The 57671-nt window shown below is 35.7% G+C and carries 58 protein-coding genes and 1 other annotated feature (2 of these 59 cut by a window edge); of the genes, 43 read left to right on the top strand and 15 right to left on the bottom strand.

Translation table 11 applies throughout. From position 1 onward, the window contains the following. A protein-coding gene (locus ACK3CR_RS07505) for a hypothetical protein (protein WP_243519848.1) crosses the window boundary here: on the top strand, positions 1 to 306 show its 3' portion. The gene continues 84 nt to the left of window position 1, outside the view; 306 of the gene's 390 nt are visible here — the last part of the coding sequence; the start codon falls outside the window, past its left edge; it ends in the stop codon at positions 304 to 306. Positions 307 to 704: 398 nt separating this feature from the next. Here the strand turns inward: ACK3CR_RS07505 and ACK3CR_RS07500 are convergent, their stop codons facing one another. Both ACK3CR_RS07500 and ACK3CR_RS07495 read right to left on the bottom strand, forming a co-directional pair. Continuing rightward, on the bottom strand, positions 705 to 1550 hold the full coding sequence (locus tag ACK3CR_RS07500) for an STAS domain-containing protein (RefSeq protein WP_328124197.1): 846 nt from the start codon (positions 1548 to 1550) through the stop codon (positions 705 to 707). A 233-nt stretch (positions 1551 to 1783) separates the two neighbouring features. Continuing rightward, positions 1784 to 1960, bottom strand: a complete 177-nt coding sequence (locus tag ACK3CR_RS07495; protein ID WP_430238176.1) for a cytidine/deoxycytidylate deaminase family protein — start codon at positions 1958 to 1960, stop codon at positions 1784 to 1786. Between the two features lie 2 nt (positions 1961 to 1962). Between ACK3CR_RS07495 and ACK3CR_RS07490 the strand changes: the two genes are divergently transcribed. Both ACK3CR_RS07490 and ACK3CR_RS07485 read left to right on the top strand, forming a co-directional pair. Continuing rightward, complete coding sequence (locus ACK3CR_RS07490) at positions 1963 to 2196, top strand: alpha/beta hydrolase (protein ID WP_488975186.1); 234 nt, start codon at positions 1963 to 1965, stop codon at positions 2194 to 2196. Positions 2197 to 2593: 397 nt separating this feature from the next. After that, positions 2594 to 3496, top strand: a complete 903-nt coding sequence (locus ACK3CR_RS07485; RefSeq protein WP_430238180.1) for an AEC family transporter — start codon at positions 2594 to 2596, stop codon at positions 3494 to 3496. Positions 3497 to 3939: 443 nt separating this feature from the next. Here ACK3CR_RS07485 and ACK3CR_RS07480 read toward each other — a convergent pair whose 3' ends face one another. Continuing rightward, entirely contained in the window at positions 3940 to 4812 is an 873-nt protein-coding gene (locus ACK3CR_RS07480) for a LysR family transcriptional regulator (protein ID WP_328124190.1), read from the bottom strand. A gap of 122 nt (positions 4813 to 4934) precedes the next feature. Between ACK3CR_RS07480 and ACK3CR_RS07475 the strand changes: the two genes are divergently transcribed. From ACK3CR_RS07475 to ACK3CR_RS07465, 3 genes are all read left to right on the top strand, one after another. After that, complete coding sequence (locus ACK3CR_RS07475) at positions 4935 to 5846, top strand: DMT family transporter (RefSeq protein ID WP_488975185.1); 912 nt, start codon at positions 4935 to 4937, stop codon at positions 5844 to 5846. Positions 5847 to 6044: 198 nt separating this feature from the next. Further along, positions 6045 to 6821, top strand: a complete 777-nt coding sequence (locus tag ACK3CR_RS07470) for a PhzF family phenazine biosynthesis protein (protein ID WP_243519860.1) — start codon at positions 6045 to 6047, stop codon at positions 6819 to 6821. A gap of 98 nt (positions 6822 to 6919) precedes the next feature. After that, the gene (locus ACK3CR_RS07465) at positions 6920 to 7393 is read left to right on the top strand and encodes a YbaK/EbsC family protein (protein ID WP_430238184.1); all 474 of its coding nucleotides are present in this window, start codon (positions 6920 to 6922) and stop codon (positions 7391 to 7393) included. Between the two features lie 64 nt (positions 7394 to 7457). Here ACK3CR_RS07465 and ACK3CR_RS07460 read toward each other — a convergent pair whose 3' ends face one another. Then, complete coding sequence (locus ACK3CR_RS07460; RefSeq protein WP_488975184.1) at positions 7458 to 8558, bottom strand: S-layer homology domain-containing protein; 1101 nt, start codon at positions 8556 to 8558, stop codon at positions 7458 to 7460. A 225-nt stretch (positions 8559 to 8783) separates the two neighbouring features. Then, positions 8784 to 9434: a DUF2306 domain-containing protein gene (locus ACK3CR_RS07455; RefSeq protein ID WP_488975183.1), complete on the bottom strand. Its 651-nt coding sequence runs from the start codon at positions 9432 to 9434 to the stop codon at positions 8784 to 8786. A gap of 276 nt (positions 9435 to 9710) precedes the next feature. Between ACK3CR_RS07455 and ACK3CR_RS07450 the strand changes: the two genes are divergently transcribed. The 5 genes from ACK3CR_RS07450 (at position 9711) to ACK3CR_RS07430 (ending at position 15108) form a co-directional block, all read left to right on the top strand. Continuing rightward, entirely contained in the window at positions 9711 to 11177 is a 1467-nt protein-coding gene (locus tag ACK3CR_RS07450) for a protein adenylyltransferase SelO (RefSeq protein WP_328124182.1), read from the top strand. 328 nt (positions 11178 to 11505) lie between these two features. Beyond that, positions 11506 to 11934 (top strand): phosphate-starvation-inducible protein PsiE, encoded by a 429-nt coding sequence (locus ACK3CR_RS07445; RefSeq protein WP_243519871.1) that lies wholly within the window; start codon positions 11506 to 11508, stop codon positions 11932 to 11934. Next, entirely contained in the window at positions 11931 to 12293 is a 363-nt protein-coding gene (locus ACK3CR_RS07440; RefSeq protein WP_268586633.1) for a Na-translocating system protein MpsC family protein, read from the top strand. Before ACK3CR_RS07445 ends, ACK3CR_RS07440 begins: the two co-directional genes overlap by 4 nt. Before the next feature lie 339 nt (positions 12294 to 12632). Further along, complete coding sequence (locus tag ACK3CR_RS07435; RefSeq protein ID WP_328124179.1) at positions 12633 to 13607, top strand: ABC transporter ATP-binding protein; 975 nt, start codon at positions 12633 to 12635, stop codon at positions 13605 to 13607. Continuing rightward, the gene (locus ACK3CR_RS07430) at positions 13591 to 15108 is read left to right on the top strand and encodes an ABC transporter permease/substrate-binding protein (RefSeq protein ID WP_430238194.1); all 1518 of its coding nucleotides are present in this window, start codon (positions 13591 to 13593) and stop codon (positions 15106 to 15108) included. Before ACK3CR_RS07435 ends, ACK3CR_RS07430 begins: the two co-directional genes overlap by 17 nt. 36 nt (positions 15109 to 15144) lie before the next feature. On the opposite strand, the gene ACK3CR_RS07425 is transcribed toward ACK3CR_RS07430, so the two are convergent. After that, complete coding sequence (locus tag ACK3CR_RS07425) at positions 15145 to 15615, bottom strand: hypothetical protein (protein ID WP_328124176.1); 471 nt, start codon at positions 15613 to 15615, stop codon at positions 15145 to 15147. 175 nt (positions 15616 to 15790) lie between these two features. Between ACK3CR_RS07425 and ACK3CR_RS07420 the strand changes: the two genes are divergently transcribed. The 6 genes from ACK3CR_RS07420 to ACK3CR_RS07395 all read left to right on the top strand — a co-directional run bounded on the left by ACK3CR_RS07420 (position 15791) and on the right by ACK3CR_RS07395 (position 23563). Beyond that, positions 15791 to 17458 (top strand): glycoside hydrolase family 13 protein, encoded by a 1668-nt coding sequence (locus tag ACK3CR_RS07420; RefSeq protein WP_488975181.1) that lies wholly within the window; start codon positions 15791 to 15793, stop codon positions 17456 to 17458. An 83-nt stretch (positions 17459 to 17541) separates the two neighbouring features. Further along, positions 17542 to 19179 carry a PTS transporter subunit IIBC gene (locus tag ACK3CR_RS07415; RefSeq protein ID WP_488975180.1) on the top strand — a complete coding sequence of 546 codons (1638 nt, stop codon included), beginning with the start codon at positions 17542 to 17544 and terminating at the stop codon, positions 19177 to 19179. 4 nt (positions 19180 to 19183) lie between these two features. Then, a complete protein-coding gene (locus ACK3CR_RS07410; protein ID WP_488975179.1) occupies positions 19184 to 19969 on the top strand; it encodes an endonuclease/exonuclease/phosphatase family protein in 786 nt (261 codons plus the stop codon). Positions 19970 to 20087: 118 nt separating this feature from the next. Then, positions 20088 to 21416: a family 14 glycosylhydrolase gene (locus ACK3CR_RS07405; protein ID WP_488975178.1), complete on the top strand. Its 1329-nt coding sequence runs from the start codon at positions 20088 to 20090 to the stop codon at positions 21414 to 21416. 227 nt (positions 21417 to 21643) lie between these two features. Beyond that, complete coding sequence (locus tag ACK3CR_RS07400) at positions 21644 to 21994, top strand: hypothetical protein (RefSeq protein WP_328124170.1); 351 nt, start codon at positions 21644 to 21646, stop codon at positions 21992 to 21994. A 549-nt stretch (positions 21995 to 22543) separates the two neighbouring features. Continuing rightward, a complete protein-coding gene (locus ACK3CR_RS07395; protein WP_243519891.1) occupies positions 22544 to 23563 on the top strand; it encodes a LacI family DNA-binding transcriptional regulator in 1020 nt (339 codons plus the stop codon). 128 nt (positions 23564 to 23691) lie between these two features. Here ACK3CR_RS07395 and ACK3CR_RS07390 read toward each other — a convergent pair whose 3' ends face one another. After that, complete coding sequence (locus tag ACK3CR_RS07390; RefSeq protein WP_328124168.1) at positions 23692 to 24876, bottom strand: NupC/NupG family nucleoside CNT transporter; 1185 nt, start codon at positions 24874 to 24876, stop codon at positions 23692 to 23694. A 652-nt stretch (positions 24877 to 25528) separates the two neighbouring features. Between ACK3CR_RS07390 and ACK3CR_RS07385 the strand changes: the two genes are divergently transcribed. The 6 genes from ACK3CR_RS07385 to ACK3CR_RS07360 all read left to right on the top strand — a co-directional run bounded on the left by ACK3CR_RS07385 (position 25529) and on the right by ACK3CR_RS07360 (position 32283). Further along, the gene (locus ACK3CR_RS07385; protein ID WP_243519893.1) at positions 25529 to 26104 is read left to right on the top strand and encodes a TetR/AcrR family transcriptional regulator; all 576 of its coding nucleotides are present in this window, start codon (positions 25529 to 25531) and stop codon (positions 26102 to 26104) included. A 121-nt stretch (positions 26105 to 26225) separates the two neighbouring features. Then, positions 26226 to 27245: a quercetin 2,3-dioxygenase gene (locus tag ACK3CR_RS07380; protein ID WP_430238205.1), complete on the top strand. Its 1020-nt coding sequence runs from the start codon at positions 26226 to 26228 to the stop codon at positions 27243 to 27245. Positions 27246 to 27324: 79 nt separating this feature from the next. Continuing rightward, a complete protein-coding gene (locus tag ACK3CR_RS07375) occupies positions 27325 to 28710 on the top strand; it encodes an MFS transporter (protein ID WP_488975177.1) in 1386 nt (461 codons plus the stop codon). 287 nt (positions 28711 to 28997) lie between these two features. Then, the gene (locus ACK3CR_RS07370) at positions 28998 to 29951 is read left to right on the top strand and encodes a nucleoside hydrolase (RefSeq protein ID WP_243519900.1); all 954 of its coding nucleotides are present in this window, start codon (positions 28998 to 29000) and stop codon (positions 29949 to 29951) included. Then, complete coding sequence (locus tag ACK3CR_RS07365) at positions 29945 to 30901, top strand: nucleoside hydrolase (RefSeq protein WP_488975176.1); 957 nt, start codon at positions 29945 to 29947, stop codon at positions 30899 to 30901. Before ACK3CR_RS07370 ends, ACK3CR_RS07365 begins: the two co-directional genes overlap by 7 nt. Positions 30902 to 31365: 464 nt before the next feature. Continuing rightward, positions 31366 to 32283, top strand: coding sequence for an iron-hydroxamate ABC transporter substrate-binding protein (locus tag ACK3CR_RS07360; RefSeq protein WP_243519904.1), 918 nt, complete (start codon positions 31366 to 31368; stop codon positions 32281 to 32283). A gap of 466 nt (positions 32284 to 32749) precedes the next feature. On the opposite strand, the gene ACK3CR_RS07355 is transcribed toward ACK3CR_RS07360, so the two are convergent. Together ACK3CR_RS07355 and ACK3CR_RS07350 are read right to left on the bottom strand one after the other, a co-directional pair. Further along, positions 32750 to 33442 (bottom strand): LrgB family protein, encoded by a 693-nt coding sequence (locus ACK3CR_RS07355; protein ID WP_243519905.1) that lies wholly within the window; start codon positions 33440 to 33442, stop codon positions 32750 to 32752. Next, positions 33412 to 33816: a CidA/LrgA family holin-like protein gene (locus ACK3CR_RS07350; RefSeq protein ID WP_243520807.1), complete on the bottom strand. Its 405-nt coding sequence runs from the start codon at positions 33814 to 33816 to the stop codon at positions 33412 to 33414. Before ACK3CR_RS07350 ends, ACK3CR_RS07355 begins: the two co-directional genes overlap by 31 nt. A 182-nt stretch (positions 33817 to 33998) precedes the next feature. Here ACK3CR_RS07350 and ACK3CR_RS07345 point away from each other — a divergent pair, with 182 nt between their 5' ends. Continuing rightward, entirely contained in the window at positions 33999 to 34436 is a 438-nt protein-coding gene (locus ACK3CR_RS07345; RefSeq protein WP_019393610.1) for a MarR family winged helix-turn-helix transcriptional regulator, read from the top strand. 201 nt (positions 34437 to 34637) lie between these two features. On the opposite strand, the gene ACK3CR_RS07340 is transcribed toward ACK3CR_RS07345, so the two are convergent. Continuing rightward, positions 34638 to 35213 carry a LysE family transporter gene (locus tag ACK3CR_RS07340; protein WP_488975175.1) on the bottom strand — a complete coding sequence of 192 codons (576 nt, stop codon included), beginning with the start codon at positions 35211 to 35213 and terminating at the stop codon, positions 34638 to 34640. Between the two features lie 139 nt (positions 35214 to 35352). On the opposite strand from ACK3CR_RS07340, the gene ACK3CR_RS07335 reads away from it, so the two are divergent. From ACK3CR_RS07335 to ACK3CR_RS07290, 10 genes are all read left to right on the top strand, one after another. Next, complete coding sequence (locus ACK3CR_RS07335; RefSeq protein WP_243519910.1) at positions 35353 to 36225, top strand: LysR family transcriptional regulator; 873 nt, start codon at positions 35353 to 35355, stop codon at positions 36223 to 36225. Positions 36226 to 36368: 143 nt separating this feature from the next. Beyond that, positions 36369 to 36902 (top strand): hypothetical protein, encoded by a 534-nt coding sequence (locus ACK3CR_RS07330; protein ID WP_243519912.1) that lies wholly within the window; start codon positions 36369 to 36371, stop codon positions 36900 to 36902. A gap of 154 nt (positions 36903 to 37056) precedes the next feature. After that, a complete protein-coding gene (locus ACK3CR_RS07325; protein WP_488975213.1) occupies positions 37057 to 37458 on the top strand; it encodes a GNAT family N-acetyltransferase in 402 nt (133 codons plus the stop codon). Positions 37459 to 37580: 122 nt separating this feature from the next. Further along, entirely contained in the window at positions 37581 to 38072 is a 492-nt protein-coding gene (locus ACK3CR_RS07320; RefSeq protein WP_488975212.1) for a DUF6584 family protein, read from the top strand. 579 nt (positions 38073 to 38651) lie between these two features. Beyond that, positions 38652 to 39413 carry a 5-oxoprolinase subunit PxpA gene (gene pxpA / locus ACK3CR_RS07315; RefSeq protein ID WP_243519916.1) on the top strand — a complete coding sequence of 254 codons (762 nt, stop codon included), beginning with the start codon at positions 38652 to 38654 and terminating at the stop codon, positions 39411 to 39413. A 21-nt stretch (positions 39414 to 39434) separates the two neighbouring features. After that, on the top strand, positions 39435 to 40667 hold the full coding sequence (locus ACK3CR_RS07310; protein ID WP_410915211.1) for an NRAMP family divalent metal transporter: 1233 nt from the start codon (positions 39435 to 39437) through the stop codon (positions 40665 to 40667). 66 nt (positions 40668 to 40733) lie between these two features. Then, complete coding sequence (locus ACK3CR_RS07305) at positions 40734 to 41525, top strand: putative hydro-lyase (protein ID WP_243519918.1); 792 nt, start codon at positions 40734 to 40736, stop codon at positions 41523 to 41525. A gap of 16 nt (positions 41526 to 41541) precedes the next feature. Continuing rightward, entirely contained in the window at positions 41542 to 42303 is a 762-nt protein-coding gene (gene pxpB, locus ACK3CR_RS07300; protein WP_328124145.1) for a 5-oxoprolinase subunit PxpB, read from the top strand. Then, positions 42300 to 43301: a 5-oxoprolinase subunit C family protein gene (locus tag ACK3CR_RS07295; protein WP_488975174.1), complete on the top strand. Its 1002-nt coding sequence runs from the start codon at positions 42300 to 42302 to the stop codon at positions 43299 to 43301. The genes pxpB and ACK3CR_RS07295 overlap by 4 nt, the downstream gene beginning before the upstream one ends. A 21-nt stretch (positions 43302 to 43322) precedes the next feature. Further along, on the top strand, positions 43323 to 44081 hold the full coding sequence (locus ACK3CR_RS07290) for an IclR family transcriptional regulator (protein WP_430238221.1): 759 nt from the start codon (positions 43323 to 43325) through the stop codon (positions 44079 to 44081). A gap of 49 nt (positions 44082 to 44130) precedes the next feature. On the opposite strand, the gene pdxR is transcribed toward ACK3CR_RS07290, so the two are convergent. Beyond that, positions 44131 to 45525: a MocR-like pyridoxine biosynthesis transcription factor PdxR gene (pdxR, locus tag ACK3CR_RS07285; RefSeq protein ID WP_488975173.1), complete on the bottom strand. Its 1395-nt coding sequence runs from the start codon at positions 45523 to 45525 to the stop codon at positions 44131 to 44133. Between the two features lie 124 nt (positions 45526 to 45649). On the opposite strand from pdxR, the gene ACK3CR_RS07280 reads away from it, so the two are divergent. Together ACK3CR_RS07280 and ACK3CR_RS07275 are read left to right on the top strand one after the other, a co-directional pair. Beyond that, positions 45650 to 46102, top strand: coding sequence for a GNAT family N-acetyltransferase (locus tag ACK3CR_RS07280; protein ID WP_488975172.1), 453 nt, complete (start codon positions 45650 to 45652; stop codon positions 46100 to 46102). A gap of 138 nt (positions 46103 to 46240) precedes the next feature. Continuing rightward, positions 46241 to 46339: a putative holin-like toxin gene (locus ACK3CR_RS07275; protein ID WP_220693719.1), complete on the top strand. Its 99-nt coding sequence runs from the start codon at positions 46241 to 46243 to the stop codon at positions 46337 to 46339. 420 nt (positions 46340 to 46759) lie between these two features. Here the strand turns inward: ACK3CR_RS07275 and ACK3CR_RS07270 are convergent, their stop codons facing one another. Both ACK3CR_RS07270 and ACK3CR_RS07265 read right to left on the bottom strand, forming a co-directional pair. Next, positions 46760 to 47338 carry a DUF2238 domain-containing protein gene (locus ACK3CR_RS07270; RefSeq protein WP_243519931.1) on the bottom strand — a complete coding sequence of 193 codons (579 nt, stop codon included), beginning with the start codon at positions 47336 to 47338 and terminating at the stop codon, positions 46760 to 46762. Between the two features lie 20 nt (positions 47339 to 47358). Beyond that, positions 47359 to 47925 carry a DUF2238 domain-containing protein gene (locus ACK3CR_RS07265; RefSeq protein ID WP_243519933.1) on the bottom strand — a complete coding sequence of 189 codons (567 nt, stop codon included), beginning with the start codon at positions 47923 to 47925 and terminating at the stop codon, positions 47359 to 47361. 242 nt (positions 47926 to 48167) lie between these two features. Between ACK3CR_RS07265 and ACK3CR_RS07260 the strand changes: the two genes are divergently transcribed. Both ACK3CR_RS07260 and ACK3CR_RS07255 read left to right on the top strand, forming a co-directional pair. Further along, positions 48168 to 48560, top strand: coding sequence for a nuclear transport factor 2 family protein (locus ACK3CR_RS07260; RefSeq protein WP_488975171.1), 393 nt, complete (start codon positions 48168 to 48170; stop codon positions 48558 to 48560). Between the two features lie 172 nt (positions 48561 to 48732). Beyond that, on the top strand, positions 48733 to 49806 hold the full coding sequence (locus ACK3CR_RS07255) for a tartrate dehydrogenase (protein WP_488975170.1): 1074 nt from the start codon (positions 48733 to 48735) through the stop codon (positions 49804 to 49806). Between the two features lie 40 nt (positions 49807 to 49846). Here ACK3CR_RS07255 and ACK3CR_RS07250 read toward each other — a convergent pair whose 3' ends face one another. Together ACK3CR_RS07250 and ACK3CR_RS07245 are read right to left on the bottom strand one after the other, a co-directional pair. Next, positions 49847 to 51196 carry an amino acid permease gene (locus ACK3CR_RS07250; protein ID WP_328124131.1) on the bottom strand — a complete coding sequence of 450 codons (1350 nt, stop codon included), beginning with the start codon at positions 51194 to 51196 and terminating at the stop codon, positions 49847 to 49849. A gap of 49 nt (positions 51197 to 51245) precedes the next feature. Continuing rightward, positions 51246 to 51460: a binding site (T-box leader), on the bottom strand. Positions 51461 to 51647: 187 nt separating this feature from the next. Then, complete coding sequence (locus tag ACK3CR_RS07245) at positions 51648 to 52703, bottom strand: M14 family zinc carboxypeptidase (protein ID WP_488975169.1); 1056 nt, start codon at positions 52701 to 52703, stop codon at positions 51648 to 51650. A gap of 357 nt (positions 52704 to 53060) precedes the next feature. On the opposite strand from ACK3CR_RS07245, the gene ACK3CR_RS07240 reads away from it, so the two are divergent. The 5 genes from ACK3CR_RS07240 to ACK3CR_RS07220 all read left to right on the top strand — a co-directional run. Continuing rightward, the gene (locus ACK3CR_RS07240; protein WP_328124127.1) at positions 53061 to 54434 is read left to right on the top strand and encodes an efflux RND transporter periplasmic adaptor subunit; all 1374 of its coding nucleotides are present in this window, start codon (positions 53061 to 53063) and stop codon (positions 54432 to 54434) included. A 2-nt stretch (positions 54435 to 54436) separates the two neighbouring features. Continuing rightward, a complete protein-coding gene (locus tag ACK3CR_RS07235; RefSeq protein ID WP_243519944.1) occupies positions 54437 to 55159 on the top strand; it encodes an ABC transporter ATP-binding protein in 723 nt (240 codons plus the stop codon). Beyond that, the gene (locus ACK3CR_RS07230) at positions 55140 to 56279 is read left to right on the top strand and encodes an ABC transporter permease (RefSeq protein ID WP_488975211.1); all 1140 of its coding nucleotides are present in this window, start codon (positions 55140 to 55142) and stop codon (positions 56277 to 56279) included. The genes ACK3CR_RS07235 and ACK3CR_RS07230 overlap by 20 nt, the downstream gene beginning before the upstream one ends. A 73-nt stretch (positions 56280 to 56352) precedes the next feature. Beyond that, complete coding sequence (locus tag ACK3CR_RS07225; RefSeq protein WP_019393634.1) at positions 56353 to 57021, top strand: response regulator transcription factor; 669 nt, start codon at positions 56353 to 56355, stop codon at positions 57019 to 57021. A 13-nt stretch (positions 57022 to 57034) separates the two neighbouring features. After that, on the top strand, positions 57035 to 57671 hold the 5' portion of the coding sequence (locus ACK3CR_RS07220) for a sensor histidine kinase (protein WP_243519946.1). Its footprint extends 593 nt past the window's final position; the window shows 637 of its 1230 coding nt (coding positions 1–637); the start codon lies at positions 57035 to 57037; its stop codon lies beyond the right edge, outside the window.

Below are 57671 nucleotides of genomic sequence, written 5' to 3'. Positions count from 1 at the left end.
GTACGAATTCCTTATCACATGATTGATAGTGTGTTAGTTGACTACTATGAAGCACCACAAATCATGCTGAGAATGCCTGGTACATCTGTTCCTGGAACGAGTATTCGCGAGGGGAGCTTTAAATATCGAGATGAGTGGTACTTCTTATCATACGAAAGAAGAGAACCGCTTGTTATGATTGAGCTCACAGGGCATAAAAAATACAGATATGTGATTTTTCAAATGGAAGATCCTACAGAAACGGCGTACAATATTCGCACGCGTTTAAGAGAATGGGAGATAGAAAGAGGAAAGAATAGTAAGTAGGACTATGTTACAATGAAAGCTAACATACTTGGAAGGTGTTGGAATATATGCTTTTTATGATAGGAGCAATTTTCATTGCTCTTAGTTTATGTATGTTTTTTATACTAAGTCTACTAACGGGGATAGGAAAGGCAATGGATAGTTTCTACGTCAATGGTTCGAGCTTTTTTCAACTAGATTATGTGATGTATCCAATTATTTCTGCCTTTATCGGCCTTATTTTCATTTCATTTCATTTTACGAACCACAAGGAAAACAACAAGTAAATAAAAGTTTCTAGTGTGAACGTTATAGTAGGAGATAGAAATTTTTAGCATAAGAACAATAGGAGAGGTAAGTACGCCTGCTATTAACTATAAAAAGCTTCTGTTTATAAAACAGAAGCTTTTTATCCTACATTATCCTAATTTATGCAAAGCTAATGCTTTTTGAATGCTAGAAACAACAGACATATCGTTAAAATCAATTCCAATTTGAACAGCGGTCTGAGCGATTTCTGGTCTAATGCCTGAAAGCGTACATTTCACACCAACTAAATTTAGTGCTTTAATAAGTTGGAAGATTTGGTGAGCCACCATTGTATCAATGATAAGAACGCCAGATAAATCAATAAGAAGATGTTTAACACCTTGGGAAGAGCACTCCTGCAGTGTGTTTTCTAGGACTCTTTTTGCACGTTCTGTATCAATATCTCCAACAAGAGGAAGTAACGCTAAATTTTCACTAAGGGAGATAATAGGAGAACTTAATTCATAAATCATTTCTTTTTGAGCAGTTAAACGTTTCTCCGCATGAATATAGCTTTGATTTGTAAAAGCAGTCACAACGTAGTTAAAGTTTTCGATAATTGTTCGATTCCAGCGATTAATAGTTTTTAATGAGTATGTTTCTTCGCTCGTTTCCACAAATTCTTCAACAAGATCTAAGTACTGTTCTTCTGTATTAAAAAACTCGCGAAGAATAAGATGAATCGGCGTATTCAAATGTTCTTCATCTTTTGAAACAGCACAGATCCATTCATTAAATGACTCTAGAAATTCCGCATGTGTGGATGATTCATCAAACATTTTACAAAAACGTAAATGAAATTCGTAATTTTGCTTTTTGACGCTTTCAATTACTTCTGGATCGTCAGAAGCATATACACCACCTGCTTCTGATTTATCAATCGATTCATACCATTGTTCAGTTAATAGTCGAGTGCGTTCCAATAGAAAATGATATAATTGGTTGTTTCTATGCATGAACTTTATCTCCTTGTAAGTAAAATATGTCTTTTAATAGCTATATTGGATAGTTATATTGGATAGTTATGTTTATTAAAGAAACTCAGTAAAACTATAAATTATTATATATAGTTTTACTGAACCTCACAACAAGAAAATAAGCTTTAACTCTCCAGAAATAAAAGTGGAAAACTCCTTATATAATGTAGAAAGAAGAATCCTTCTGCATTATATAAGAGTGAGGGACTATCTTAAACCCTTACATATTTTAAAGGAAGAAGCTCACTTATCTTTGTTTTTACAATTTCCTGATCGGCCTCTAAAATGACGTAGCAGTCTGGGGCATAATCATACATAAGCTCTCTACACATTCCACCAGGGCTTACGATATAAAGTTCTCCACTATGAGGATGCTTTAAAAGGCGCAATTTTGCATCATCCCATGGTGCTACGAAGAGGAATAAAACTGCCGAATCTAACGCATAACCGGGTCTTTATTGAAGCAGGAGAAAATGACTTAATGTGTACAGCTGAAGAATCAAAAGAGCTTTATGATCTGTTAGAAAAAGCAGGTGCTAATGTTCAAATTTCTTGGTTACAGCAAGGGCATCAGCCCACAGTTCAAGAAGTGAGAGAAGCTGCAAAGCGGTATGAAGAAAGTTAATGGTTTTATCTATGAGAAAACACCTTCAGTTTGAGGGTGTTTTTTTGATGTGAAAATGGAGATTGGTGAAATTGTTTCAAAATGAAACAATTTTCATACACTTGATGAAAATAAAAACGATAACTGTTGATTGTTTATAAGGAGAGAAATATAATATTAAATAAAGTTGATTTAATATTCTGTTTATTAAGTTATTGAATAAGGGGAAAAATGGGGGAGCACACGCAAATGCTACATATGTTAGAAAACTCATTGATGCTTTCGAAAAGAATAAATAGGTTGAAACAGAAAGAGTGTATGTCATTCACAAAGCAATCTATAAATAATGTAGATTGCTTTTAAAGTGTTAGGAAAGCTTGTTACATAGCTTTAAATAATAATAATAAAGGTGAATAAAATGACATTTTTCACAGTTGTATTACCGGTGTTTAGCATATTTCTCATTGGGTTTATCGGAGAGAAAAAGATTGGCTTTGACACGAGAACGATTTCAACAATGACACTATATTTAATGTCTCCATTATTAGTTTTTAGAACTTTTTATACAATAGAGTTTAACTTAGACTATTTATATTTGACGGTATATACGTTTGCTCTTTGTTTTGTATTAATCCTTATCGTGTATATAATAACTTTTGTTCAAAAATACTCAAGGGCCGAAACATGTGGGATGATATTAGCATCTTCTTTTATGAATAACGGAAATTACGGAACTCCAGTAGCGCTTCTGCTCTTTGGAACGGCTGGTTTTGACTTTGCTATTATTTTAATGGTCATTCAGCAGCTTGTAATGTGTACAGTCGGGGTATATTATGCTGCAAAGGGCGGAGAAGAAGGGGATGGTATAAAGTTCGCAATTCGCTCGGTAAGACGCATGCCAACGGTGTATGGAGCAATTGCAGGAACGCTTTTTCAAATTTGCCATATTCCAATAGGTGACGCTCTTACAAAAGCCGTTGATTTAGTGGCTGATGCAACCATTCCTACTGTTATGATCATTTTAGGCATGCAGCTTGCTAAAATCTCGCTTCGGAGCATCCAAAAAAGCAAAGTTACTCTCTCTATTCTTATTAAACTTTGTATTTCTCCATGTGTCTCCTATATATTTACCCTTTTTTTACCCCTTGATGAGATGATGAAACAAATTATCATCATTATGGCCGCAATGCCAACAGCTGCTAACACGACAATGTATGCTGTCCAGTTTAATACAGATCCTGATTTTGTTTCAAGCGCAACGCTTATAAGTACGCTGTTAAGTTTAGTTACTCTTCCCCTTATTTTTACTATTGTTCTCTAAATTCCTATTTGATTGCTTGCATCGTATATGAAGCAGATGGGTTTCTACTATTAAAGCTCCTGAAACATACTTAAAGAACATATAAAAAAGAAGCTTCTCTTATGAAGCTTCTTTTTTATGTAGAGAGGAAAGCTTATAAGCAGTTCTACGTATTCTTTAACTTCTTTTTTGGAAGAAAAGATTTCACCTTCCCCAATTTTTGAGCCTACTTTAAGCATAATATCCTCCACTTTGTAATGAGTTATCTCCTGATTAAAAATAACAAGAGAATGGCAACTATACTTATTAGATTAACGAAGGTATTCAGTAATTCATTCCCACCAAAAATGTGAAAGAGAAAGCCGATAAAAGCAATAAATAGAACGAGAATAGGAGAGAGAGGTGCACGGTTTCTTTTTTGCATTTTTCCTTCTTCCAAGAGTAAAGATAGAATCTCTTTCTTTTCATTGTTCTTTACCACTTAGCCAACCTTTTGTAACTTCTGCAAATTTTCGGCCTGCTGGTGATAGGTTGTAGCGAGTCGCAAGGCCAATGGAACGATAGCTATTTACTTCAAGGGGAATTGCACGTAGCTGTTTTGGGAGAGAATCAAGTACCATCTCGGGAAGAATGCTTATCCCTAAATGATGACTAATCATCGACATAATAGCGGTTTCTTCCATAAGTTCAAATCGAATATTTGGTTGAACATTATATGCTTCAAACAGTCGTTTTACATCATGAGAGCCACCATATGAGGGCATGATAAAGTCGACTTTTTCAAGGTCTTCAAATGTTACAACAGGTTTGTTGTATAGCTGACTTTGATTAGAAACAATACATAGCAAAGGGTCATTTTTTAATGGAATAATGTCAAACTGATTTGATTGTGTAATATTGACAAACCCACAGTCAATTTCTCCGTTTAAAAGCCACTGCTCAATTTCGAAATAATCTCCTTCTTTCAACTCAATATGAATAGCAGGATATTTTGCTTCCATGATTTTAATAATATCAGGAAGCCATTTCATTGATACGCTCGTAAATATCCCAATTTTAATCGTTCCTTTTGAAAGTCCATTAAGACTAGCGGCTTCTTGATATACTTTTTCATTGTAGTGCAATACTTTTCGAATAGTGAAGAGAAGGTGCTCACCTGCATTTGTTAGGGTAACGCCTGTTTTATTACGGTTGATAAGAGTAAGTTCAAACTCTTTTTCTAGACTTGTGATGGCGTGACTAACTGCAGACTGCGTCAATTGTAAAGAATCAGCTGCTTTAGTGAAACTTCCAACTTCAGCGATTTTGCTGAAAATCTCAAATTTAACTAGGCTCATAGAGCTCTCCTTTGTCATGAATTTTGTTCATGTTATAAATTATAAAGATTCATTTTATTAATATCAAACACTCTTGTATACTGTTGTTACATATTCATTGAAAGGAAAAGAGGGAGAGGGTAATGAGCTATAGAATGAGAGCCAATCTAATGATGGTTGGAGTTAATGTATTCTGGGGACTTTCCTATGTTTTTATGAAAATGGGACTAGATTCTCTTGAATCTTTTAACATTATTGCGCTTCGATGTTTACTCGCATTTGTGATTGCAGGGGGCTTTTTTTATCGAAGGTTAGTAAAAGCAAAACTAAGTACGGTGTTATTTTCGTTTTTACTTGGTATGATGCTATTTCTCGTTTTTTCTTCCGTTACGTTCGGAGTAGGAATGACCTCGGCATCTAGCGCAGGTTTTCTCGTTAGTCTTACAGTTATATTTGTTCCTATTCTTCACTGTCTAATCATTAGAAAACTGCCGTCTCTGCCCATTTCTCTCGGCGTTTTATTTTCTTTAACAGGGATTGGGATTTTAACGTTAAAAGGCTCGTTAAGCATTAATACAGGGGATGCTTTATGTATAGGCACAGCATTATGCTACGCTATTCATATTCTCTTAACAGGAAAATTAACAAAAGGAGAAGATTCCATAACACTTGGTGTGCTTCAGCTCGGATTTGCAGGAGGAATCGCTCTTCTGTTCAGTCTGATTTTTGAAGATCCTTCACTTCCTTCAACAGGAGAGAGCTGGATCGCCATTTTAGGACTGGGAATATTTTGTAGTGCGGTAGGGTTTATTTGTCAAGCAGTAGCACAGCGCTATACAACGCCAACGCATACGAGTTTGATTTTTGCGACTGAGCCTATTTTTGCAGCGTTGTTCGCCGTTCTTTTCTTAAATGAAGTATTCACATTAAGAGATGCTGCAGGCGCATTTATTATTATATGTGGAATTTTAATTGCCCAAATGAACAGTCTTTCTTTTAATAAAAAGGGTTGGACTTATAGAAGAAGATGGCGCAAGCGAGAATCTAATTTATAGAGTACAAAGAATTTCAGCAGGAGACAGTGATTAGTAGGTGGGATACTTGTGGATTAGAATTCATTCACTACTATCATGTGGTAATAAAAAAGCTCTTATCCTTTATTGGGTAGAGCTTTTTTTAGTGAAACATTACATAGAATATACTTTCGGATTTTTGAATTTTCTGATTTAATATTTATAAAGGAGGAGAAAACAATGAAATACTACGTTGTAGACGCATTTGCTGAAAAAGTATTTGAAGGAAATCCTGCTGGAGTTTGTATTATGGAAAAGTGGATTTCTGATGAGCGTATGCAAAATATTGCGAGCGAAAATAACCTTTCTGAAACAGCATTTGCTGTAAAAGAAGAAGAAGGATATAAACTAAGATGGTTTACACCAGGAGGAGAAATTGATCTTTGTGGGCATGCAACATTAGCAACAGCATATGTGATTACAAATTTTTATGAACAAGACGTAATGAAGGTTACCTTCCATACAATGAGCGGAGAGTTAACCGTTCTCAGAAAAGGAGAGCAATACGAAATGGATTTTCCAAGTCGTATGCCAAAATCGGTTGAATTAACAGAAGAAATGATAGAAGCGCTCGGCATGAGACCTCTCTATGCTTTCTTAGATCGAGATTTGATGTTTGTGCTAGAAAGCGAAGAAGACATCCAACGTGCAACCCCAGACTTTGCGAAGCTAAGAGAATTAAAGGAAGGAGTAGGAGTGCTGCTTACAGCTCAAAGTCAATGTTATGATTTTGTCTCACGAACTTTCTTTCCTAAACTAAATGTAGATGAAGATCCTGTATGTGGTTCAGCACATTGTAACTTCATTCCATACTGGGCAAAACGTCTTCATAAAACTGAAATGAAAGCAAGACAGCTTTCAAAACGAGGTGGGACACTATACTGTAAACTTGAAGGAGATAGAGTTCGTATTAGCGGTTCAGCCGTTTTATATTCAGAAGCAACGCTTCATGTTTAAATAATTGTACCTAAAGGACATTTTAGATAATGATATAATGAACAGACTGATAATAAAAAATATTGGGTGTAATTAAAAAGATAGGAAGGGAAAAATATATGTCAATTGAAAAAGTAAAGTCTTATTTTGCGAACTATGGGATGGAAAATAAAATCATTCAACTCAAAGAATCAAGTGCAACAGTAGAACTAGCAGCACAAGCACTAGGGTGTGAGCCAGAGAGAATTGCTAAAACTCTTTCTTTCCGAGTTGGAGAAGAAGTTGTATTAATTGTAGCCGCTGGAGATGCTAAAATCGACAACCGAAAATACCGCGAAGAATTTGGAACAAAAGCAAAAATGCTGAGCGCAAATGAAGTTGAACCTCTAACAGGGCATAGGATTGGCGGAGTGTGCCCATTTGCTGTAAATGAAGGGGTTTCCGTCTATTTAGATCAGTCACTTCAACGTTTTCAAACAGTATTTCCTGCGTGCGGAAGCGGAAACAGTGCAATCGAGCTAACGATAGAACAATTAGAAGAGTATTCAAAATATATAAAATGGTTAGATGTTTGTAAAGGGTGGGAGAATTAAAGAGAAAAGTTATATTATGGTACATACATAAAGAGCCTTATCCATTTGGATAAGGCTCTTGTCATCAATATACTTTTTGCAGTTCAAAAAGTCGTTCAGATGGTTGATTTGAAGCATCTACAACTAGGACAAGGCCAAGTCCTTGAACATAGTAAGAATAAATGCCATCATAGTCTTTAATTTCAATTGCATTTTTAAATGTACCAGCAGGTGTTGTGATTGTTTTGTTCATAGAAGTTACAACGTAGTTTGTAACAGGATCACCTTCGTAAAGTTGATATGTCCACTTTGTATTTTGCTTTAGTGGATATGGGATCGTAAGAAGAATCTCAGAATTTTGGATACCAAAATCTAATCCTTTATTATTTTCACGATATGAATAATATTCTTTTCCTTCACTTCCGCTTGCTGTCCATTTCTCTCCAAATTCATCTTTCCCTCCATATTTCCAAGTTTCTGTATAGTTATCGCTTGGATATTTATAGACAAATGTTTTGCGAGGATTTAATTTCAATCCAGCTGTTACAAAGCGGTTAGCACCATTGTCTTTAAAAGAAGGTTGAAGTGTGCGAGCTAAAAAGACTGAAAAATGTTGACGCGAAAGAGATTGATAAGGCTTGAATGTATTATCAGCATAACCAGTTGTAATGTTATTATATGCTAGAGCATTAATATACGTATAAAAGTCATTTGAATTTGGAACATCGGAAAACTCGCTAAGCGTTGAACCTTTAACATTGTACGAAAGACTTAGTATTTTTGCCATTTGCCCTCTTGTGAGCGTATCCCACGGATTGAAATATTTCTTTCCAGTATGAGGATCTGTTTTTCCAGAGATAATACCAAGTTCTACAGCCTTTGCAATTTCTTCATACCCATAGTCGCCTTTTTTTACATCTGCAAATCCTGGATTCTTGGCGTTGAAATCTTTTATTCCTTTCGCTCGAAGAAGCATTTGTACGGCTTGAAGTCTTTTGATTGATGCTTCAGGCTTGAATGTTCCATCTTCATATCCTTTAATAATATTTTTATTAGCAAGGAAAAGAATCTCTTTCTTATAAAGAGTCACATCTTTAAAGGCGGTGCTAGCTTCTGCACGCTGAAAAGGCAAGGCTGCTGCAATAAGAAGACTTAAAACTAGAAATAGGCGAACAAACTTTTTCACTACTATCCCTCCTGGTATATTCTTGAAATATTACATTTACGTTACTAATATATTACATTGTTATTTCTTAGTCAATTGTTAATATTCAGAATATAATGAGAGATTAAAAGATAAAGAAAAGAAATCTCCTTTATCATAGAGTAAGAAAAGGAGAAGGAGAAGGACAAGCATAGTAAAAAGAGGGCTTTAAAGTTCTCTTTTTATTACTTTTTAACTTTTCAAACCTTAAGAAGAAAGATTTGTCTCAATATTCGTTTCCTGACGCTTTGTATATTTTATAATAAATTCTCCAACAATGAGATTAGGCACCCAAGCAAGCCAAGCGATAATAGCGTAACTAACTTCAAAATTCTCCAGCCCAAATAACACCATAAACAGGGGCAACCAAAGTCTTAACGTGACCGCGGCAAAAGTTAAGGAGTAGTTTCTAATCATCCAATGTTGATGTGCAGAAATGTTTCTTTGTCGAATCATTCTTAACGCTTTGTATGCAGACTGTAACCATAACAAAGATAGGAATCCAAAACCTAACTTTGCTATCAGGCCTCCCGTTGCGTAACAAGCTAGATAAAAACCTGAAAGGCCGCCAAATAATATCCCAACCATATATACTTTTCCAAGTCGTTGATGACGTTTCAGATTTTTTTCTCGAAATGTTTTTGATAATGTAAAAGGACCAATGATTAAAGAAACAAGGCTAGTTGTAATATGGATAAATAACATCATGTACCATAATGGACTTAGTTTATCGAGAAATAAGAGTTTCATCTGCACTAAACCAGCTTGAGTTCCGTCCATAATAAAATATTGAACAATAATATAGCAGACTACAGCAAAAATAAGTGTATTGAAGATCAACGATCTTCTTTTCTTCATTTTATTTCACCTACCTCTAGTCAATTTCATTTAAAAACAATTATACCATTTAATTCCTTAATTAAGAGTCTTTAGACCTGAAAATATAATAGGTATGGTGAGAAAAAGCGTGTTTTTTTCATTCTAAGCATTTAAGAACTTTATAGTAGGTAAAAAGGGTATAATATGCTAGTAGAGGTAGACAATAGGAGAGCTTTTTTGTTTCTGCGGATATTTATTAAATAAACATAAACTTTTCATCTTATACTATAAAAAATGCAAGAGAAAGGAGATCAAATGACAAACGAAAAAGAACAAAATTGGAACTTAGATAACAGTTATACAAAGCTTCCGGCTATTTATTATTCCATTATTAGTCCGAATCCTGTTTCATCACCGCAAATAGTTAGACTGAATAAAACATTAGCAACATCACTAGGATTAAATGTAGAAAAGCTGCAGGAGGAGGAAGGAATCGAAGTTCTTGCTGGTAATAAAATTCCAGAGGGTGGTGCTTCGCTTGCTCAAGCATATGCAGGTCACCAATTTGGAGGATTCACAATGCTTGGTGATGGGCGCGCTCTTTTAATTGGTGAGCAACTAACCCCAGCTGGAGAACGATTTGATCTTCAGCTTAAAGGGTCAGGACGAACTCCTTATTCTCGCGGAGGTGATGGGAGGGCAGCACTTGGCCCAATGCTTCGGGAGTATATTATAAGTGAAGCAATGCATGCGTTAGGTATTCCAACAACGAGAAGTTTAGCTGTAGTATTAACAGGAGAGCGTATTTTTCGTGAAACAGAGCTTCCAGGCGCTATTTTAACTCGTGTTGGGGCAAGTCATCTTCGCTTTGGTACATTCCAATATGGAGCAAATTGGGGGAAAGTAGAAGACCTTAAAGAACTTGCTGATTATGCTTTAAATCGCCATTATTCTCATGTTGAACAAGGTGAGAATCCATATCTGACTCTTCTTGAGGAAGTGATTAAACGTCATGCTTCTCTCATCGCCAAATGGCAGCTTGTTGGGTTTATTCATGGTGTAATGAATACAGATAATATGACAATTAGCGGGGAAACAATCGATTATGGGCCTTGTGCTTTTATGAACGAATATGATCCTGAAACTGTATTCAGCTCGATTGATACTCAAGGGCGCTATTCATATGGGAACCAGCCTGGAATAGGCGGATGGAATCTTGCCCGCTTTGCCGAAGCTCTACTGCCGCTTTTACATGAAGATGAAGAAGAAGCTTTAAAGTTAGCTCAAAATGCAATGGAAAAGTATCCTGAATTTTATCATCAAAACTGGCTCTCAGGTATGAGAAGAAAGCTTGGTTTATTCCAAGAAGGAAAAGATGATCAGTCACTTATTGAGAAGTTGCTTGTCATGATGCACAAACATAAAGCTGACTATACGAATACATTCCGCTTACTAACAATGGGAAAAGTAGAAGATACAGTTCTCTACGGGAAAGAAGAGTTTACAGAATGGTATAAGCAATGGAAAACGCGGATAGAAAATCAATCAGAAGGAAAAGAAGCTGTCGAAGATTTAATGAGTAAAAACAATCCTTTTGTTATTCCAAGAAATCATCTTGTGGAAGCAGCGTTAGAAGCAGCGGTTAACAAAGGAGACTATACTGTCATGGAAGAGCTTTTAGACATTCTTTCCCAACCGTATAATTACGCTATAGAAACAGAAAAGTACTGTTCATTACCTACACCATCTAATCGTCCATATCAAACCTATTGTGGAACATAATAAAAGAAAGGCCATTTTGACTATGGCCTTTCTTTTATTTAGCTCGATTGTTGAAACTTTTTTACAATAGAGTATAATAAAAAAGAAAAGAAGTTTATTGATAAAGAATGATCTTTATCTTTGACAACTTTTATCTCGTAATTCTAACATGACGGGACGGATAGTGAGTATTGTAAAATGCTTAATTATTAACCCATCATAAAGAAAATTGTGTAGTTTTACACAAGTTTCTTTATGATGGGTTTTTTTGTGGAAAGAGGAGGGAGTCAAACGGATTCTATCAGCATTATTTCTTGTTAAAGAACTTTATAGAACAGGAGAAAGAAACATGTTAAAAATGATTGTGATGAAACGAAGGAATTATTTAATCTCGCTTTATCAATGGATATTAAACCTTTCTTTAATTTTACTCAGTTTTATTCTTATTTTTTTTCTATTTAAAGAGCTTTTTGAAATTATAAATGATGTAATAGAGGGAAACACTAACGTTCACCATATTCTTGGAAAAGTATTAAGTTTTTTTCTTTACTTTGCTTTTATCTCAACGATTATGACTTATTTTAAAGAAAGTCACCACTTTCCGTTAAGCTATCTATTGTATATTGGTATCACCGCTACAATACGCTTTATTATTGTAAACAATAGCTATCAAATTGGAAGTTTGTTTTTGTCAATCGGGATTGTGGCTCTTACCGTTAGTTATTTATTGTTAACAAAGAAAACAGAGAAAACAAGAAAAGGGGAAATAGAGGCATGAGTCGAGCACTAGAACATGAATTCAGCAGTTTAGTACGTGAAACACGTAAAGAACATGTTGGGAATGGACCAAGAGAAATTACGACTCGTTTTATTGGTACATGGGCAATTAGTGAGATGAAGGGAAACCTTACAAACGTGGAGAAATTTATGATTAAAAGCCCAGAGGGAGAACGGATGGTACGTGAAGCAAGAACATCTTTAATTAAGAAAATTTATGAGAATCCAGAGTTGGTCAAGAAATTTGAAAAACTTGTTGGAGCAAAGATTATTAGAATGTTTTCGGACATTAATATCGGAGAAGATATTGCGATGACAATCTTTGTTTTTGATGGGAATTTAGAAGAGAAGTCACGGTGAAAAAGCCTGTTTGATTTTATCAAACAGGCTTTTTTTAAAAGGTTTAGCTTATGACACACTTTCTTGATAATCCTATACGGAACATGTATTTTTTAAAAGAACTTCTTAGGAAGCATTTTCAAAAATAGAGCTATGACCTTCCTACTTGTTCATAAACAACAAGTTCATTACCTATTTAAACTAGCAGAAAGAGGATAACTATTTTATTCTATTAAAAAGAGAAGACTATATGCTGTTATACTAAAAAGTAAAACAGATAAATTTATACTTATTTATCTAATACTTTAAGATGAGAGAAATTATAGCATATGATTTCACAACTTAACAAGGAGTAACAAGATGATCAAATTTTCCAATGTATCTAAAAGATACGATAGTAAGGAAGTCCTTCACTCTCTAAACTTAGAAATAAAAGAAGGCGAATTTTTTATATTAGTAGGACCAAGTGGATGTGGAAAGACAACAACACTTAAAATGATCAATCGTTTAGTCGATTTATCAGATGGAACCATTTATATTCATAACAAAAGTATTGAAGATTATGATATCCATGAACTTCGCTACAATATCGGTTATGTGCTGCAACAAATTGCTCTTTTCCCACATATGACAGTTTCTGAAAACATTGCGATTGTGCCTGAACTCAAAAAATGGAGTCGAGAGAAGATTAAAGGACGCGTTGATGAGTTGTTAACAATGGTTGGATTAGATCCAAAGCAGTATCGAAATCGTAAACCAGATGAGCTTTCAGGAGGAGAGCAGCAGCGCGTTGGTGTTGTTCGTGCTCTTGCAGCAGATCCTGATATTCTTCTCATGGATGAGCCTTTTAGTGCGCTTGATCCCCTAAGTCGCGAAAAGCTACAGGATGATATCATTCGTCTTCAGCAAAAGATTCGCAAAACCATTATTTTTGTTACGCATGACATGTCAGAGGCGTTAAAGCTCGGTACGCGTATTTGCGTTATGAAAGATGGGGAAATAGAACAAATTGGAACACCAGAGGAGATTGTACATCATCCTAAGAGCAATTTTGTGAAAAAGTTTGTTGGGCTGCAGAAAACTTCATTAGAAAAAGAAATAAAGGCAGAGCAGCTTTTAAGCTCAGTACTTCTAGAAAACGATACTCTTCAGTCCTTACCTAAAATCTCCGCTACTGCTTCTTTAAAAGAAGTGCTAGCTTCTCTAAAAATTGAAGAGGAAGTAGCTGTTGAAAAAGAAGGTTTCGTGATAGGGAAAATCGATCGAAAGACGGTTATTCAATATTTAGCAGAAACAGAAGATGAAAAGGATGACAAACATGAATCAGTTTATTGATGCAGTAGGAGAACGAAAAGGGGATCTTTTAAGCGCCCTACTAGAACATATTCAAATTTCTTTTATCGCCTTACTTTTTGCCGTCGTGATTTCTATTCCGCTCGGCATTTACATTACAAGAAAGCCGAAAATAGCAGAGGTGGTAATTGGTATTACTGCTGTTTTGCAAACCATTCCTTCACTCGCTCTTCTTGGATTACTTATTCCTTTAATGGGGATTGGAAAAGTTCCAGCGGTTATTGCACTTATTGTGTATGCCCTACTTCCTATTTTAAGAAATACATATACAGGCATAAAAGAAGTAGATTCCTCACTCATTGAAGCTGCAAAAGGAATGGGAATGAACGGTCGAAAACGATTGTTAAAAGTAGAACTTCCGCTTGCAATGCCCGTTATTATGGCAGGAATTCGAACAGCGACCGTATTAATTATCGGAACAGCTACGCTTGCCGCTTTCATTGGAGCGGGCGGTCTTGGGGAACTTATTATGCTTGGAATTGATCGGAATGACACAAACCTCATTATTATTGGAGCTGTACCTGCTGCTATTTTAGCTATTCTTTTTGATGTGATATTGCGTCGTTTAGAAAAGCTTTCATTTAAGAAGTCTATTGTTGTTTTAACGACCTTTATTGTAGCTATTGCACTTGTTATTATCATTCCTTTTGCAGCAAATGGTGGGAAAGAGAAGTTTGTAATTGCAGGAAAGCTAGGAGCAGAACCCGAAATTTTAATTAATATGTACAAGCTTTTGATTGAGCAAGATACAGATTTAACAGTAGAAACTAAGCCTGGATTTGGAGAAACATCCTTTGTCTATAGCGCTCTAAAATCAGGAAGTATTGACCTTTATCCTGAATTTACGGGAACCGCAATTAATGAATTTTTGAAAGAGCCTCCTATAAGTACGGATCGAAAAGAAGTGTATAATCAAGCTAAAGAAGGAATGAAAGAAAAATTCGATTTAGTGTTATTAAAACCGATGAACTATAATAATACGTATGCGCTTGCTGTTCCGAAAAAGCTTGCACAAGAATATAACTTAAAAACAATTTCAGATTTGAAAGCCGTTGAAAACAGCATGAAAGCTGGATTTACAGGTGAATTTACAGACCGAGAAGATGGCTATAAAGGAATCCAAAAGAAATATAACCTTGAGCTTGGGAGTGTTGTGACGATGGCTCCAAAGCTGCGCTACAATGCGGTAAAAAAAGGAGACATTACGGTCGTAGATGCTTATTCAACAGATAGTGAATTACGAGAATATAACCTTGTTGTACTAGAGGATGATCAACACCTCTTCCCGCCATATCAAGGCGCTCCGTTATTGCGAGGAGAAACGTTAAAAGAGCATCCTGAACTTCGCGATACGTTAAACAAACTTGGGGGTGAAATTACTGATGATGAAATGCGTGAAATGAATTACAAAGTGAATGTGGAAGGAGAAAAACCTTCAACAGTTGCAAAAGAGTATTTGAAAAAAGAAGGACTTCTTCAATGAAAAAAGGGGAACTTGGACACCAAGTTCCCCTTTTCCTTATCCTCTTTCAACGCTTCTCCACCAATTATCAATAAGGCGATGCCAGTTATAAAAAAGCGTACTTCTTGGAGAGAGAGAAATGCGGCCAAAATCAGGCTCATCAAATACTTCGCTTCCTAATACATGGACAGCATCGTGCAAAGACGTTTCTTGCAAAAAGCGTCCAAGTTCGTCACCAGAACGGAAAGAAGAAGGGTTGTTTCGAATACGGTTTTCAGCTTCTTCAAGTTCTCTTGTCCATCCCGGATGTCTTTTAATTTGATTAGGAACAGCACGCCATGGTTCAACCCAATCTGAATTTAATCCTTGACTGTTATACCACTCGAGACATCTTTCCATAAACTCACGGTGAAAGGAAAGGAATTCAATGCCATCTCCCGCCCGAAGATTCCCCATGTTCATATGCTCATGGTGCCATGTTTCATGCTCGCGGATGAAGTGCTCCGGAAAATTTGAGATTCTAGCCATACTACCACTCCTTATAAAGGTTTTCCCTTTACAATATTCACCATAGAAAAAAGTGTTTGGACACTAGTTGTTTGTCTTTCTAACTTTGTAAAACTTTTCAATAATAAATTTGTGCAAACGGTTGCGCAGATGATCTTGAGTGTGGTATTTTAAAAATATAGAAAGGGAGGTTCATATGAAAAAACAATGGTGGAAGGAAGCGGTTGCATACCAAATTTATCCGCGAAGCTTTATGGATTCTGATGGTGATGGAATCGGAGATATTAAGGGAATCTTATCAAAGTTAGATTATTTGAAAGAGCTTGGCATTGATGTGATTTGGATTAGTCCAATTTACAAATCACCTAATGATGATAACGGTTACGATATTAGCGATTACAAGGCAATTGCTGAAGAATATGGTACATTAGACGATTTTGATGAACTGTTAGAAGTGGTACATAAACGAGGAATGAAACTTATTATGGATCTTGTGATTAATCATACATCAGACGAACATCCTTGGTTTATTGAATCTCGTTCTTCAAAAGATAATAAATATCGAGACTACTATATTTGGAGAGATGGAAAAGAGGCAAGAGAGCCAAATAACTGGGAGTCTATTTTTGGAGGTTCTGCTTGGGAATACAATAAAGAGACAGACGACTATTATTTGCACGTTTTCTCAAAAAAACAGCCGGACTTAAATTGGGAAAATCCTACTGTAAGAGAGAATTTGTATGAGATGGTAAACTGGTGGCTAGATAAAGGAATTGATGGATTTAGAGTTGATGCTATTTCTCATATTAAAAAAATCAAAGGATTACCAGATCTGCCTAATCCTGATGGTAAACGCTATGTTTCCTCTTTTGCCGGGCACATGAACAAAGAAGGAATCCAACCTTTTCTAGAAGAGTTAAAACGAGAAACATTTAGCAAATATGATATTATGACAGTTGGAGAAGCAAATGGTGTAAGTGTTGAGGATGGATCCCTTTGGGTTGGAGAAGAAGAAGGAAAGTTTAATATGGTTTTCCAATTTGAACATTTAGATCTTTGGGGAAAAGGGATAGACGGAAAGATTGACATCCGTACATTAAAAGAAGTACTGACAAAGTGGCAAAAAGGATTGCACAATATCGGATGGAATGCGCTTTTTTTAGAAAATCATGATCAGCCACGTTCTGTTTCGACATGGGGAGACGATGGTGACTATTGGTTAGAATCCTCAAAAGCTTTAGCAACAATGTATTTTCTTATGCAAGGAACGCCCTTTATTTATCAAGGACAAGAGATTGGGATGACAAATGTTCAATTTTCTTCCATTAAAGATTATAATGATGTAGCAATTAAAAACTTATATAAGGAAGAAAGAGAAAAAGGAAAGTCTCATGAAGAAATCATGCCAATCATTTGGAAAAATGGGCGTGATAATTCCAGGACTCCGATGCAGTGGGATAGAACAGAAAATGCAGGATTTTCGGAAGGAACACCATGGATAAAGGTCAATGAAAACTATAAAAATATCAATGTAGAAAAAGCTTTAGATGATCCTCATTCTCTTTATCATTATTATAAGAGGCTTATTAGTCTTAGAAAAGAAAAAGAGGTTCTTGTTTATGGAGATTACCATCTTATTCTTGAAGAAGATGACAATATTTATGCTTATACAAGAACACTAGGAGAAGAAAAAGTACTTGTTATGGTAAATTTATTTAAAGAATGTGCTCACTTCCATTTACCTTTAGAATATAAAGGGAGCGCATATCAGTTGTTATTAAGCAACTATGATATAAAGGAAGAACAAAACGTTAATCATATTGTATTACAACCGTATGAAGCAAGAGTGTATAGACTAGATTGAAAGAAAAAACTAAGTTTCAAATGACTAATAAATGTAAGCGTAGACATAGGGGTTGGATTTTTCAAAAGGGAGGAGAAATGAAGATGAAAAAGTTTCTTTCATTTGACTTTTGGCAAAAGTTTGGAAAGGCACTATTAGTTGTTGTAGCGGTCATGCCTGCAGCTGGTATTATGATATCACTTGGAAAGCTTGTAGGAATGATGGGCGCAGACATCTCCTTTGTGCAAACGATTGCACTAGTTATGGAGGATATCGGTTGGGGGATTATTAACAACCTTCATGTTTTATTTGCTGTTGCAATTGGGGGTTCATGGGCAAAGGAACGTGCGGGAGGAGCATTTGCTGCTTTAATCGCCTTCATTTTAATGAACCGAATTACAGGGGCAATCTTTGGTGTGAAAAGTGAAATGCTTACAGATCCTGAGGCAACTGTTCAATCTTTATTTGGGCAAGAGCTTATTGTAAAGGATTACTTCACATCTATTTTAGGTGCACCAGCGCTAAACATGGGAGTTTTCGTTGGAATTATTGCTGGATTTTTAGGTGCTAATCTTTTTAATAAATATTATAACTATGATAAACTTCCAAATTCGCTCTCATTCTTTAATGGAAAACGATTCGTACCATTTGTTGTTATTGCAGGTTCTGTTGTAACCGCTCTTATTCTCTCGATTATATGGCCATTTATTCAAGGGTCATTAAACAGCTTTGGCCAATGGATTGCAACATCGCGTGATAGTGCGCCAATCCTAGCTCCGTTTGTTTTTGGGGCATTAGAGCGACTCCTACTTCCATTTGGACTTCACCATATGTTAACGGTTCCAGTGAACTATACAGAACTTGGAGGAACATATAAAATTTTAACGGGTCCTGGAGCAGGTTCAATTGTTGCAGGGCAAGATCCATTATGGCTTGCATGGGTTGGAGACTTAAATAACTTTCTTTCAGCAGGAGATACAGAAAGCTATAAAGCATTATTAAATGATGTAACGCCTGCCCGCTTTAAAGTTGGACAGATGATTTTATCGTGCGCAGCATTAATCGGAATTGCACTTGCAATGTACCGAAATGTTGATCGTGAGAAACGCTCAAAATATAAATCAATGTTTTTATCTGCTGGATTAGCTGTATTTTTAACAGGAGTAACAGAACCAATTGAATTTATGTTTATGTTTGCAGCACCAGTTCTTTATATTATCTATGCTATTATGACAGGTCTTGCATTTGCAGTCGTTGACATCATTGATGTTCGTGTTCATGCATTTGGGGTTATTGAACTTATTACGCGAACACCAATGATTGTGAAAGCAGGATTATGGCTCGATTTACTCAACTTCGTTCTAGCCTGCCTTGTTTTCTTTGGATTAAACTTTGCTGTTGCAAACTTTATGATTAAACGATTTAATTTCCCAACACCAGGACGAAACGGAAACTATATTGAAGAAGAACAGGAAGGAAAAGAAAGCACTTCTGTCAAAAATGATTCACTTGCCCCTGTTATTATTGGCCTTTTAGGAGGGCAAGGGAATATTGAAGAGGTTGATGCTTGTATGACTCGTTTACGCGTAACAGTAAAAGATACAAACCTTGTAGCAGATGAACAAGAATGGAAGAAGAACGGAGCGCTTGGTCTTATTCTAAAAGATAAAGGTGTTCAGGCTATTTATGGACCAAAAGCAGATGTATTAAAATCAGACATTCAAGATGTGTTAGGCGCATAGCAGGATGAAGCTGATTACATTAAATTGTCATTCATGGCAGGAAGACAATCAGTTAGATAAACTAACCTTACTCGCTGAAAAAATTAGCAATGAAGAATATGATGTGATTGCTCTTCAAGAAGTTAGTCAGCATAAGGATTCAGCATTCATCTATGAAAATGTAAGAGAAGACAACTATGCTTTTTTATTGAAAAAAGAGCTTGAAAGAATAGGAAAGAAACATTACGAATTTATATGGGATCTTTCTCATATTGGCTACAGCGTATTTGAGGAAGGGGTAGCTCTTCTTACCAGACATCCTGTTAATGAATGGTTTTCCTTTTTCATTTCCAAAAGTGAAGACCAGAATTTCTGGAAAACAAGAAAAGTTGTTGGAGCTCACATTTCTTATAAGGGGGAAAACGTGATGTTTTATTCTTGTCATCTCGGCTGGTGGGATGATAAAGAAGAGTCGTTTCAGTTTCAAGTTGATACCCTTCTTGCAAATGTTAAAAGTGAGCAAGCTTTTTACTTAATGGGAGACTTCAACAATGATGCTAGTATAAAAGGAGAAGGCTATGATTACTTACTAAGTCAGGGGCTTTACGACTTGTACAATCAGGCAGAAGAAAAAGATCATGGAATAACAGTGGAGGGGAAGATAGATGGGTGGAGCCAAAATACGCAAAACCTTCGTCTTGATCTTATTCTTTCGAACGTTTCAATTCAACCACGCTGTTCAAAAACGGTTTTTAATGGAAGGGAACAACCTATGGTATCTGATCATTTTGGAGTAGAAGTAAAAATATAAACGGTTCAGCACAGAGAAAACACAAGTGAAGGTTCCTGTTAAAGGGGATGGCTTGTGTTTTTTCTTATTGAATGCATCATTTATTTTTCCACTACAATAAAGAAGGAGAGTTTAATCGATGAAAAAATTATGGTGTGCTTTCTTAACTCTTTCACTGGTTTTTACAGCATTTCTTTCGCCAGCACAAGCTGAAACTAACGAAAACTATAAGCTATATGTTATGGCTCCTTTAGAAAAAATTACAGATTGGGAAGACTTTAAGAGAAAGTTAGAACAATTAGAGGAAAATGGCGTATATGCTTTAACAACAGATATATGGTGGGGGATTGTTGAAGGAGAAAGAGATAATCAGTTTGATTGGAGTTATTATAGAAAATATGCTGAAGTTGTTGAAGCTTCTGGATTAAAATGGGTTCCTATTTTATCTACTCACCAATGTGGTGGAAATGTTGGAGATCAATGTGATTATCCTATCCCAACGTGGTTATGGAATAAAGACAGAACAGAAAACATGGCTTTTAAAAGTGAAAGCGGCTATATCAATCAAGAAGCTCTTGCACCATGGTGGAAAGGGACGGAAAAGCAATATGATGAATTATATAAATCATTTGCACGTCACTTTGCAGATAAAAGAGAGCTTATTGTAAAAATCTATCTAAGCGGAGGGCCTGCAGGGGAAATAAGATATCCTTCATATCAAGGTGGAGACAACTGGGAATATCCTGAACGAGGGAAGCTTCAAGCCTATTCAGAAGGAGCGGAACGAGATTTTCAACAGGCAATGCGTAAAAAGTATGCTACGTTAAAAAATGTGAACAATGCTTGGGGAAAGAAACTGAGAAGTTGGGAAGATATAGAGCCACCGCATAATGCGGATGCTTTTTTCACAAATAGTGAAGTCTATTATTCTCAATATGGAAAAGATTTTATGATGTGGTATCAAGGAGCTCTTGAACAGCACTTATCAAAAATAGCGAAAGCCGCTCATAAGCGATTTGATCCTCTTTTTAACGTTCCAATTGGAGCTAAAATTTCAGGTGTTCATTGGAAGATGAACGATCCGGTTATGCCACACTCTGCCGAATATAGTGCAGGATATTATAACTATGCTAAACTGCTTGATCAATTTAAAGCATCCCGCTTAGCCCTTACTTTTACATGCTTAGAGATGAAGGATAATCAAGCATACGAATCTCCTTACTATAGTGCTCCTGAAACATTAGTTACTCAAATTGCTAATCTAGCAAAGGAACGAGGAATTTCGTTAAATGGAGAAAATGCTCTTGCTTTGACAGGAAATGAGTGGGGATTTAAAAATGCGGCAGAAAAGATTTCTACTCATAGGTTTGAGGGATTTACATTATTAAGAATGGATTATTTGTTTGATAGTGAAGGAAAGCGTACAAACGAATTTAATATGATGGTTCATTACCTCACTTCACCGTGATTTTTGACCCTTATATCAAAAGCAAGCTGATTCTTAAACATACAAATAATTGATGAACCCTTCTATCATACATGAAGAAGTATGATAGAAGGGTTTATTGATATGAGCTTATCTCTAAATTATCTCTGAAGGGGGCAATCCCTAAAACTAGTTATTCGTACAAGCATATTTTTTGAAAAAACGTATAATACATTGCAAGTCATTTTTCACTTTAGGAGTGATAACTTATGAACTGGGATGAGTTTATGTTTGGGAAATGCAATAAGAAAGATAGAGATTATCAAGAAGATAAATATTATGTTGAAAGAAAACGTCATAATGATAAGAAAGACAGATGTTGTAAAGAAGATAAACACGAGAATAAATATTATGTTGAAAGAAACCATGATATGAGCTGGGATGAATTTATGTTTGGGAAGTGTAATAAGAAAGATAGAGATTATCAAGAAGATAAATATTATTTTGAAAAAAAACGTCATGATGATAAGAAAGACAGATGTTGTAAAGAAGATAAACACGAAGATAAATATTATGTTAAAAGAAACCATCATGAGAATAAGAAAGATAGATATTATTAAAAGGTAAGCTAAGTTTTCAAGGTGATAATAGGCAAGGTATATCATGATGTAGAAAGCTGTTGGAACCTTTGTATCCAGCGGCTTTTGCATATTATAAGATATTTATTACGTAAATTAGTTTCGTAAGTGTTAGGTGCTTTAAAAACAGAAGAAATTACTTCATTCCTTTTACCTGAAGAAGATAAATTATGGAATTGGACAACAACAAGGATTTGAACAGCAATAACGTCTTCTTTTATAATTTGAGGACAAAGAATATCGCTCTCTCTTAAAGATGTACTATATATATATTAGACTTTTTTTTAGCTGCCTGTGTGACTGTGCTAGTTGTATGTTGTATATTTTTTGTATTGAATAGGACCTATTAAAATTTATCATTCTAGTTAATTTTAAATAGATAAATGAACGGAGGATTATTAATGTAACAGTGTAAGTATTATGAGAAGCTTTATGTCTAAATATAAGGCTTTATTGTTATAGCATGCCAATGGAAAAGGAAGTGCATTTCGTTTACAATAGTATGTAGAAGATAGATCAGGAGGAAGGATTATGGCAGTCACGATTAAGGATGTAGCAAAACTAGCCAATGTAGCACCATCAACGGTTTCAAGAGTTATTGCAAACAATACAAGAATAAGTGAAAAAACAAAAAGACGAGTAAGAGAAGCAATGGAGGAATTAGGTTATCACCCTAATTTGAACGCAAGAAGTCTTGCGAATAGCTCAACCAAAACGCTTGGTCTTGTGATGCCAAGTTCTGCTGAAAAGGCCTTTCAAAATCCTTTTTTCCCTGAAGTGTTGCGGGGCATAAGTACGAAAGCACATGAGGAAAAGTATGCACTACTCATTTCAACAGGAGTAACAGAAAAAGAAATTTATGAAGCTGTTGTTGGTATGGTACAAGGAAGACGGGTTGATGGGATTGTGATGCTTTATTCACGAGAGGACGACCAGATTATTGATTATCTTTTAGAAGTTAATTTTCCCTTTACGGTAATTGGCAAGCCGTTTCAAAATGAAGAACAAATTACATATATTGATAATGATAATTACAAAGCAGGCAAAGAAGCTACAAATTACTTGCTTGAACTCGGTCATGAGCGTATTGGCTTTATTGGCGGAGATATAAGCTTTATGTTTACAAACGATCGCTTACTAGGATATAAAAAAGCTCTCCAACAGAAAGGGATTTCATTAAGTAGTCGTTATATTGTCCATGAAGAACTAACAGAAGAAGAAATGAAAAAAGAGATAGTATATCTTATGAGTTTAGAAGACTGTCCAACAGCTTTAGTTGTTGCAGATGATTTTGTAGCGCTTAAAGTACTTTATATTTTAGCTGAACTAGAGATTTCTGTTCCAAAAGCCGTTTCTGTGATAAGCTTCAACAATCTCTTGCTCGCAGAGGTTTCAACTCCTTCTTTAACATCTGTCGATATCAATATCTACAAATTAGGATATGAAGCTGCAGATTGCTTGTTGAAACAGCTTGCAACATCTTCAAAGGAGCGTAAGAAGATTACTGTTGAGCATCAGATTATTAAGCGACATTCTACTGATGCTCGTTAGCATTATCCAAAAGCAGAGCAGAAATTAAAATATACACTTTAAGAAATATGAGAAGAAAACTTAGACATTCCATACTAAAAAGTACTGAAACGAAAAAAAGAACTTCATATGAAGTTCTTTTTTATAGGTTATAAAATGAAGCTGACGATAATGGCTGACAAGAAACTAACAAGAACAGCTCCGTATAGTAAGCGAAGCCCAAAACGAGCTACAACGTTACCTTGTTTTTCACTTAGTCCTTTAACAGCTCCGGATAAAATTCCGATTGAAGAAAAGTTAGCAAATGAAACTAAAAATACAGAGACAATGCCTAACGTTCTTGGACTAAACTCAGACGCCATTTCAGATAAGTTCATCATGGCAACAAATTCATTTGTTACCATCTTCGTTGCCATAATCCCTCCAGCTGAAACCACCTCAGATGCAGGAATCCCCATTATAAAGGCGAATGGAGCAAAAACATAGCCAAGCAAATGTTGGAATGTAACGCCAAAAATCATCTCAAAAACGTTATCAATTCCTTCCATTAGTGCGACAAATCCAATCAGCATAGCGCCCACAATAACCGCTACTTTAAATCCATCTAAAATATATTCACCTAGCATCTCAAAAAACGTTTGCTTTTCTTCGTCTTGATCCGCTTCTAAAAGGTCTGTTTCAGGTGCTACTTTATATGGGTTAATAATTGAAGCAATCATAAATCCACCAAACAAGTTCAAAACAATGGCTGTTACAACATATTTAGGTTCAATCATTGTCATATAAGCGCCGACGATTGACATTGAAACCGTCGACATTGCGGACGTGCAAAGTGTGTAAAGTCGGTGTGGAGGTAATTTATCAAGCTGCTTTTTAACTGTAATAAATACTTCTGATTGCCCAACAATTGCTGAAGCAACGGCATTGTAAGATTCAAGTTTTCCCATGCCATTAATTTTACTAAGGCCAAGCCCTATCCATTTCATGACGAATGGAAGTACTTTAATATGCTGCAGGATGCCAATTAAAGCTGAAATGAACACAATGGGAAGAAGAACAGTTAAGAAAAAGGGAGCTTCCCCGTCATTTGCAATGCCACCGAAAACAAAAGTAATCCCTGCGCTGGCGTAATCTAATAGCGTTGAAAATGTTGAGGCAATGGCATCAATCACAACAAACCCAAATTTTGTATTAAGAAGCACAATTGCCAACAAAAGTTGTAAAATGACCATAACCAAAAGTGGCTTATATTTAATTTCTTTTCGGTCTTTACTTATTAAAAAAGCTAGTCCGAATACAATAAGGAGACCTAAAATCCCTACTAAATATTTCATATATCCCTCCATGAATTTTGCAAAAAGAGAACCATTCCCTTTGTAGAGCAAATAAGGCAAATCAACATTTTCTTTTTAAGTTCACTAAAATACATTCTCCAATATAGTAAAAAACTTTCTCTATGCTGAATAGAAGGGATAGGGCTTCATAAGTTTCAGCTTTTATTTCGGAAAAGTCAGCCAAGTAGAAAATGAAGAGAACTCCTTTTTAAACAGGAAGAAAAGTCAGTTGAAAAAGGATACCGAAGTATTCCGTATTTGTGTCTATAAGAGATATATGGAAGCTCTTTGCGTTTTATCTATCATATTGTATATTAATAAAAATGATTCTACAATAATTTCTAAGAGAGAATTTTATAAATTTCTTTGTTTGAGTTGAAAATGTATAAGAGAGAAAAAGTTCCCCCTTTCTCCTTGACTTAATATGGAAATAGCATTGTTTAAGAGAAGAGGGAAAGTATACTCAAAATGTTTATAAAAGAGTTATAATATATAATATTGTATTAGGGGAATCATTTTTTAAAAGAGTTGTTTATTTTAGTAGAAGACGAGAAAAGCATACATTTGGCGATTACGAGTAGTTTTTGACATTTGAACGTTCGTTTTCTATACTTAAACCGATTGGTCTTCATAATGGGTAGGAGGAAGTTTGATGAAAGCGAAAGGTGAAGCAAGAGAACGAATTATTCAAACAGCAGCATATCTTTTTCAATTGCAAGGATATCATGCAACAGGTTTGAATCAAATTATAAAAGAAAGTGGATCACCTCGAGGCTCTGTTTATTATCACTTTCCTAATGGAAAAGAGGAGCTAGCAATTGAAGCTGTAAAATATACAGGTGAATATATTGAAAAACAAATTAAAGAGAGCATGGCAAAAAGCTTAGATCCTGTTGAAGCCATTCAACATTTTATAAGTGTAACAGCTAACCAGTTTAATGATCCAGAACATATTGAAGGAATTCCTGTTGGATTATTAGCAAGTGAAACAGCCCTCATTAGTGAACCTTTGCGATGTATATGTGTAGAAGTTTTTAAAAATTGGGCTGATATTTTTGCTGATAAATTAATGCAACATGGATATGAAAAGGAAGAAGCAGAAGAGCTTGGAATGACTATCAACTCGATGATTGAAGGCGGCGTTATGTTTTCGCTAGCACATAAAGATAAAGAACCGCTTCTTCTTATTTCAAATCAAATTCCATATATTTTACGAAAAAAAGGGTAGCATTTTGTTACTCTTTGCTTTATAATCAAAAATTGTAGACCGGTCGGTACACAATATTATGTAGATTGGTCTATCGTGAAAATAATTATATAGATCGGTCTAATATAGAGGAGGAAATATAATGGCAGCATTAACAAGTAAATTACCAAAAGAAAAAGTACCTTATTTATTACGAAATGGGGAGGGTCCGCGCTATCTCTTTGGGCGTCAAGTAGCTACAATTATGGCAAATGGAAAAAGCACAGGCGATATGTTTGAAATTGTTTTACTTGCAGGTGGCAAAGGAGACGCTTTTCCCCTTCACCTTCATAAAGAAACACATGAAGGCATTCTTGTTTTAGATGGAAAAGTAGAACTCATCCTTAATGGAGAAAAACATCTTCTTGTATCAGGAGATTATGCTCAAATTCCAGCAGGCACAACTCACAGCTATACAATGCAAAGCCATCGCACTCGTCTTGTTTCATATACAATGAAAGGAAATGTTGCGAACTTCTATGCTGAAATTGGTACACCTTATGAACATGTGGAACATCCTCCATATGGAGAAGAACTAGCATATGAGCGTTTCTTGCAAGGTGCAGCTGTTTCAGATATTGAGTTTGTATCAAACGAACAAAGCGTAGAAGGAGAAGCAAAACTTGTAACAAATGCAACACGTCCTGAGGAAGTTGTTCCATATGTCCTTGAATCTGGAGAAGGTGATCGTCTTCTAACAGGTGACCAGCTTCATCGAATTGTTGCGGCACAAACAAATACAGATGGACAATTTATCGTTGTTTCATCTGAAGGTCCAAAAGGCGATCGCATTGTTGATCATTATCATGAACATCATACAGAAACATTTTATTGTCTAGAAGGTCAAATGACAATGTGGGCAGATGGGGAGGAAATTCAGTTGAATCCTGGAGACTTCCTACACGTTCCAGCTCATACTGTTCATTCATACCGTTTAGATTCTCCATATACAAAAATGGTAGGAGTACTTGTATCAGGTCTGTTTGAACCATTCTTCCGTACTTTAGGTGATAAGTACGAAGCTCATATTTTCCCAGCTGAACCTCAGCCACTTCGTTTTGATCGAGTAGTTGCAAATATCCATAAACTTGATTTAAAGATGGCAAATCAAGAGAATAAATGAAAATGATAAAGGTTAGAGAGAGGGTTCTCTCTAACCTTATTTAATTAAACGTTGTTCTAAATTAGAAAGAGGGAAAACAATGAAAGAAACGATCCTAGAAAACAATGAAAGTCGGAAAAGAAAACTTATTTTAATTTTGGCCTTTGCAATGGTTATTTCAGTCATGAACTCAACGATGTTTAATATTGCTCTTCCAACGATTACAGAGGAATTTCACCTTCAGCCATCACAAGCAGGGTGGATTGTAACAGGTTATATTGTTGTATATGCAATTGGATCTGTTATGTTTGGAAAGCTTGCTGACAAGTATGAACTGAAAAATTTATTAACCGTTGGATTACTTATTTTTGCGGTTGGTTCATTAATTGGATTTTTAGCCCCGAGTTTTTGGTTTGTTTTAGCAGGCCGTATCTTGCAAGCTATGGGTGCTTCTGTTATGCCTGCTACATCAATGATTATTCCAACTCGCTATTTTACCCCTGAAACAAGGGGAAGAGCATTAGGAATTACATCATCTGCAACAGCGTTTGGAACAGCTGTCGGACCTATTGTGGCAGGGCTTGTTACAAACTTTATAAGCTGGCACTATCTTTTTGTAATTTCACTTCTTATTCTGATTGCACTCCCATTCTTTCGAAGCTTCTTAGACAGTGAGGAAGAAAAAGTGAAAAGTAAGACAGATTTAATTGGAGCCTTTTTACTGGCAGGAACGCTTGCTTTTCTTCTGCTGGCTATTACACAAGGATCTTTATTGCTTGCGTTTATTGGAATTGTTTTTTTTGCTTTATTTCTTTGGCGAATTCGTACAATAGAAAATCCATTTATTCAAGGTTCTTTATTTAAGAATAGAAGCTTTTCAGCAGGACTTCTTGTTTCAGCTTTAAGTTCAGGAATTGGCTTTGGTATTCCATATCTCACTCCTTTATTACTTCAAGGAATCAATGGCTTGTCCCCATTATTAAGTGGGCTTGTTATGTTTCCTGGAGCTGTTTTAGCCGCTCTACTAGGGAGAAAAGGAGGTAAGTTAGCAGATCAGAAAGGAAATGGATTTGTCGCATATACAGCTTTATTATGCTTTTTCTTAGGCTATGGAGTTTTATCCATTATTGCAGGTTCATCTCCATATTTAATTATGGTTGTTCTTCTTCTTGCTTATGTTGGCCAAACGTTCATTCAAATCGCACTAGGAAACACTGTGTCGCGTTCACTTCCAAAAGAACAAGCAGGAGTAGGCATGGGGATTTTCATGATGATGAATTTTATTGCTGGAGCAACGGCAACAACCTTAATTAGTAAAGCACTAGAAATTAAAGATGCAAGTCTTCAACTTAATCCATTCTTACTAGAACATAATAGCTTGAACTACAGTAATATTTACGCTGTTCTCACAATCTTAATTGTTATTGTTACACTTATTTATAGTAGTAACTTTAAGAAACAAAGATCAGAAGGTTATGAAAAGTAATCAGCAACCAAAGGAGTAAACAAATTTTTATACAACAATAGTGTTAACAATCGAGAAAACGAAGAGATCACAGTCCTTAATTATAGAAATATCGTTTTTGTCGGAGTATTGTAAAACAAAAAGCTTTTAAGGATGGTATTCCTTAAAAGCTTTTTGTTTTGAATAATCATTTCATGGCTTTTTATTTATAATATTTTCTGAAAATATATTGACATAATTTAATGATACATTATACGTTTATAAAGTTAGGATTATTTAAAAAGTTCATAAAAGGGGATGAAGAGGAGATGAAAAAGAAAATATACTTTAATCATGATGGCGGTGTCGATGATTTAGTATCATTATTTTTATTATTAAAGATGGAGAATGTTGAACTTACAGGTGTTTCTGTTATTCCAGCGGATTGTTATTTAGAACCTGCGATGTTTGCAAGTCGTAAAATAGTTGACCGTTTTGGTGACGGTAATCTAAGTGTAGCTGAATCAAATTCACGCGGGAAAAACCCTTTTCCAAAAGACTGGCGTATGCACGCATTTTATGTTGACGCTCTACCTATCTTAAACGAATCTGGGAAAGTGGTAACAAAAGTAGCTGATAAACCGGCGCATCTTCATCTAATAGAAACGCTTTATGCAACTGAAGAAAAGACAACATTACTATTTACAGGTCCGCTAACAGACCTTGCTCGTGCATTAGACGAAGCACCTGAAATTGAGGAGAAAATTGAGCGACTTGTTTGGATGGGCGGAACGTTTCGTGAAGAGGGAAATGTTCATGAGCCTGAACATGATGGAACAGCAGAATGGAACGTATTTTGGGACCCCGAAGCAGCTGGACGCGTTTGGGACAGCAGTATAGAGATTGATTTAGTCGCACTTGAAAGTACAAATCAAGTACCACTCACTTTAGATGTACGCGAGCGCTGGGCAGCGGAGCGAAGATATCTTGGTGTAGATTTTCTTGGTCAGTGCTACGCAATGGTGCCACCACTTGTTCATTTTTCAACAAACTCGACTTATTATCTGTGGGATGTATTAACAACTGCGTTTGTTGGTAATCCTGAGCTTGTGAAAGTGGAGCGAATTAACAGCATCGTACATAGAGAGGGACCAAGCCAAGGGCGGACAGTTGAAACTTCTGATGGACGACCTGTAAATGTAGTATATGATGTTGATCGCGATGCTTTCTTTGAATACATAACAGAATTAGCAAAGAAAGTGACGGAGGTTGTTCCATGCTAGAGAAGAAACGAGTTATTATTGATACAGATACAGCCGGTGATGACACAATTTCAATCTTAATGGCTCTTCATTATTTTCAAGTTGAAGGAATTATGATAACGGGTGGTAACGTTCAATTTCAGCAACAAGTTGAAAATGCACTTTACACAATTCAAGTTGGGGGTAAAAGCGGAAAAGTCCCTGTTTATAAAGGATATGAAGGCCCGATAATGGGATTTGGTGAAAGTCAACATCGAACAGTTGAAGATGTGCATGGAAAAGATGGAATGGGAGATTCGTTTTTTGAAAAAGCAATCCAGCCTCCTGAGGAAGGACATGCGATAGATTTTCTTATTGAAACCATTCATAAAAATCCAGGAGAAATTCATTTATTAGCGATTGCGCCGTTAACAAATATTGCAATGGCCATAAAAAAAGATCCAGCTATCGTTCCTAAAATTCCTCATTTGTACATTATGGGCGGTACAAACAATGCATTAGGAAATATTACACCAAGCGCAGAATATAACTTTTTTGTGGATCCTGAAGCAGCAAAAATTGTGCTTCATTCAGGTATTCCTATTACAATGGTTGGTTGGGAAATGTGTACAAAGTATTCCATTATGGATGATAAGGACCATTGTGAAATTGAAGCTCTTTCAACAAAGGGTGCGCAATTTTTCAAAGATGTAAATAAAGTAGTTATGAAATTTAATAAAAGCGTCCATAAGTTAAATGGAACAACTCATCCAGATACATTACTAGCTGCTGTTGCAGCAAACGAAGAAATTATGACAGAGTCAAATCTATATTACGTAGATGTTGAAACAGTTGGTGAACTCACAAGAGGGTACAGTCTTGTGGATATTAATAATCGTTTAGAACGCTTCAAAAATGTAAGAGTTTGTGAAGCTATTGATCGGAGTGCGTTTAAAGCAATGTTACTTGAAGTATTGCGTTCAATAGATTAACCTTCAATAAAAGTATTAAGTATCGTAGGTGCTGGGCTTAAAAACATAGCATAGATATATGAATGGTATTAATATGGAAAAGAAAGCATATGTAGTCTTAAAAGCAAGGACTTATGTAATTGGTCCTATTTAACGAATATATGTAAAAAGTAAGGAAAGACCTCTCTTTTATATAAAGAGAGGTCTTTTTTTAGAAAATGAAATGATGAAGAATAGGATAAAAGATCGGAATTTATGATCTATTCTTATAAGAGTATATTGACAGGAATGGAATTTAAAAGCATAATATGAATAAATCTATTGAAATTGATTATCATTATCGTTCGCTTGTTTGATATAAAAAATAAGAATGGGGAGGAGATTTTTAATGTTGTTAAAGGGATGGATGAACGGTAAAGAGAGTAGATGTAGAAGGATTAAATGAAAATGCCTAACGTATTAATTAGTAGAAGGGGAAAACAATAGTGAAAAAAATACTTATACCGATTGTGTTAATTCTTGTACTTGTAATGAGTGCTTGTGGAAGCAAGTCTACAGAAAAATCATCAGGAGAAGAAAGTAAGGATAATAAAGAAACCATTACATATCAATCAGAAAATGGACCTGTGAAAGTTCCTGCTCATCCTAAAAGAGTTGTTGTGTTAACTAGTTATGTTGGAGATTTACTCTCACTTGACGTAAATATAGTAGGAGTAGAAGAATGGGCTAAAAAGAGCCCTTTATTTAAAGATCAGTTAAAAAACGTTCCTGTAGTATCAGATGAAGATATTGAAGAAATTATAGATTTAAACCCCGACTTGATTATAGGAGATAGTACAAATAAGAATCTTAAAAAACTGCAAAAAATTGCACCAACGGTCACTTATACGTATGGTAAAGTTGATTATTTAACTCAGCATTTGGAAATTGGCAAACTTGTCAATAAAGAACAAGAAGCAAAAAGTTGGATTGAAGACTTTAAATCACGAGCAAAGGCTGCTGGTGAAGAAATTAAAGCAAAAATTGGTGAAGATGCGACAGTCACTGTAGTTGAAAGCTACAACAAAGAGATGGCGGTATTAGGAGATAACTGGGGAAGAGGAACCGAAGTTCTTTATCAAGCAATGGGGCTCAATATGCCTGACAAAGTAAAAGAAACAACGAGCAAAGAGGGATATCATACAATTTCTTCGGAAGTTCTCCCTGAATATGTTGGTGACTATTTAATCCTTAGCAAATATAGAGATCAAGAGAACTCTTATCAAAATACGGAGCTCTATAAGGAAATGCCTGCTGTGAAGAATCACCACGTATTTGAAGTTGACGGAAATGCTTTTATGTTTAATGATTCTATGACATTAGATTATCAATTAGACTTTTTCAAAGACCATTTCTTAAAATAAGATAAGAAGCAAAGAAGGATCGTTTTTCATATCTTTCTCTGCTTTTTTTTGTTTTATGTAGTTGTTAGAATTCAGCTGGATCATTTACGTGATACCACTTCAACGTTTGAAAGGTAGAAGAAAATAGTCGCTTCTTATGGTATGGATATGTTTAATTACGTCTATTTTAAACGGTAATGAATAATTTTTATATTGGAACAGAGAGGCTTAATCTTCATGCCTTCAAATCGAGCCACCCACTTTTTTAGCATTGTGATGTTGAATTGATAAACTTGAGCCACTTCCTTAGGGTATTTCACCTCCTCAGGGTAGTCGTGAACAGCTGAAACCTTTATGTCTAACAAATATTTAGTTATATAAAAACTGCACCTCTAATTGTTAGGTTATGGCTAACAATTGGGGTGCAGTTCATCTGTACTAAAGTTATCTTATATCATAAACAAACTAAAATCTTACCTGTTGCTCATTAGATATGGAAAATCCATACTACAATTGGGCCAAATATAGATCCAAGCAAAGCGCTTAGTGTCATAGATACAGAACTCATAGAAACAGCTAATTCACCGTACTCAATTGTTTTGGCAGTACCGAGCGCATGTGAGGCACTTCCGAACGCAATTCCTTTTCCAAGAAAGCTATGGATACGGACCCATTTTAAAATGGCTGGCCCAATAACAACACCAGAAATACCGGCAATCATGACAAAGACCGCTGTCATAGAAGGAACTCCGCCTAAACTTGTTGTAATTTGGATAGCTACAGGAGTTGTAATAGACTTTGGAAGAATTGATAAAATTAAATCGCGATTAATCCCAAACGCTTCTGCAAACAAGAGTCCGCTTACCATTCCAAACAGCATGCCAATAAACACACCAGTAAAAATAGGGAAAATATTATTCATTAAAATTTTGCGGCTATTATAGAGTGGATAAGCTAATGCTACAACGCCAGGCCCAAGCAAAGAATTAATCCATTTGCCACCAACCATATAATTTTTATATGAAATGTGAAAAACTAATAAAAGTAAAACAATCGTGATCGTTGTTGTAATAACAGGGAGAAAAATAGGGTATGAAAAACGCGTGTATAGTTTTGTCATGACTAAGTAAGCGCCAATGGTTACCAGAATTATACTGATCGCGATAAGTGTTTGTTGCATTCTTTTCTCTTCTTTCGTTTTTTTGTTTTATTTTCGATAAATTGACTAGCAACTCCCGCAGCAATCATCGTTATAATCGTACTCATTACAACGACTATAAATAAGATACCGCCGCTAATGGAGAATAGAGATGGATAGTTGATAATACCGACCATAGAGGGGATAAATAATAACGGTAAAAAGGATAATAAGAAGCTTGATCCATCTTCAACAATTTTAACAGGAACAATTTTGTATGATAAACAAATAATTAACAAAATAAGACCAATAATACTACCAGGAATAGGGATATGAAAAAAGTGATGAAGCGCTTCTCCAACGATTGAAAAAACATATAAAATAGCAATTTGTAAGATAATGCGTATTCCTTTCATAAGAAAAAGTTGTTCTTCCCTTAAGAACAACCTGCCTCCTTTCAAAATATGATAAAAATCAAGATTCGCTTTATTTTCCATCTTTTTTCTTGTATGATACAAGTATATAGTTGTATTATACAAGTAGATCTTTATTTGTCAATAAAGAACTGCAACAGAGCTATTCTTTTGGAGGGAATTAGGTGGAAAGAGAAAACAAAAAAGCAATTGAGCAGATTGAATATGAGCTTACAACTTTTATAAGACGAGCGGTTTACAAAGATAACTCAGAAAATAAAATAGGGGACTTAGAGCGAGCTGTTTATTTATTACTAAGGCAGTTAGAAGAGTTCGGACCAGCCCGTTTAACAACGTTGGCAGATTCTTTTAAATTAGATATTTCAACACTATCTAGACAAGCTTCTGCCGTAGAAGCCAAAGGGTTAATCTCCCGTTTTTCAGATCCTTCAGATCGGCGTGGGAGTTTATTTCAAATTACAGAGCTAGGGAGAGAAAAGCTTTTAGCGGATAAGAGAATGAGAATACAGCGCTATCAAGATATGTTAAAAGACTGGTCTAGTGAAGAACAAAAATTGTTTGGTGAGCTTTTAGTACGTTTAAACGAGGCATTTATTGATTAAACATCGTTATGAATAAACGAACTTTAATTGTATATATCCCTACTTCCTAATATAAAGTTAATTTATCCTATATCAAGCAGGGGAGCGATTCTTTGTTGTAATGCTCCTTTAAGAGAAATTCATCTTTTTATGTGAACTTATTCTAGAAATGCATTTTCTAAAAAGAAAGCTCGTTCCTTTATAAAGGAACGAGCTTTCTTTTTAGAAAATCGTAATAGCGGAATAAACGAGCAATAAACACATTACTATATTTATGGTCCTATTGTATTTGGAAAAAATCTTTTTAAAAGCCGATCCGAACGCGGCCCATAATAGGAGTGCTACACAACCTATTACGATTGTTAAAGACATAAAAAAGAGGATCGTGCTATTTGAACGACTATAAGGAAGTACGAACGTTGACATAGCCGTTAAAAAATACAATATACTTTTTACATTAAGAATTTGAAAGAATAGACCTGAAAAGAAAGAAGACTGATTATCAATACCTTCGTCCTTTCCACCCTTAGAAAAAGCAATCTTCCATGCTAAATAAAGTAAATATATGGCTCCAACGACTTTAAAATAAGGTTCTATCATTGGCATCCATTTGTACAAACTTGTAGTTAATAATGAAGTCAAAATCCCTAGAACAATAAACCCTGAAAGTATACCAATGTTAAAAGGAAGCGATTTTTTAAATCCAAATTTTCTTGCTTCATTCATCATCAAAAGATTACTTGGACCAGGTGTAATCGATGTAATAATGATATAGGAAAGGAATGCTGTAAAATTCATTTCGTTAATCTGTCCTCTCAATAAAAAATAGTTGAATAAGTTATGTGACTTATTGTAATATGCATTTATCTATTAGTGAAATTGAAATTATAAATAACTAATATCATTTTTTTGAATATATGAGAGGAGATTATGAAGGATGGAAATAAGACAACTTCTCACTTTTCGAACGATTGTTGATGTTGGAAGTTATACAAAGGCTGCTGCAAAATTAGGGTACACTCAGTCAACTATTACTTCTCATATTCAAGCGTTAGAAAGAGAGATTGGTGGAGAATTATTTACTTATGTTAAACGAGAATTAAACTTAACCTCTTTAGGAAAAGAATTAATTCCTTTAGCTGATGAATTGTTGCAAACGTATAACCGGATAACTCAAATGAAAAATCATAACACAATAAGCGGAGAGTTAAAGATTGCTGCCCCTGAATCATTAACGATTTCTCGTCTAGGCCCTATTCTCAGAGAATATTCTAGTAAATATCCAGACGTTAAGATTATATTGAGTAATGGAACTTGTGGGAAAAATCAAAAGGACCTTATGAGTGGCTATGTTGACGTTGCTTTCATGATTTGGCCAGAGTTAGAACTACATGATTGTATTCATCATCAACTACACAAAGAAGAAATTGTTTTAATAACGAGTCCAGATAAAAATCAACACTTTGATGATTATAAAAACAAAGAAACCACAGACTTCTTTATTACAAATGAAAAAGGATGCAGCTATCGTTCTATGTTTGAAACATACCTTACTCATCATAAGCTTCCTAAATTTCAAACAATGGAACTGTGGAGTTTAGAAGCAATTAAGCAATCTGTAATGAGTGGGTTAGGGTTTGCTGTATTACCTTATGTTACAGTGAAAAGTGAGGTTGAACAGGGGTTATTAAATGTGATGAAGCATAATGAAAAATTCGAGCCTATTTACTCACACTTACTTGTCAAATCAAAGAAGTGGCAGGCTCCTGCAGTTGAAAAATTTATTGAGTTAACATTAGAAGCCATATAGATTAATGAATGAGTGAAAAGGAATAAGAACGTAAAGTTCATAAAAATCACCTAACCATTTCTCCATGATTTGAGAAATAGGAAGTGCATTCGAAAAAAGTAATATATAATAGGAAGAAACTTGTTGAAAGGAAATGTTTGCCGATGTACGATCCAACTGTTTTTGATAATTTAAAAGTTGCATTTGAAAACGAACTATATGACCTTGATAATCTTGAGGAGGAGGTCACCATTGTTTCTCGTAAAGATACATTGGAACTGTCGATTATGGCAAAGGAATTCCGGCTAGGATTCCAGCTTTCTGATGAGCATGCGGTTACTGCGGAGGTGTGTTTGTACGCTTCTTTACAAGATCTTGCTAGTGAGATTTTAGAAGAGCCTAACAGCAACCCGAGCTGCACGCTTCGTTTGTTCTTTTACGTAGACATCGATCGAAATAAGATAGAAGCACAGTGTTCGAAAATTGAAAAAGGGCTCGGAGATATTTGGACACAGCAAAACCCGCCAAAGCAGACTTTGCAATATCAGTACGGCAAAGAAAAGACCATTCATAATACAATAGAAATCAATTTTAATCGTAAAATAAACGAGAATCAGATGGAAGATATTCCGAATTTGATTGAGCATATGCTTCATTCCTTAGAAATGTTAACAGATATATATAAAGAAGCACTATAATATGCTTTTTAACCACTAATACAATGACTTTATATACTGATATGGGATAATGTAAAAGTGAGGAAATGATTGACTACTAAAGGAGGCATCTCAATTGGAGCAGAAATTAGAGTTCAGAATAGCTACTGAACAGGATTTAGTGCAGATTGTGGCAATGCTTGCTGACGATGTTTTAGGAAGTAAGCGTGAGCGTTATGAGCAACCACTTCCAGAAAGTTATATTAAAGCATTTCAGGCTATTAAGAATGACCCTAATAATGAGTTAGTAGTAGCTGTTGACGGAAATAAAATTATTGGCGTCCAACAAATTACTTTTACCCCATATATTACACATCAAGGTGGATGGAGAGCTACAATTGAGGGCGTGAGAACCTTGTCTTCTGTACGTGGTAAAGGTGTAGGCACTAAGCTTATCAAGTGGGCCATCCAACGTGCAAAAGAACGTGGTTGTCACTTAATACAATTAACAACAGATAAAAAAAGAGATGATGCTTTACGCTTTTATAAACATTTAGGTTTTTATGCAACACATGAAGGATTAAAAATGAAACTGTAATAGGTTGATTAAAGTAATGAGTTTGATAGTTGATAAGATATAGAAAGCGATCATTTCTACTTTTTTTAGATAGAACTGTCTCTACTCAACGGGGGAAAGTTATAACAAATGAGGTGTTTCCAATAGAGAAAATACCAATTAAAACTCTTAAGAAGATAGAAGAGGACATTAAAAAAAACGATTTAGGGAAAGCAAGAGACAGACTTCATGGATTAATTTCAACCTATCCTAACGAATTGGCACTTCGTAAAAAATTAGGTGACATTTACTTTTTGTTAAAATATCCCGATATGGCAGGTAGGTACTGGTATCTAGAAGAAAATAAGACACCAGAAATGGTAGAAGCGTGCCTTCAATTTGAGAAATCTATGGGGAATGATCCTATCGCAATAGCGAAAGGGTTAAAATTTAAAGGGGAAAGTGAAATCCTAGAAAAATTAGAATTAAGGCAATGGACTTCCTCAATACAACCCAAAGTGAAAGAAAGTTTGCTTGAAGAACCTCAGGAAACTTTTATAGATAAAGTAGTTATTTTCGGTTTTTTTTCAATCCTTATCTTAACAATCCTTTTTGCATTAATCGGAGTTTATACAGTCTTCAACTGGATTTTCTAATTCGAAACCTTAAGACAGGTTGAATTTGTCTGTTCATAGAATATCATAAATAGGAGTTGAAAGTGCTTATCTTGACTCCTTTGCTAAGCTACTAATAGTTCATTAAATGAAAAAGGAGAAATAGTATAATAAAGTTAACGAGCAGTGGTTCTAATTATTCTATCAGTCGACTCTTAATCATTTAAAAGAAGTTCTTTCAGAGAACTTCTTTTTTTATTTATTGCAACAAATAAATTTGTATATAAAGACCATAACGAATGCTAAATAGATGAGAGCGAACCGATATAAGAGAAGGAAATCTAACAATTAATCATGATTAATTGTTTTCACTACAAAAATAAAACAAAAGTCTTAAAAGAATAAGAAGTAAAAACATAACAAAAGATAGACTTTGTCAAATGTTCTGACATATATATTGTTTATGTTACATACTAGTGTTAGAATTTAAGAGTGACCAAATAACGGTACTATAGTTCCGAAAAACGGAACAAACTGCTAACATTTAACAGAATATTCTGTTTTGAGTACTAGAGCTTGGTTGCACTTTCATTTTATAAGGACATAAGAGGGGGAAAGAGGATGAATAGAGTTGATTTGAACTGTGACTTAGGGGAAAGTTTTGGGGCTTATCGCATTGGCAATGACGAAGAGATTTTGGATTTTGTTACATCTGTGAATGTTGCTTGTGGCTTCCACGCTGGAGATCCTAGCGTTATGCGAAAAACAGTTGAGCTTGCTGCACAGAAAGGCGTTCAAATTGGGGCGCATCCAGGTCTTCAAGATTTAATTGGATTTGGTCGCCGTAATCTTTCAATTACTGCTCAAGAAGCCTATGATATTGTTGTGTATCAAATTGGAGCGCTAGATGGTTTTTTAAAAGCGGAAGGGCTTAGAATGCAGCATGTTAAACCACATGGAGCACTTTATAATATGGCAGCTAAAGATAAAAATTTATCAAAAGCAATTGTGAAAGCTATTTATAACATAAACGCTGACCTTATTTTATTCGGCTTAGCGGGAAGTGAACTTATTAAAGCAGGAAAAGAAATTGGATTACGTACAGCAAGTGAAGTGTTTGCTGATCGGACATATCAAAGCGATGGCTCGTTAACAGCAAGAAGCGAAAAGAATGCGCTTATTGAAAATGACGATGAAGCTTTAGCACAAGTCGTTCGGATGGTGAAGGAAGGAAAAGTGAAGTCTCAGCAAGGCGTTGATGTTTCACTGCAGGCAGATACGATTTGTATTCATGGAGATGGCGCACATGCGTTAGAATTTGCTCGTCGTATTCAAGGATCATTAACAACATCTGAAATCGAAGTGAAGGCGATTTCGAGCTAAGTATAGATAGGGGGAAATGAATTGGAGCCAAAGAAAAAAAATACACCAAAGAAAGAGCTTTCTGCTGCACCAAAAGTTAATTGGTCACTTATGTTAGGAGCGGCATTCTTAATGGCCACATCAGCAATTGGCCCAGGATTTTTAACACAAACAACGGTTTTTACGCAAAATCTTGCAGCAAGTTTTGGATTTGTTATTTTAATCTCGATTATTCTCGATATTTTTGCTCAGACGAATGTTTGGAGAATTATTGCAGTTTCTGAAAAAAGAGGACAAGACATCGCAAATATGGTATTACCAGGCTTAGGATACGTATTAGCGACGTTAATTGTCATTGGTGGACTTGCTTTTAATATTGGGAATATCGCTGGAGCAGGTCTTGGTTTAAATGCTATCACTGGCATCTCACCAACAGTAGGAGCTGCAATTAGTGCTATTATTGCCATTTTAATTTTTGTTGTCAAAGAAGCAGGAAAAGCGATGGATAAGTTTACGCAAATTGCAGGATTTGTCATGATTGGCTTAATGATTTATGTAGCTTTCACAACGTCACCACCTGTGGGAGAAGCGGTCGTAAAAACTTTCGCACCAGACAAAATTGATTTTGTAGCGATTGTTACACTTGTTGGTGGAACAGTTGGAGGATACATTACGTTTGCTGGTGGACACCGTTTATTAGATGCGGGAGTCAAAGGCGTAGATGCATTACCACAAGTAACAAAAAGCTCGGTTACTGGAATTTTAATTACGTCTGTTATGCGTATTGCTTTATTTTTAGCTGTTCTGGGCGTTGTAGCAAAAGGGCTTCCAATTGATGCGGGGAATCCTCCAGCATCCGTATTCCAACTAGCAGCAGGAAACATTGGGTACAAAATTTTTGGAATTGTCATGTGGTCTGCGGCTATTACATCTGTAGTTGGAGCAGCGTATACATCTGTTTCTTTTATCAGAACATTCAGCCAAAAACTCGATAAAAATGCAAATTGGATTATCATCGGATTTATTATTATTTCTACTGTTTGCTTTGTTTTAATTGGAAAACCTGTTAAAGTACTTCTTCTTGTAGGGGCTCTCAATGGTTTAATTCTTCCTATCGCCCTTGGAACATTACTTATTGCGGCGTACAAAAAGAGCATTGTTGGTGACTATAAACATCCTTTATGGCTAACAATTTCAGGTATCTTTGTTGTTGTTGTGATGGCCTTAATGGGTGGATATACACTAGTTGATCAAATTCCACAGTTATTTAAGTAAGCTAAGCGCCTGCATGTAAAGACTATTGCTATGTGCAGGCGACTATTGTTTTAGGAGGGGATTTTAGTGGAAAACTTATCTCAAAAAACACCATCAGAAATTCGAAATTTAATTCGTGAAGGTAAACTTGTGCAGTCAACAGCAGGAATGGCAAACGGATATGCTCAAGCTAATCTAGCAATCTTAAAAAAAGAGCATGCCTTTGATTTTCTTCTATTTTGTCAACGTAATCCTAAATCTTGTCCTCTTTTAGATGTAACAGAGGTTGGCTCTCCTTTTCCAAAGTTCGCTTCATCTTCGGGAGATATTCGTACAGATATTCCAAAATACCGAATTTATAGAGAAGGAGAACTTACGGAGGAAGTAACAGATATTATAGAGTATTGGGAAGACGATATGGTTGGTTTTTTAATTGGATGCAGCTTTACCTTTGAACATGCTCTTTTAAATAACGATATTTCAGTTCGTCATATTGAGGAAGAGTGCAATGTTCCGATGTATAAAACAAACATCCCCTGTGTTGAAGGGGGCATTTTCCGAGGGAATATGGTAGCAAGTATGCGTCCTATTCCTCACAAAGATGTTGTAAGGGCAGCACAAGTAACATCACGCTTTCCTTCTGTTCATGGAGGACCTATTCATATCGGAGATCCACACGTTATTGGTATTCAAGATATTAATACGCCTCATTTTGGAGATTCAGTGACAATTAAAGAAGGAGAAACACCGGTATTTTGGGCATGTGGCGTTACTCCACAAGCTGTTGCAATGGAAACAAAGCCACCTATTATGATTACGCATGCACCAGGACATATGTTTATTACAGACATTCGTGATGAGAAGCTTGGCGTTTTATAGAAAAAGAGGTGAAAATATGAGTTCAACAAAAACAGATTTAGTTCAGCAAGCAACACTTTCACCACTCGGTGACTCAGCTATTGTTGTTACATTTGGAGAACGTATTGACTATGAGATTCATAAGAAAATTAAAATGTTTATGGATACATTAGAAGCTCATCCATTTCAGGGATTTATTGAATGTGTGCCGGCATTTACAAATGTAACGATTTTTTATGAGCCACTCCAAGTTATAAAAGTAAATAAGAAACGTACAATAAAAAATTTTATTTCTCCTTTTGAAATCGTTTCAACTCTTATAAAAGAAAAATTAAATGAAGTGTCTGAAGAAGGGGATTTAAAACATCGTCAAGTGTCAATCCCTGTTTGTTATGGAGGAGATTATGGTCCAGATCTTGACCATGTTGCTAAATATAATAATTTAACGAAGGAAGAAGTCATCCATATTCATTCGAATGGAGAATACTTAGCTTATATGATTGGTTTTGCACCTGGTTTTCCTTTTTTAGGTGGTTTGTCTGAAAAAGTCGCAACACCAAGACGTTCATCACCAAGAGCCTCTATTCCAGCAGGGAGCGTTGGAATTGCCGGAATGCAAACAGGCGTTTATCCAATTTCAACTCCTGGTGGATGGCAACTTATCGGTCAAACTCCTATCCAGCTCTTTCTTCCAAATCAAAATCCACCAAGCTTACTTAAAGCAGGAGATAGAGTGAAGTTCGTTTCTATCTCACAGGAAGAATATGAAGAAATAAAGCGAAAAGAGGGAGAAAAATGAGCTTACGTGTCATAAAGCAAGGATTACTTACAACTGTTCAGGACCTTGGGAGAAGAGGTTTTCAGAAATATGGGGTTATTGTAAGCGGTGCAATGGATTCTTACTCTCTTAGAATAGCAAACTTGCTTGTTGGGAATGACGAGAATGAAGCAGGACTGGAAATTACGTTAATGGGTCCTCTTTTACAAGTAGAAAAGGACTGTGTACTTGCTATTACAGGAGGTGATTTGTCGCCAACTGTCAATGATGAAGCTATTCCCATGTGGAAACCGATATTTGTGGAGAAGGGGAGCACCATTAAATTCGGTCAATGTAAAAGGGGATGTCGAGCGTATTTAACGGTTAAAGGAGGATTTAAACTTGAGAAAGTTTTAGAAAGTAAAAGTACGTATTTACGCGGTGAGATTGGTGGATTCAAAGGAAGAGCTCTAAAGGAAGGGGATGAATTGCATTTTGCTCATGTATTAAATGGAATACCATCTTTTTTATCTCAAAACATTGTAGAAGGGGCTGTGACTTCCCAGTGGTCTGTTCATTATGAAAAGTTTGTTCCACTAGCAAATAATGATAGCATTCGAGTCGTACATGGCAGTCAACTTGACTTTTTTTCTCCAAAAAGTCAGCAAGAATTCACAGAGAAGCCTTTTAAAGTATCAACACAATCAGATCGCATGGGGTACAGAATGGAAGGACCTTCCCTTCAATTAAAGGAGGAGAAAGAGCTTTTATCAGAAGCTGTATCTCAAGGATCCATTCAAGTTCCTCCTGACGGAAACCCCATTATTTTATTAGCAGATAGACAAACAACAGGAGGATACCCTAAAATTGCCCAAGTCATTACAACTGACTTGCCACTCATTGCTCAGAAAAAACCTGGTGAATCTGTCACTTTTACCTATGTGTCTTTAAAAGAAGCGGAAGAGCTTTATTTGGAAAAGGAGCAAGAACTTTATAAATTAAAGATGGGTATTTTGTTAGCTTCGAAAAAGTTAGAGTAGGGATATGAGGGAGAAGAGAAAATGCAAACAAATAATAAAACAGTTATTAAATCTATGCAAATCTTAAATCTTTTTATTAAGCATTCTAAGCTTACTTTTACAGAAATGCTAACTTACTCAGAAATTCCAAAAACATCACTACATCGTATGGTTGGTTCACTTGAAGAAATGGGGTTTTTAACAAAAGATAAAGACGGCTTTTATTCTTTAGGGCTTCTTTTTTTACAGTTTGGACAACTTGTTGCAAATCGATTAGATATAAGAATAATTGCAAAACCCATTATGGAACAGCTTCGAGATGATGTAGAAGAAGCGGTGAATTTAATTATTAAAGATGGAAACGAAGCAATGTATATCGAAAAAGTAGATACACTTCAACCTGTTCGACTATACACGTCTGTTGGAAGGCGATCTCCTCTTTATGCAGGAGCATGCTCTCGTATTATTCTAGCTTATTTGCCGGAGGAAGAACGAGAAGCCTACCTAGAGCACGTAAAGCTAGAACAAATTGGAATTGGGACAATTACAGATAAAGAAAAATTAAGAGAAATATTAGCGGAATCAAAAAGAGAAGGCTACACAGTAAGTATTTCAGAACTTGAGAATTATACAACAGCAGTCAGTGCTCCTGTTTTTAATCATAAAGGAGAGGTAATAGCAGGCCTTAGCATTGCTGGAATTGAAGGAAGGTATGGAGCAGAAAGGCTCCCAATCCTTATTAAAAAAGTCACTTCAGGAGCAAACTTGATTTCTAAAAAGCTAGGGTACAATATTCCATAAAGCCCCTATATACTAAGGATATAGGGGCTTTTCAAGGATAGGAGAAATCTTACATCCATACCTCAGACAAAATGGAAACTCCTTGTTGAATTTCTTCCTCAGACAACGATCCGAAGCCTAATAATACAGTCCCTGTTTCACATTGAGGTTTTCTTTTCCAATAAGGACTTGTTGGGTAAACTTTAACGTCTTTTGAAAAGGCTAATTTAATGAGTTCTTCTTCACTCTTTCCGTACACTTTTACTAGTATATGCAACCCTGAACATTCCCCTAAGATCTCAAATTTATGAGTATCAAACCTTTTATTTATTTCTGATATAAGAGTAGAATGCTTTTTTTGGTAAGCATTTCTCATTCTAGCAATATGTTTATCTAAATAATTTGTCTTCATAAAAGCTTCCATAATCCATTGTTGTAAGCGAGGAACCGTTTGTTCATAAAGAGAGAAGCGCTCTTTATAGATACTTAATAAAAGAGAAGGAAGTACGATGTAGCTCATTCGCATTGATGGAAGAAAAAGTTTAGAAAAAGTACCCAGATAAATGACTTTCTCCGCTTCATCCATCCCTTGAATCGCTTGGATAGGTTTTCCTACATACCGAAATTCACTATCATAATCATCTTCTATAATAAAAGAATGATGGTCTCTAGCCCACTGAAGTAGCTGTTCACGCTTTTTCTGCGTCATAATGACGCCTGTCGGAAACTGATGAGATGGTGTAATGTAAACAGCATAAGGATTGATTTTGTAAAGTTCTTCAATACTAAGTCCATCCTTTTTTATAGGAATAGGCTCTACATTTACATTCAAATTTTCAAATATAATTCGAGCTCCATTGTAGCCAGGTTCTTCAAATCCTATTCGCTTGTCTTGCAGATTTAAAATTTGAGAAAGTAGAATTAGGCTTTGTTGTGTTCCAGAGGTGATAATAATTTGTTCAGGAGCACACTTGACACCTCTCGAATTTATTAAGTAGTGATGAATCTCTTTGCGAAGACCAAATTCTCCTTGAACATCTCCATATGCAAACAATTCTTGTTGCCTCTCATTGTAGACGGCATTTGCGATGTTATGAAAAGTTTTAGAAGGGAAAAGAGTAGATTCTAATGTTCCATAGCGAAAATCATAGCGAGGTGAAGGTTTGTATTCTACTTTCCTATCATCTTTTGAGGAATGTGAAAAATTAAAAACATCCTCTATTTGTTTTTTAACGTATATCCCGCTTCGTGGTTTCCGCTCGATAAAGCCTTCATCAGCAAGTAAATCATAAGCAAGTGAAATGGTATTGTTGCTAACATGCAAATGTCTGGCAAGTCCTCTAATTGAGGGAAGCTTACTACCGAAAGGGATTTTTCCTTCCATAATTTTTGTTCTTAAATCGTCGTATACTTGAACATATAAAGGACCACTATCCTTCTTTATAAAGGGAGTTATATGAACCAACGTAAAAAACCTCCATGATTCTGTATCTAAATAATTTTTATAAACTGTCTCTTTTGTAAGTAATGAGGGATTTTTATAATAAAAGTTATAGAAAATCAAGCATATGCTTTAGGAGGGAAACTATATGAATTCTATTACGATTCGTTTAGTAATTCAAGAAGATGTTTTGAAAATGGTTCCATTAATGAAGGAGTATATTGTTGACTTTTATCAAAGAAAGCAGCCAGTTGAAAAAATTAAGCAACATTTTACATATTTACTAGCACATCAAAGTCAAGGTGTGCAATATGTTGCCGAGCATAAAGGAGAGCTTATTGGTTTTGCAACTCTCTATTTTTCATTCAGCACGCTTAGTTTACAAAAGAACGCTATTTTGAATGATTTATATGTTTCTCCTTCATATCGAGGAAAAAAAGTAGGAGAGCGGCTTTTTCAAGCATGTTTTACATATATTAAGGAACATGGATATGGGGGTATGACATGGGAGACAGCAAAAGATAATGTTGTTGCTCAAAAACTATACGCAAAAATGGGAGGAGTAGAATCACAGTGGAAGCATTACGAATTGAATATTTGAGAAGGGGGAAGCGTCTTTAAAAAACAAAATTATTTACCAGAAAATATGTTCGCTTTTATGAAATGATAAAGGCCTATATGATATAATAATAGAGTACAGTTTTTTAGGGTGAGCAGCGGTACTCCCGAAGTAAAGGGGGTGGTTCCCTGCATGTTGACTGTGTATGAAGCGATGACAATTGCTATTTCGTTATCTACTCTTGTTGTTGCGATTATTGCTGTCACGAAAAAAAAGTAATATCACCCTTTAGCCCTACTAAAGTATAAAGGGAGTTATTACTTTTTCAGTACTCTTTATATGATATGTGGACCACTGCTCTTCTAGCAGTGAAACTGTACAGAGAGCGTTGGTTGCAGCCAGCGCTCTTTTATTACTTTCATTATAACCCCATTTTTTAATGAATATCAACCATTTAAGTCTTGATTCCTATTGTGTATATTCTTTATGTGTGTTTAGCTTTACGATTCTGAGTGAAGGTAAACTGTATACGTTTGGAAAATATCATGCTACACACCATAAAGATGTCGTAATATTACTTTTCTAATATTACAGCAATACTGAAGGAGCGGGTTAGACATTTATCTATTTAAGTCTTCTTTTACAAATATAAACTTCCTGTAGTCATTTCTTTAGGTGTAAGATCTTAAGTGAAGGGGGTTAGTTCAATTTATTCTTTTTCACTTTTGTTCGTATTCCTGCCCATATTGCGATAATAAGACCTCCAACCGTATCAGCAACTAAATCAACCATCGTATCTTTATTTCCGCCTCCTTGAAGAGTCATTCCAAACAATTGATCTGAACTGAATTCATAAATCTCCCATAGGATACCTCCAAGAGCAGCAAAAGAAAAAACAAAGAGAAAAACAAACCATGAGGATATGCTTTTCCCTGCACTTCTATGTATGAGTCTTTCATACAAAGCAATCGCAAGAAAAGCAATAAGAGCGCCACTTATTAAATGTAAGAATGTATCCCACCAACCTAGTCCATACCACCCTAAAATAGAACCTAAATATTGTGAGCAAAATAAGAAAATTAAGTAAGAGATGACAAGAGGTAAATTAAAGGTAAACTTAGTAAATAGAGCGAGCAGAAGAGGAATGAGACCACAGATAACTCCTCCTATAGCAACCAATGCTTTAAATGATTTATCATCTATATAAAGAAATACAGCTAAACTTCCCATAAAAATGACATAAATGACACTTAATAATAGAACAAGTTTGCGATTCATTTTTACACCTCCATATTTATTTATAGTGTTTTTCTTCGTACTATAGAATAAATTGCAACAAGGAGACCCCCTACTATTCCTATAATCATGTCATACATAGTATCTGTATTGCCTCCTGATTGCATTGTACGTGTAAACGTTAAATCTCCTACAAACTCATAAATTTCCCATACAGCTGTAGCATTTACTGAAACAGAAAGCACGAAAAGGAAGAGGATCCATTTAGAAACATAATCTCGTGTTTGTTTAGGGACACATAATTTATACAGTGAAATGGCTATAGCGCCCATATAGATTCCTTTATAAAAGTGAAGAGTCGCATCCCACCATTTAAAGCGGCCATAAAACTCTTCAATAGAACCTAAAAATAACGTACAGAAAAGAAAAAGATAATAACCGATAATAATCAAAGCGGGAAAAGGGATGTTTTTTGAAAACAACAATAACAAAGGTAACGCACTTGCAAATATCCCTCCTAGCGATACTTCCCAACGAGAAGAATCTCCTTTAATAAGATAAAAGATAAATAAAGCGGTCATAAAAATTATAAAAGCTATACTGAGAATTAAGATTAATTTCTTTTTCAATTTATCACCTTATTCAATAAATTACGGGAATTAGGATTAAACTCTAAGTAGAAATTTTATTTTTGAACTCTTGTAAATTATGTCCGAATTATCGGGAGATTACTCTTGTCGAAAAGTAAGATAAGTAAACTTTTTACTTATCTTACTTTCCGACAAGCTCATATTTTTCCCCTTCCTCTTTTGTTATGCTAAGCTGTTAATTGGGAAAGGATATAGCAACTCTCGAGGAAAAAGGAGATATTATGGAAAACTTGGAAAAGTATTTTATGCTATTTGATCAATCTAGAACAAGTGAGGAAGCATTTGAACAGCTTGCTGATTTATTTACAGATGATATGGAGTTTGTGCTAAATGGCTACAAGCAGGCCGGAATTAAAAACTGGCGCAATTTTGTGAAGATAGTTTATACAGAAAATAAAGATCTCAAACATATGTATCGAGGATGGGAAAAAGTTCAGGGGGATGAAACGCGTACATATGAGACCCGGTGGGCCGTTTGTGGAAAGCGGGCTTCTGGAGAAGTTTATACACAAGAAGGCAAAGACATCGCAAAGCTAGATGAGGATGGGAAAATCACTTATCTCGAAAATGTTCCTGACAATACAAAGCTGTTTCAAACATATAAGAAAGACTAAAAGAGCATGTATTCGTGCTCTTTTTTTATGTTGTTATAATTAAAAATTAAGAAAAGTGTTGCTTGAAAGGAAATTCATCTATAAAATAGAAGTAGATACAGTCGACCGGATACTATGTTGGTTAATATTTTGATTATGAAAGAGTACTTCATTTAAAAGAGGGGGAGAGAGAATGAAAACATTCAAAATTGCTTCTATTCCAGGAGACGGAATTGGAAAAGAGGTTGTTCCAGTAGCTAACAAAGTTTTGAAAGCGATTGCAGATATTCACGGAGGGATACAGTTTAATTTCACAGACTTTCCATGGAGCTGTGAGTACTATTTAGAACATGGAGAAATGATGCCAGAAGATGCACTTGAGCGATTACAAGACTTTGATAGTATCTTTTTAGGAGCCGTTGGAAATTTAAAACTAGTTCCAGATCATATTTCATTATGGGGAATGTTGATTAAAATTCGCCGTGAATTTGAACAAGTGATTAATATAAGACCAGCTAAAGTATTAAAAGGAATTCGTTCACCGCTCCTCAACCCTAAAGATTTTGATTTAATTGTTGTGCGGGAAAACAGTGAAGGAGAGTATAGTTCTGTTGGAGGGAATATTTATAAGGGAGAAGACGAAATTGCAATTCAAAACGCTATCTTTTCAAGGAAAGCCACTGAAAGAGCGATGCGTTTTGCTTTTGAATTAGCATCTAAAAGAAAAAAACATGTCACAAGCGCTACAAAATCAAATGGAATTTATTATTCTATGCCGTTTTGGGACAGCGTTTTTGAAGATGTTTCAAAAGATTATCCAGAAATTCAAACAGATTCTCAACATATTGATGCGCTCGCTGCTTTTTTCGTTACTCGTCCACATCAGTTTGATGTTATTGTTGCTAGTAACCTATTTGGAGATATTTTAACAGACTTAGGTGCTGGTATTATGGGTAGCGTTGGAGTTGCTCCAGCGGCAAATATTAATGTTAACGGAAAATACCCTTCCATGTTTGAGCCTGTACACGGGTCAGCTCCTGATATCCTTGGAAAAGGGATAGCTAATCCAATTGGACAGATTTGGACAGCTAAGATGATGTTAGATCATTTTGGAGAACAAGAATTAGGAAGCGTGTTATTAGACGTTGTAGAAAGCGTTACAAACGACAGCATTTTAACACCTGACGTTGGCGGGAATTATACAACAGAAGAAGTGACAAATGAGATTATAAAGAGGTTAAAGATCGTTGAGAAGCAAGGAGTATAATGAATAGAAAAGAGGTTCCTATAATAGGAACCTCTTTTTATTATGCACGAGGTTCTTTTTTGACAAAGAATGAGCATATAACCATTAAAATAAGGAATGTTATACAAGCAATTGAACTTAGACGATTAGCCTCACTAAACAAGAAGGTAACAAAGCTAATACTTAATACTAAAACAGCGAAAATGGTTAAATAAGGGAAGCCCCACAATTTAAAATAAGGCTCATTCTTATATGATGGGCGAAGCTTTAACTGTGCTAAGCAAATACAAATCCATACAAGTGAAACAGTGAAACCTGGAAGCGCAAGAAGATATGTGAATGCTTTATCAGACAATAAATAAACAACATATGTCCCAAAAAGCAAGACAACAACGGTAACTAACAAGCTAAAAATCGGAACACCTTGTTTATTTACATATGACAAGCGTTTTGGTGCCCCACCTGTTTGAGCAAGCGAGTGCATCATTCTCGTGCATCCGTAAATACCAGAGTTTGCGGCTGAAAGAACAGCCGTTAATAAAATAAAGTTCATAATATGTGATGCACCTTGAAGCCCAACCGTTTCAAATACTTGAACAAATGGACTTGCATTTGCATCGATCTCATTCCACGGAATCAATCCACAAATAATTAAAATTGGAAGAGTATAAAATAAAACAACGCGCACAAGCACACCTTTTACAACGCCAGGCAGTACTTTTTCTGCATCTTTTGTTTCTGTAATCGTAAGACCAATAAGCTCTGATCCACCATATGAGAAAAGAACAACAAGAAGTGTCGCAAATACAGCTGTCCATCCATTTGGAACGAAATCTGTATAGTTGTGTAAGTAGTGCTGAGCACTGTTATCGCTTGGAATCAATCCAAGTAAAATGGCTCCTCCTACAATAATGAAAGCAATAATAACGAAAATTTTAATTCCTGCAAACCAGAACTCAATTTCTCCAAACGATTTTACACTTGTTACATTAATTAAAATTAACACAAGAGAACAAATTAGACATAACACCCATAGGGGAATAGATGTAAACCAGTATTGCAAGAAACTACCTGCCGCAATTACTTCAATAACACAAACAGATAGCCACATGAAACAGTAAATAGAGCCAACAATAAACGAAAAACGAGTGCCAAATGCTCTTTCAATTAAGTCTTTCATGTTGTGACCAGGATAAGCAATAGCCATTTCTGATAAGGCGCCCATAATGATAAGAAGAAGTAATCCTGCAAACAAATATGGAAAGATTACGGCTGGTCCAGCTAATCCAACAGTATCGGCACTTCCTTTAAAAATGCCTGTTCCAATCATACCTCCGATTGCAATCATTCGAATGTGACGCGGCAATAGTTGTTTCTTAAGTTGAGTTGATGACGTGTTGTGTTCTTTCATGCTTTCCTCCCAAGTTATAAATTCATAAAAAAGTCCCTGCTGAGTTTTCAGCAGGGACGAAATTATCGCGGTACCACCCTAGATTGTAAATAAATATTTACCTCTTCATTTATGTTAACAGTTTTACCCGTCTTTGCTCATATTAATAGAGAAAGAAGCTCAAGGAGTGAATTTCATTTTTAATCTTTGTGTTAACTTTCACCATCCGTTAACTCTCTAGTACAGGGAGATTAAAACTACTAATGTTCCTTTCATTGCCTTTTGCATTATGAAATTGTTATTCTACGTATTTTCTTATAATAGTAAATGTTTAATACTATGTCAATGGTATTATTTTCGATAAAGAAGGAAAAGGACTTTTAAAATTTTCATATTGAAAGAAAAAGGCTTTTAAAATTTCCATATTGAAAAAACCGAAAATAGAATTTTCGGTTTCTTTTGGAGAAGAGAGCTACTCATCATTTTGACGATTTGTCTGTGTTGGTAGCGTATCCCAAAAACTTGTATCCTCTTTTTCAATTGAGCGGTCTGCAATTGCTCGAACAGTTGCATCTAATGTTGAAACGGTTTGCTTAATAAGGTAGCCGTTGCTTTTTTGTCCAAGGGCGTAAGATTCAATATAGTGGTCAGACATACCGCGCATTTCAAACAAAAGGGTAGAAATGCCGTAGCGGAGAGCGATACCATTTCGGCCAATATTAGCTCCAGATCCACCGTTATATTGCCCAATGTGTCCCCATCCTTTAGACTCAAGCGTGTTGTATACAACAGAACCTAGCTTTTTTGATTTTTCAACCACTTCAGCGTCTACTTCTGAATTTGTTGGATAAAGAATAGAACCTGAAACAAGTTCACCGTTTGTCTCACTAAGCGTTCCTTGATGGTGAAGATCAATCATATAATCGATTGGATATTTTTCTAGCACATTTTCATATAGAAATTTGGCTTCTGGTTCCATATCCATGATATCTTTTGCATGTTCACGATTTAAATCAACGTTGTTTGCATTATAGCGTGTTAAATGACGGTCTCCATCTGCTATATAATCCTCAAGCGAGAAATTCACATCACCCATCGCTCCGTCTGCATTTAACATCGGAATGATCAGGATGTTTACGTTGTCTAATACGCCTTTCGTTTTTCCTGTTCCTAAATGTTTAATAAAATCTAAAGCGCCTTCTGTTGTAAGTTGTTCATTTCCGTGCTGCTGCGTTAAAAATAAAACAGTTGGATTATCGGGATTTGATATATATTTTGCCATATAAATATCGCGACCTTTTACTGTTTGCCCAATTACTTCAAGGTCCATGGCAGATTGCTTTTTATCTTGTTCTTTTAAATAACTCACCATACTTTCGTACGTATGTAAAATAGACGTCTGAACAGACCCATTTCCAGCATTCGGTCCATTTCCAACCGCACTAGCAGGTATAGCTACAACTGTTACGGTTCCTAAGGCCATCATACTTGATAGAGAAAAAGATAAAATTTTCTTTTTTAATGTCATCCATCATTCCTCCAAATCTAGTTTTATATCTTAATTTTAATAGGTTCAAAAAAGGAATGTAATAGAGCATCTCTACTATTGTTTAGACAGATTTCGCGTGGGAAAGGAGAAAAATGAAGAAATATGAAGAAATAGGGTGGAGTTTTAGAAAGCATCTTTATTAAATAAAAGGTTTAAGAAAAAGGTATTCTACATTATTTATAAGTAGAAATATTTTTTCTGAGAAATATCCTTTATTTCTTAAGGAAATCTTAAGGAATCACCTGCATACTAGCTTTATTCCAAAAAACAGCGTAAAAAGGAATCAAAAAATAAAACATTTTAAGCGGAACAAAGAAAGTTGGAGGAGAAAAGGAAATGAAAAAATGGATTATTGGTTCTGTTTTAGTAGCAACGGTAGGGGGAGGAAGTTGGTTCTTCCTCCATAATGAGGAGCAACCTCAAATGGCGAATGCTGCTGTTCAAACATCAACAGTAAAAAAAGGAGATCTAGAAGTAAATGTTACAGGATCTGGTTCTGTAACGACCATTACAGACCAAGATGTGACAGCGGCGAACACTTTATTAGGTGTGAAAAGCGTAAGCGTTGTGTCAGGAGAAAGTGTGAGTAAAGGAGATACGCTATTAATTTTTGAAAATGGGGAGACGATAGTAGCTCCATTTGACGGAGAAATTACCTCTGTTGGGGTAACGAGCGCAAGCAGTGTATCTGAAGGAACTGTCTTACTCCGAATAGAAAATGAAGACGGTTTTGTTTCTCCTATTACAAGAGGAAATGGAACGACAATTGTTACAACATCATCTGAAACAACAACAGAAAGTGAAAGCAGCTCAGTAGAAAATAGTGAAGAGCAAAACGGAGCAGAAACCGAAAATGCATCTGAAGAAACAGGGGGAACTTCATCCACTGAAGGAGCAACTGCTGAAGAGAGTGGAAATAATTCAGGAGGCAGTGGACTTATTGTTGATACTGTAAATGTTAAAGAAGGACAGACAGTAAATAAAGGCACAACACTTATGACTTTTACAGACGGAAGTATTTTACAATCTCCAGCTAAAGGAACAATTACAAGTCTTGCTGCTGGGAGTGGTGACTCTGTTCAAGGCTCAACAACAGTTGCACATATTACTGATTACAGTTCTCTCGAAACAACAATAAGCGTTGATGAACTCGATATTACAAATATTGAAGAAGGCCAGAGTGTAGAAGTTACAGCAAGTGCATTTCCTGATGAGAAATTTGAAGGAACGGTAACAGAGGTTGCTTCAGAAGGTACATCATCAAATGGAGTATCGACATTTGATGTTACAGTGCAAATTACAGATCCAAAAAATTTAAAAGTAGGCATGTCTACAGAAGCAAGCATTGAAGTTGAAAGTAAACAAGGAGCTTTATATATACCTGTTGAAGCCGTTTACGAAAGTGGAGACGAGAAATATGTTCTTGTCCCAACAAGTTCAAGTGACTCTTCACAATCAGCAAAGAAAGTAACAGTGGAAACAGGAATTTCTAACGATACAAGTGTTGAAATTACAAAAGGATTATCCGAAGGAGATACAGTTCAAATTCCAAAGGTTAGTTCAAATCAAACTTCTTCTCAAGATGAGAAAGCAATGATGAAAGGTGGTTTCGGAGACGAATCTGGTGGAGGAATGTCAGGAAATCCAGGACAGGCACCAAATGGAGGACCTTCTTCTGCTGGTGGACGTGGACAAGGAGGCGGGCAATAAAGATGACAGAGACTCTTATTGATGTTCGTTTAATGAAGAAGACGTATAAGCTTGGAGACGAAACCGTTACAGCCCTAAAAGAAATTTCGCTTACCGTTGAAAAGGGGGATTTTGTTTCGATTATTGGCTCATCGGGTTCAGGAAAATCCACATTTATGAACATGATTGGCTGCCTTGATCGTCCAGATGCTGGGGAGTATTTATTGGACGGTGAAAATGTTGGAAAAATGAAGAGTTCCCAGTTAGCTTCTATTCGCAATGAGAAGATTGGATTTATTTTTCAAAACTTTAATCTTTTATCAAAATTAACAGCTATCGAAAATGTTGAGCTTCCTCTTGTGTATCGTGGAGTAAAAGTTGCAGAAAGAAGAGAAAAAGCTTTGCAAGCTTTAAAAAAGGTAGGTCTTGGAGATAGATGGAACCATCTTCCTTCTCAGCTTTCAGGCGGTCAGCAACAGCGTGTTGCTATTGCCCGAGCCCTTGCTGGAGATCCTCCGCTCCTTTTAGCTGATGAGCCAACAGGAGCGTTAGATCATAAAACAAGTGGAGATATTTTAAAAATTGTGAAGGATTTACACGAGCAAGGACACACCATTATCTTAATCACCCATGATTTAGAAGTAGCCAAAAAAGCAAGCAGGATTGTACATATTTATGATGGCGAGCTTTATGAAGAAAGGGGGGATAAACGTGAACTCCATCTCCATGGCATGGAAAAGCATTAAAGGGAACAAAGTAAGGGCGTTTTTAACAATGTTAGGTATTATTATTGGTGTTTCGTCTGTGATTGTAATGGTCGCCATTGGTCAAGGTTCAACTCAAGAAGTACAAAGCCAAATTGGCAGTTTAGGTAAAGATGTTTTGACTGTAAGTATTACAGGATCAGATGTAACTTTTAAAGAAGGTGATGCAAAAGAGCTCGAAGCAGTAAACGGAATAGATGCTACAGCTCCGACTGTTTCAGGACGTGTAACAGCGAAGAACGGAGAAACAAATACCCAAGTGTCCATGACAGGGACAACATCTTCTTATCTAGATGTTCGAGATTTAGAGCTTCAATCTGGTCGCTTTATTGCAGCCCTTGATCAAGATAATCATTCCAAAGTAGCTGTTCTTGGATCAGACACAGCACAGACGCTCTTTGGATTAGGAAATGCAGTTGGACAATCTATAGGGATTAATGGTTCATCGTATAAAGTGATTGGAGTTCTTCAATCTGTTGGTAGCTCATTAGGAACAAGTGGAGACAGTACGGTTATCGTTCCATTAAGCACAGGGCAGCGTTTAGCTTCAACAACAAGCATTGAGTCTGTATATGTGAAAGTGCGTGATGAAGAAAATATAAACTTTATTACGAACAGACTTGAACAAACAATGAGGGACATCATTGGAGATGAAGACAGCTATAATGTATCAAGTCAGGAAGATTTAATGGAAACAGCAGACTCTGTTGATAATACTTTAACTCTTCTACTTGGAGGAAGTGCTGCTATTTCTCTTATTGTCGGTGGAATCGGAATTATGAATATTATGCTTGTATCTGTTTCTGAACGAACAAAAGAGATTGGAATTCGAAAAGCAATTGGAGCTAAAAGAGGAAATATTCTACTTCAATTTTTAATTGAAGCGATAATTTTAAGTTCTTTTGGAGGATTGATTGGTGTTGGATTGGGATTAGTAAGTGCAGAAGCTTTCACAGTTGCGACAGGAACAGCTGTCTCTTATTCTATTCCCATTATTCTTATGTCTTTTGGTTTCTCCCTCTTTATTGGAATTGTTTTTGGGGTCTTTCCAGCGAACAAAGCCTCAAAACTAGATCCGATTCAAGCTCTGCGATATGAATGAAAAACAAAGCGATCGTATATACTGCGACCGCTTTGTTTTGGTATGATGATAAATAGTAAAGGAGAGAACTGTAGTGCGCATACTTGTTGTAGAAGATAATCGATCACTTCTTGAGTCGATTAAAAGTATTTTATCAAATGAATTTGAAGTTGATGGAGCAGAGAATGGAGAAGATGGATTGTTTCTTGCTCTTCAAAATATATATGATTTGATTGTTTTAGACGTTATGCTGCCTGAAATGGACGGATTTGAAGTGATTCAACATATAAGAGAAGCAGATATTCGGACACCTGTTTTATTTCTAACAGCGAAAGATTCTTTAGAAGACCGTGTGAAAGGACTTGATTTTGGGGGCGATGATTACCTTGTTAAGCCATTTCAAGCTCCTGAGCTGCAAGCTCGAATTCGTGCTCTTTTGCGTCGAAGCGGAAGTTTAACGAGAAGCCAAACAATCCGTTATAAAGGGATAGAATTGTTTGGCAAAGAAAAGGAAGTAATGATAGATGAAACTCCTGTTAGATTAACATTTAAACAATACGAGATGCTTGAATACATTATCCAAAATAAAGGAGCTATTCTAACAAAAGAGCAACTTTATGATCGTGTATGGGGCTTTGACTCTGATACAACAATTGCTATTGTTGAAGTGTTTGTTCATCATCTTAGAAAGAAAATGGAACCTTTTGGATATCATAAGGACTTACAAACTGTACGGGGCATTGGTTATATGTTGAAGGAATAATAGGGGTGGATTTATGTTTCACAAAACTAGGCTTAAACTTACGATTGTAAACTCTCTCGTCTTTATTATTTTGATGGGGATTCTGGCAATTATTATTTACTCTTATGCTGATTCTCGATTAAATCGGGATGTTAATAATGACTTGCAACATTCTGCTCAGCGCTTCACAGACGTAAGAGAAGAAGAGACTCCTCGAATTGAAAAGGACCCTCGTATGATTGTTCTCATTTGGAATGATGAAAATGAAATCATTAATCAGTTAGATAGACTATCACCTATTTTTGCAGAAAATGAAAAAGAGTTCACTCCTACAAAAATAGGCGAGTTTCAAGAAATTGAGGCAGAGGAGTTCTCATTTCGCGCTCTTTCTGTTCAAGCGGAAATGGGCAAAGAGACCGTAACTGTTCAATTTGTCCGAAATGTAACGTCTGAGCAAGAAATGCTTCATACTCTTTTCCTTCTTCTCCTTGTAGGAGGGATTATTGGCAGTATCTGTGCAGTTGGAGCAGGATTTTTACTAGCAGGACGAGCGCTTGTTCCCATTAAAGCGGCTTGGCAAAAACAGCAAGACTTTGTTTCAGATGCTTCTCATGAATTAAGAACACCGCTTGCCGTTATTCAATCACGTACAGATTTACTTTGGAAATCTC

It is taken from the genome of Priestia sp. TRM10, assembly GCF_057808375.1.
This window is presented reverse-complemented; position numbering and strand designations above follow the sequence as displayed.

Excerpts from the sequence above, each read along its gene's own strand:
- ACK3CR_RS07230 (WP_488975211.1), top strand. The coding sequence starts at position 55,140 with ATGGCATGGAAAAGCATTAAAGGGAACAAAGTAAGGGCGTTTTTAACA.
- ACK3CR_RS07245 (WP_488975169.1), bottom strand. The coding sequence starts at position 52,703 with ATGACATTAAAAAAGAAAATTTTATCTTTTTCTCTATCAAGTATGATG.
- ACK3CR_RS07380 (WP_430238205.1), top strand. The coding sequence starts at position 26,226 with ATGGCAGCATTAACAAGTAAATTACCAAAAGAAAAAGTACCTTATTTA.
- ACK3CR_RS07485 (WP_430238180.1), top strand. The coding sequence starts at position 2,594 with ATGACATTTTTCACAGTTGTATTACCGGTGTTTAGCATATTTCTCATT.
- ACK3CR_RS07445 (WP_243519871.1), top strand. The coding sequence starts at position 11,506 with ATGTTAAAAATGATTGTGATGAAACGAAGGAATTATTTAATCTCGCTT.
- ACK3CR_RS07430 (WP_430238194.1), top strand. The coding sequence starts at position 13,591 with ATGAATCAGTTTATTGATGCAGTAGGAGAACGAAAAGGGGATCTTTTA.
- ACK3CR_RS07330 (WP_243519912.1), top strand. The coding sequence starts at position 36,369 with ATGTACGATCCAACTGTTTTTGATAATTTAAAAGTTGCATTTGAAAAC.
- ACK3CR_RS07295 (WP_488975174.1), top strand. The coding sequence starts at position 42,300 with ATGAGCTTACGTGTCATAAAGCAAGGATTACTTACAACTGTTCAGGAC.
- ACK3CR_RS07325 (WP_488975213.1), top strand. The coding sequence starts at position 37,057 with ATGCTTGCTGACGATGTTTTAGGAAGTAAGCGTGAGCGTTATGAGCAA.
- ACK3CR_RS07340 (WP_488975175.1), bottom strand. The coding sequence starts at position 35,213 with ATGAATTTTACAGCATTCCTTTCCTATATCATTATTACATCGATTACA.
- ACK3CR_RS07365 (WP_488975176.1), top strand. The coding sequence starts at position 29,945 with ATGCTAGAGAAGAAACGAGTTATTATTGATACAGATACAGCCGGTGAT.
- ACK3CR_RS07240 (WP_328124127.1), top strand. The coding sequence starts at position 53,061 with ATGAAAAAATGGATTATTGGTTCTGTTTTAGTAGCAACGGTAGGGGGA.
- ACK3CR_RS07405 (WP_488975178.1), top strand. The coding sequence starts at position 20,088 with ATGAAAAAATTATGGTGTGCTTTCTTAACTCTTTCACTGGTTTTTACA.
- ACK3CR_RS07400 (WP_328124170.1), top strand. The coding sequence starts at position 21,644 with ATGAACTGGGATGAGTTTATGTTTGGGAAATGCAATAAGAAAGATAGA.
- ACK3CR_RS07425 (WP_328124176.1), bottom strand. The coding sequence starts at position 15,615 with ATGGCTAGAATCTCAAATTTTCCGGAGCACTTCATCCGCGAGCATGAA.
- ACK3CR_RS07290 (WP_430238221.1), top strand. The coding sequence starts at position 43,323 with ATGCAAACAAATAATAAAACAGTTATTAAATCTATGCAAATCTTAAAT.
- ACK3CR_RS07410 (WP_488975179.1), top strand. The coding sequence starts at position 19,184 with ATGAAGCTGATTACATTAAATTGTCATTCATGGCAGGAAGACAATCAG.
- ACK3CR_RS07390 (WP_328124168.1), bottom strand. The coding sequence starts at position 24,876 with ATGAAATATTTAGTAGGGATTTTAGGTCTCCTTATTGTATTCGGACTA.
- ACK3CR_RS07270 (WP_243519931.1), bottom strand. The coding sequence starts at position 47,338 with ATGAATCGCAAACTTGTTCTATTATTAAGTGTCATTTATGTCATTTTT.
- ACK3CR_RS07480 (WP_328124190.1), bottom strand. The coding sequence starts at position 4,812 with ATGAGCCTAGTTAAATTTGAGATTTTCAGCAAAATCGCTGAAGTTGGA.
- ACK3CR_RS07465 (WP_430238184.1), top strand. The coding sequence starts at position 6,920 with ATGTCAATTGAAAAAGTAAAGTCTTATTTTGCGAACTATGGGATGGAA.
- ACK3CR_RS07335 (WP_243519910.1), top strand. The coding sequence starts at position 35,353 with ATGGAAATAAGACAACTTCTCACTTTTCGAACGATTGTTGATGTTGGA.
- ACK3CR_RS07440 (WP_268586633.1), top strand. The coding sequence starts at position 11,931 with ATGAGTCGAGCACTAGAACATGAATTCAGCAGTTTAGTACGTGAAACA.
- ACK3CR_RS07500 (WP_328124197.1), bottom strand. The coding sequence starts at position 1,550 with ATGCATAGAAACAACCAATTATATCATTTTCTATTGGAACGCACTCGA.
- ACK3CR_RS07350 (WP_243520807.1), bottom strand. The coding sequence starts at position 33,816 with ATGAAAGGAATACGCATTATCTTACAAATTGCTATTTTATATGTTTTT.
- ACK3CR_RS07355 (WP_243519905.1), bottom strand. The coding sequence starts at position 33,442 with ATGCAACAAACACTTATCGCGATCAGTATAATTCTGGTAACCATTGGC.
- ACK3CR_RS07370 (WP_243519900.1), top strand. The coding sequence starts at position 28,998 with ATGAAAAAGAAAATATACTTTAATCATGATGGCGGTGTCGATGATTTA.
- ACK3CR_RS07395 (WP_243519891.1), top strand. The coding sequence starts at position 22,544 with ATGGCAGTCACGATTAAGGATGTAGCAAAACTAGCCAATGTAGCACCA.
- ACK3CR_RS07475 (WP_488975185.1), top strand. The coding sequence starts at position 4,935 with ATGAGCTATAGAATGAGAGCCAATCTAATGATGGTTGGAGTTAATGTA.
- ACK3CR_RS07435 (WP_328124179.1), top strand. The coding sequence starts at position 12,633 with ATGATCAAATTTTCCAATGTATCTAAAAGATACGATAGTAAGGAAGTC.
- pxpB (WP_328124145.1), top strand. The coding sequence starts at position 41,542 with ATGAGTTCAACAAAAACAGATTTAGTTCAGCAAGCAACACTTTCACCA.
- ACK3CR_RS07255 (WP_488975170.1), top strand. The coding sequence starts at position 48,733 with ATGAAAACATTCAAAATTGCTTCTATTCCAGGAGACGGAATTGGAAAA.
- ACK3CR_RS07420 (WP_488975181.1), top strand. The coding sequence starts at position 15,791 with ATGAAAAAACAATGGTGGAAGGAAGCGGTTGCATACCAAATTTATCCG.
- pxpA (WP_243519916.1), top strand. The coding sequence starts at position 38,652 with ATGAATAGAGTTGATTTGAACTGTGACTTAGGGGAAAGTTTTGGGGCT.
- ACK3CR_RS07455 (WP_488975183.1), bottom strand. The coding sequence starts at position 9,434 with ATGAAGAAAAGAAGATCGTTGATCTTCAATACACTTATTTTTGCTGTA.
- ACK3CR_RS07385 (WP_243519893.1), top strand. The coding sequence starts at position 25,529 with ATGAAAGCGAAAGGTGAAGCAAGAGAACGAATTATTCAAACAGCAGCA.
- ACK3CR_RS07260 (WP_488975171.1), top strand. The coding sequence starts at position 48,168 with ATGGAAAACTTGGAAAAGTATTTTATGCTATTTGATCAATCTAGAACA.
- ACK3CR_RS07250 (WP_328124131.1), bottom strand. The coding sequence starts at position 51,196 with ATGAAAGAACACAACACGTCATCAACTCAACTTAAGAAACAACTATTG.
- ACK3CR_RS07415 (WP_488975180.1), top strand. The coding sequence starts at position 17,542 with ATGAAAAAGTTTCTTTCATTTGACTTTTGGCAAAAGTTTGGAAAGGCA.
- ACK3CR_RS07450 (WP_328124182.1), top strand. The coding sequence starts at position 9,711 with ATGACAAACGAAAAAGAACAAAATTGGAACTTAGATAACAGTTATACA.
- ACK3CR_RS07235 (WP_243519944.1), top strand. The coding sequence starts at position 54,437 with ATGACAGAGACTCTTATTGATGTTCGTTTAATGAAGAAGACGTATAAG.
- ACK3CR_RS07470 (WP_243519860.1), top strand. The coding sequence starts at position 6,045 with ATGAAATACTACGTTGTAGACGCATTTGCTGAAAAAGTATTTGAAGGA.
- ACK3CR_RS07280 (WP_488975172.1), top strand. The coding sequence starts at position 45,650 with ATGAATTCTATTACGATTCGTTTAGTAATTCAAGAAGATGTTTTGAAA.
- ACK3CR_RS07375 (WP_488975177.1), top strand. The coding sequence starts at position 27,325 with ATGAAAGAAACGATCCTAGAAAACAATGAAAGTCGGAAAAGAAAACTT.